Origin of the sequence: Klebsiella planticola (assembly GCF_000783935.2) — a bacterium.
Classification (GTDB): Bacteria; Pseudomonadota; Gammaproteobacteria; order Enterobacterales; family Enterobacteriaceae; genus Klebsiella; species Klebsiella planticola.
The window spans coordinates 2,182,927-2,239,911 of record NZ_CP026047.1; the positions used below are offsets into that span (position 1 = coordinate 2,182,927).

General features: G+C 56.7%; 54 protein-coding genes and 3 tRNA genes (2 of these 57 cut by a window edge). 35 read left to right on the plus strand and 22 right to left on the minus strand.

Annotated features, from left to right (window positions below; all coding sequences use genetic code 11):
* Together frdB and frdA are read right to left on the minus strand one after the other, a co-directional pair.
* Window positions 1-48, minus strand: partial view of a fumarate reductase iron-sulfur protein gene (gene frdB / locus MC50_RS10595; RefSeq protein WP_032689849.1) — the start only. The gene continues 687 nt to the left of window position 1, outside the view; 48 of the gene's 735 nt are visible here — the first part of the coding sequence; the start codon lies at window positions 46-48; the stop codon falls past the left edge of the window.
* Window positions 41-1,831, minus strand: coding sequence for a fumarate reductase (quinol) flavoprotein subunit (frdA, locus tag MC50_RS10600; protein WP_032689848.1), 1,791 nt, complete (start codon window positions 1,829-1,831; stop codon window positions 41-43). Before frdA ends, frdB begins: the two co-directional genes overlap by 8 nt.
* 276 nt (window positions 1,832-2,107) lie before the next feature.
* Here frdA and epmA point away from each other — a divergent pair, with 276 nt between their 5' ends.
* Window positions 2,108-3,085 (plus strand): elongation factor P--(R)-beta-lysine ligase, encoded by a 978-nt coding sequence (gene epmA, locus MC50_RS10605; RefSeq protein WP_032689847.1) that lies wholly within the window; start codon window positions 2,108-2,110, stop codon window positions 3,083-3,085.
* A gap of 84 nt (window positions 3,086-3,169) precedes the next feature.
* Here the strand turns inward: epmA and mscM are convergent, their stop codons facing one another.
* From mscM to rsgA, 3 genes are all read right to left on the minus strand, one after another.
* Window positions 3,170-6,496 (minus strand): miniconductance mechanosensitive channel MscM, encoded by a 3,327-nt coding sequence (mscM, locus tag MC50_RS10610; RefSeq protein WP_032689845.1) that lies wholly within the window; start codon window positions 6,494-6,496, stop codon window positions 3,170-3,172.
* 24 nt (window positions 6,497-6,520) lie between these two features.
* Window positions 6,521-7,447: an archaetidylserine decarboxylase gene (asd, locus tag MC50_RS10615; protein WP_032689844.1), complete on the minus strand. Its 927-nt coding sequence runs from the start codon at window positions 7,445-7,447 to the stop codon at window positions 6,521-6,523.
* A 94-nt stretch (window positions 7,448-7,541) separates the two neighbouring features.
* Window positions 7,542-8,603: a small ribosomal subunit biogenesis GTPase RsgA gene (gene rsgA / locus MC50_RS10620; protein WP_032697143.1), complete on the minus strand. Its 1,062-nt coding sequence runs from the start codon at window positions 8,601-8,603 to the stop codon at window positions 7,542-7,544.
* 160 nt (window positions 8,604-8,763) lie between these two features.
* Here rsgA and orn point away from each other — a divergent pair, with 160 nt between their 5' ends.
* Window positions 8,764-9,309: an oligoribonuclease gene (gene orn / locus MC50_RS10630; protein WP_004857009.1), complete on the plus strand. Its 546-nt coding sequence runs from the start codon at window positions 8,764-8,766 to the stop codon at window positions 9,307-9,309.
* A 38-nt stretch (window positions 9,310-9,347) separates the two neighbouring features.
* Here the strand turns inward: orn and MC50_RS10635 are convergent, their stop codons facing one another.
* A complete protein-coding gene (locus tag MC50_RS10635; protein WP_047663816.1) occupies window positions 9,348-10,082 on the minus strand; it encodes an arginine ABC transporter substrate-binding protein in 735 nt (244 codons plus the stop codon).
* Window positions 10,083-10,368: 286 nt separating this feature from the next.
* Here MC50_RS10635 and MC50_RS10640 point away from each other — a divergent pair.
* From MC50_RS10640 to MC50_RS10650, 3 genes are all read left to right on the plus strand, one after another.
* A tRNA-Gly gene (locus MC50_RS10640) sits at window positions 10,369-10,444 on the plus strand.
* A 23-nt stretch (window positions 10,445-10,467) separates the two neighbouring features.
* Window positions 10,468-10,543, plus strand: a tRNA-Gly gene (locus MC50_RS10645).
* Between the two features lie 24 nt (window positions 10,544-10,567).
* Window positions 10,568-10,643, plus strand: a tRNA-Gly gene (locus MC50_RS10650).
* A gap of 271 nt (window positions 10,644-10,914) precedes the next feature.
* Here the strand turns inward: MC50_RS10650 and queG are convergent.
* The gene (gene queG, locus MC50_RS10655) at window positions 10,915-12,054 is read right to left on the minus strand and encodes a tRNA epoxyqueuosine(34) reductase QueG (protein ID WP_032697146.1); all 1,140 of its coding nucleotides are present in this window, start codon (window positions 12,052-12,054) and stop codon (window positions 10,915-10,917) included.
* 13 nt (window positions 12,055-12,067) lie between these two features.
* On the opposite strand from queG, the gene nnr reads away from it, so the two are divergent.
* From nnr to rlmB, 19 genes are all read left to right on the plus strand, one after another.
* Window positions 12,068-13,603, plus strand: a complete 1,536-nt coding sequence (nnr, locus tag MC50_RS10660; RefSeq protein WP_162180054.1) for a bifunctional ADP-dependent NAD(P)H-hydrate dehydratase/NAD(P)H-hydrate epimerase — start codon at window positions 12,068-12,070, stop codon at window positions 13,601-13,603.
* The gene (gene tsaE, locus MC50_RS10665; RefSeq protein WP_032689837.1) at window positions 13,572-14,030 is read left to right on the plus strand and encodes a tRNA (adenosine(37)-N6)-threonylcarbamoyltransferase complex ATPase subunit type 1 TsaE; all 459 of its coding nucleotides are present in this window, start codon (window positions 13,572-13,574) and stop codon (window positions 14,028-14,030) included. The genes nnr and tsaE overlap by 32 nt, the downstream gene beginning before the upstream one ends.
* Before the next feature lie 11 nt (window positions 14,031-14,041).
* On the plus strand, window positions 14,042-15,373 hold the full coding sequence (amiB, locus tag MC50_RS10670) for an N-acetylmuramoyl-L-alanine amidase AmiB (RefSeq protein ID WP_032697148.1): 1,332 nt from the start codon (window positions 14,042-14,044) through the stop codon (window positions 15,371-15,373).
* Window positions 15,374-15,383: 10 nt separating this feature from the next.
* Window positions 15,384-17,246, plus strand: a complete 1,863-nt coding sequence (mutL, locus tag MC50_RS10675; protein WP_032689835.1) for a DNA mismatch repair endonuclease MutL — start codon at window positions 15,384-15,386, stop codon at window positions 17,244-17,246.
* Window positions 17,239-18,189, plus strand: coding sequence for a tRNA (adenosine(37)-N6)-dimethylallyltransferase MiaA (miaA, locus tag MC50_RS10680; RefSeq protein ID WP_032689833.1), 951 nt, complete (start codon window positions 17,239-17,241; stop codon window positions 18,187-18,189). Before mutL ends, miaA begins: the two co-directional genes overlap by 8 nt.
* Before the next feature lie 92 nt (window positions 18,190-18,281).
* Complete coding sequence (hfq, locus tag MC50_RS10685) at window positions 18,282-18,590, plus strand: RNA chaperone Hfq (RefSeq protein WP_004857035.1); 309 nt, start codon at window positions 18,282-18,284, stop codon at window positions 18,588-18,590.
* 254 nt (window positions 18,591-18,844) lie between these two features.
* Window positions 18,845-20,125: a ribosome rescue GTPase HflX gene (gene hflX / locus MC50_RS10690; RefSeq protein WP_004857038.1), complete on the plus strand. Its 1,281-nt coding sequence runs from the start codon at window positions 18,845-18,847 to the stop codon at window positions 20,123-20,125.
* Between the two features lie 65 nt (window positions 20,126-20,190).
* The gene (hflK, locus tag MC50_RS10695; RefSeq protein WP_004857040.1) at window positions 20,191-21,447 is read left to right on the plus strand and encodes an FtsH protease activity modulator HflK; all 1,257 of its coding nucleotides are present in this window, start codon (window positions 20,191-20,193) and stop codon (window positions 21,445-21,447) included.
* Window positions 21,448-21,449: 2 nt separating this feature from the next.
* The gene (gene hflC / locus MC50_RS10700; protein ID WP_032689832.1) at window positions 21,450-22,454 is read left to right on the plus strand and encodes a protease modulator HflC; all 1,005 of its coding nucleotides are present in this window, start codon (window positions 21,450-21,452) and stop codon (window positions 22,452-22,454) included.
* Window positions 22,455-22,674: 220 nt separating this feature from the next.
* Window positions 22,675-22,872 carry a DUF2065 domain-containing protein gene (locus tag MC50_RS10705; protein ID WP_032689831.1) on the plus strand — a complete coding sequence of 66 codons (198 nt, stop codon included), beginning with the start codon at window positions 22,675-22,677 and terminating at the stop codon, window positions 22,870-22,872.
* 102 nt (window positions 22,873-22,974) lie between these two features.
* Window positions 22,975-24,273 (plus strand): adenylosuccinate synthase, encoded by a 1,299-nt coding sequence (locus MC50_RS10710; RefSeq protein WP_004857049.1) that lies wholly within the window; start codon window positions 22,975-22,977, stop codon window positions 24,271-24,273.
* 227 nt (window positions 24,274-24,500) lie between these two features.
* Window positions 24,501-24,926, plus strand: a complete 426-nt coding sequence (gene nsrR / locus MC50_RS10715) for a nitric oxide-sensing transcriptional repressor NsrR (RefSeq protein WP_032689830.1) — start codon at window positions 24,501-24,503, stop codon at window positions 24,924-24,926.
* 38 nt (window positions 24,927-24,964) lie between these two features.
* Complete coding sequence (gene rnr / locus MC50_RS10720) at window positions 24,965-27,421, plus strand: ribonuclease R (RefSeq protein WP_047663818.1); 2,457 nt, start codon at window positions 24,965-24,967, stop codon at window positions 27,419-27,421.
* Between the two features lie 284 nt (window positions 27,422-27,705).
* On the plus strand, window positions 27,706-28,722 hold the full coding sequence (cuyA, locus tag MC50_RS10725; protein WP_032698333.1) for a D-cysteate sulfo-lyase: 1,017 nt from the start codon (window positions 27,706-27,708) through the stop codon (window positions 28,720-28,722).
* Window positions 28,715-29,422 carry a cysteate racemase gene (gene cuyB / locus MC50_RS10730; RefSeq protein ID WP_047663820.1) on the plus strand — a complete coding sequence of 236 codons (708 nt, stop codon included), beginning with the start codon at window positions 28,715-28,717 and terminating at the stop codon, window positions 29,420-29,422. Before cuyA ends, cuyB begins: the two co-directional genes overlap by 8 nt.
* 74 nt (window positions 29,423-29,496) lie before the next feature.
* Window positions 29,497-30,504 carry a taurine ABC transporter substrate-binding protein gene (locus MC50_RS10735; protein WP_032689826.1) on the plus strand — a complete coding sequence of 336 codons (1,008 nt, stop codon included), beginning with the start codon at window positions 29,497-29,499 and terminating at the stop codon, window positions 30,502-30,504.
* Window positions 30,501-31,271 (plus strand): ABC transporter permease, encoded by a 771-nt coding sequence (locus MC50_RS10740; RefSeq protein ID WP_032689824.1) that lies wholly within the window; start codon window positions 30,501-30,503, stop codon window positions 31,269-31,271. The genes MC50_RS10735 and MC50_RS10740 overlap by 4 nt, the downstream gene beginning before the upstream one ends.
* Window positions 31,271-32,047 (plus strand): ABC transporter ATP-binding protein, encoded by a 777-nt coding sequence (locus MC50_RS10745; protein WP_032697153.1) that lies wholly within the window; start codon window positions 31,271-31,273, stop codon window positions 32,045-32,047. The genes MC50_RS10740 and MC50_RS10745 overlap by 1 nt, the downstream gene beginning before the upstream one ends.
* A gap of 133 nt (window positions 32,048-32,180) precedes the next feature.
* Window positions 32,181-32,912, plus strand: a complete 732-nt coding sequence (gene rlmB / locus MC50_RS10750; RefSeq protein WP_004857074.1) for a 23S rRNA (guanosine(2251)-2'-O)-methyltransferase RlmB — start codon at window positions 32,181-32,183, stop codon at window positions 32,910-32,912.
* Window positions 32,913-33,353: 441 nt separating this feature from the next.
* Here the strand turns inward: rlmB and MC50_RS10755 are convergent, their stop codons facing one another.
* Window positions 33,354-34,646, minus strand: coding sequence for an MFS transporter (locus tag MC50_RS10755; protein WP_032689822.1), 1,293 nt, complete (start codon window positions 34,644-34,646; stop codon window positions 33,354-33,356).
* Between the two features lie 196 nt (window positions 34,647-34,842).
* On the opposite strand from MC50_RS10755, the gene MC50_RS10760 reads away from it, so the two are divergent.
* A complete protein-coding gene (locus MC50_RS10760; RefSeq protein ID WP_032689821.1) occupies window positions 34,843-36,480 on the plus strand; it encodes an isovaleryl-CoA dehydrogenase in 1,638 nt (545 codons plus the stop codon).
* Here the strand turns inward: MC50_RS10760 and yjfN are convergent.
* Window positions 36,471-36,746 (minus strand): DUF1471 family protease activator YjfN, encoded by a 276-nt coding sequence (yjfN, locus tag MC50_RS10765; RefSeq protein WP_047663823.1) that lies wholly within the window; start codon window positions 36,744-36,746, stop codon window positions 36,471-36,473. The two genes, MC50_RS10760 and yjfN, sit on opposite strands and share 10 nt — an antisense overlap.
* Window positions 36,747-36,884: 138 nt before the next feature.
* The gene (gene bsmA / locus MC50_RS10770; RefSeq protein ID WP_032689819.1) at window positions 36,885-37,193 is read right to left on the minus strand and encodes a biofilm peroxide resistance protein BsmA; all 309 of its coding nucleotides are present in this window, start codon (window positions 37,191-37,193) and stop codon (window positions 36,885-36,887) included.
* A 209-nt stretch (window positions 37,194-37,402) separates the two neighbouring features.
* Between bsmA and yjfP the strand changes: the two genes are divergently transcribed.
* Window positions 37,403-38,119 carry an esterase gene (gene yjfP, locus MC50_RS10775; RefSeq protein WP_047663826.1) on the plus strand — a complete coding sequence of 239 codons (717 nt, stop codon included), beginning with the start codon at window positions 37,403-37,405 and terminating at the stop codon, window positions 38,117-38,119.
* A 69-nt stretch (window positions 38,120-38,188) separates the two neighbouring features.
* Here the strand turns inward: yjfP and MC50_RS10780 are convergent, their stop codons facing one another.
* Window positions 38,189-38,464, minus strand: coding sequence for a YdgH/BhsA/McbA family protein (locus MC50_RS10780; RefSeq protein WP_004857116.1), 276 nt, complete (start codon window positions 38,462-38,464; stop codon window positions 38,189-38,191).
* A gap of 348 nt (window positions 38,465-38,812) precedes the next feature.
* Between MC50_RS10780 and rpsF the strand changes: the two genes are divergently transcribed.
* From rpsF to rplI, 4 genes are read left to right on the plus strand one after another with little or no spacing between them, the layout of a single operon-like run.
* The gene (gene rpsF, locus MC50_RS10785; RefSeq protein WP_004098001.1) at window positions 38,813-39,208 is read left to right on the plus strand and encodes a 30S ribosomal protein S6; all 396 of its coding nucleotides are present in this window, start codon (window positions 38,813-38,815) and stop codon (window positions 39,206-39,208) included.
* A 5-nt stretch (window positions 39,209-39,213) separates the two neighbouring features.
* Window positions 39,214-39,528, plus strand: a complete 315-nt coding sequence (priB, locus tag MC50_RS10790) for a primosomal replication protein N (protein WP_004857121.1) — start codon at window positions 39,214-39,216, stop codon at window positions 39,526-39,528.
* Between the two features lie 4 nt (window positions 39,529-39,532).
* Entirely contained in the window at window positions 39,533-39,760 is a 228-nt protein-coding gene (gene rpsR, locus MC50_RS10795) for a 30S ribosomal protein S18 (protein WP_000135199.1), read from the plus strand.
* Between the two features lie 41 nt (window positions 39,761-39,801).
* The gene (rplI, locus tag MC50_RS10800) at window positions 39,802-40,251 is read left to right on the plus strand and encodes a 50S ribosomal protein L9 (protein WP_004857125.1); all 450 of its coding nucleotides are present in this window, start codon (window positions 39,802-39,804) and stop codon (window positions 40,249-40,251) included.
* A 254-nt stretch (window positions 40,252-40,505) separates the two neighbouring features.
* On the opposite strand, the gene MC50_RS10805 is transcribed toward rplI, so the two are convergent.
* Window positions 40,506-41,168 carry a LysM-like peptidoglycan-binding domain-containing protein gene (locus tag MC50_RS10805; protein ID WP_004857130.1) on the minus strand — a complete coding sequence of 221 codons (663 nt, stop codon included), beginning with the start codon at window positions 41,166-41,168 and terminating at the stop codon, window positions 40,506-40,508.
* Between the two features lie 356 nt (window positions 41,169-41,524).
* Here MC50_RS10805 and fklB point away from each other — a divergent pair, with 356 nt between their 5' ends.
* Both fklB and cycA read left to right on the plus strand, forming a co-directional pair.
* Window positions 41,525-42,145, plus strand: a complete 621-nt coding sequence (gene fklB / locus MC50_RS10815; protein WP_015585317.1) for an FKBP-type peptidyl-prolyl cis-trans isomerase — start codon at window positions 41,525-41,527, stop codon at window positions 42,143-42,145.
* A gap of 306 nt (window positions 42,146-42,451) precedes the next feature.
* Window positions 42,452-43,855 (plus strand): D-serine/D-alanine/glycine transporter, encoded by a 1,404-nt coding sequence (cycA, locus tag MC50_RS10820; protein ID WP_004857136.1) that lies wholly within the window; start codon window positions 42,452-42,454, stop codon window positions 43,853-43,855.
* Window positions 43,856-43,990: 135 nt separating this feature from the next.
* Here the strand turns inward: cycA and ytfE are convergent, their stop codons facing one another.
* The 4 genes from ytfE to MC50_RS10840 all read right to left on the minus strand — a co-directional run bounded on the left by ytfE (window position 43,991) and on the right by MC50_RS10840 (window position 47,539).
* On the minus strand, window positions 43,991-44,653 hold the full coding sequence (ytfE, locus tag MC50_RS10825; RefSeq protein ID WP_032689816.1) for an iron-sulfur cluster repair protein YtfE: 663 nt from the start codon (window positions 44,651-44,653) through the stop codon (window positions 43,991-43,993).
* A gap of 82 nt (window positions 44,654-44,735) precedes the next feature.
* Window positions 44,736-45,710, minus strand: coding sequence for a DMT family transporter (locus tag MC50_RS10830; protein ID WP_032689815.1), 975 nt, complete (start codon window positions 45,708-45,710; stop codon window positions 44,736-44,738).
* 75 nt (window positions 45,711-45,785) lie between these two features.
* Window positions 45,786-46,610 carry an AraC family transcriptional regulator gene (locus MC50_RS10835; protein ID WP_047663827.1) on the minus strand — a complete coding sequence of 275 codons (825 nt, stop codon included), beginning with the start codon at window positions 46,608-46,610 and terminating at the stop codon, window positions 45,786-45,788.
* An 80-nt stretch (window positions 46,611-46,690) separates the two neighbouring features.
* Window positions 46,691-47,539, minus strand: coding sequence for an SDR family oxidoreductase (locus MC50_RS10840; protein WP_032698318.1), 849 nt, complete (start codon window positions 47,537-47,539; stop codon window positions 46,691-46,693).
* An 84-nt stretch (window positions 47,540-47,623) separates the two neighbouring features.
* On the opposite strand from MC50_RS10840, the gene MC50_RS10845 reads away from it, so the two are divergent.
* Window positions 47,624-48,010 carry a winged helix-turn-helix transcriptional regulator gene (locus MC50_RS10845; protein ID WP_032697165.1) on the plus strand — a complete coding sequence of 129 codons (387 nt, stop codon included), beginning with the start codon at window positions 47,624-47,626 and terminating at the stop codon, window positions 48,008-48,010.
* A gap of 109 nt (window positions 48,011-48,119) precedes the next feature.
* Here MC50_RS10845 and MC50_RS10850 read toward each other — a convergent pair whose 3' ends face one another.
* The gene (locus MC50_RS10850) at window positions 48,120-50,063 is read right to left on the minus strand and encodes a bifunctional 2',3'-cyclic-nucleotide 2'-phosphodiesterase/3'-nucleotidase (RefSeq protein ID WP_047663829.1); all 1,944 of its coding nucleotides are present in this window, start codon (window positions 50,061-50,063) and stop codon (window positions 48,120-48,122) included.
* A gap of 189 nt (window positions 50,064-50,252) precedes the next feature.
* Between MC50_RS10850 and cysQ the strand changes: the two genes are divergently transcribed.
* Window positions 50,253-50,996 (plus strand): 3'(2'),5'-bisphosphate nucleotidase CysQ, encoded by a 744-nt coding sequence (gene cysQ, locus MC50_RS10855; protein ID WP_032689810.1) that lies wholly within the window; start codon window positions 50,253-50,255, stop codon window positions 50,994-50,996.
* Here cysQ and MC50_RS10860 read toward each other — a convergent pair.
* A complete protein-coding gene (locus MC50_RS10860; protein ID WP_032689809.1) occupies window positions 50,986-51,543 on the minus strand; it encodes a YtfJ family protein in 558 nt (185 codons plus the stop codon). The two genes, cysQ and MC50_RS10860, sit on opposite strands and share 11 nt — an antisense overlap.
* Window positions 51,544-51,862: 319 nt before the next feature.
* Between MC50_RS10860 and MC50_RS10865 the strand changes: the two genes are divergently transcribed.
* A complete protein-coding gene (locus tag MC50_RS10865; RefSeq protein WP_004857160.1) occupies window positions 51,863-52,069 on the plus strand; it encodes a DUF1107 domain-containing protein in 207 nt (68 codons plus the stop codon).
* A 65-nt stretch (window positions 52,070-52,134) separates the two neighbouring features.
* Here the strand turns inward: MC50_RS10865 and araC are convergent, their stop codons facing one another.
* The 4 genes from araC to MC50_RS10885 all read right to left on the minus strand — a co-directional run.
* A complete protein-coding gene (gene araC, locus MC50_RS10870) occupies window positions 52,135-53,007 on the minus strand; it encodes an arabinose operon transcriptional regulator AraC (RefSeq protein WP_032689808.1) in 873 nt (290 codons plus the stop codon).
* Window positions 53,008-53,037: 30 nt separating this feature from the next.
* Complete coding sequence (locus MC50_RS10875; protein WP_047663830.1) at window positions 53,038-55,047, minus strand: beta-galactosidase; 2,010 nt, start codon at window positions 55,045-55,047, stop codon at window positions 53,038-53,040.
* A gap of 18 nt (window positions 55,048-55,065) precedes the next feature.
* A complete protein-coding gene (locus MC50_RS10880) occupies window positions 55,066-56,298 on the minus strand; it encodes an oligosaccharide MFS transporter (RefSeq protein WP_047663832.1) in 1,233 nt (410 codons plus the stop codon).
* Between the two features lie 198 nt (window positions 56,299-56,496).
* Window positions 56,497-56,985 carry the end of a hemolysin family protein gene (locus MC50_RS10885; protein ID WP_032689805.1) on the minus strand. Its footprint extends 855 nt past the window's final position, so only the last 489 of its 1,344 coding nucleotides appear in the window; its start codon lies beyond the right edge, outside the window; the stop codon is at window positions 56,497-56,499.

Here is a 56,985-nt window from a genome sequence, read left to right on the forward strand (position 1 = left end):
CGGGTTGTAGCGCACCACTTCAATTTTGAGGTTTTTCATCTCAGCCATTTGCCGTCTCCTTCTTCTCGGCTGCTTCCGCTTCTGCGCCATATACGCGTTTCGCCGGCGGCAGAGAGGTGATTTTCACCTCGCCGTACTCCAGGCGCGTGGTGCCATCCGCATCGCGGAAAGCCAGCGTATGTTTGAGGAAATTGACATCATCTCGTTCGGTGCAGCCTTCATCCAGACGCTGGTGCGCGCCGCGTGACTCTTTACGTGCAATAGCGGAGTGCGCCATACATTCGGCAACGTTCAGGCCATGGCCCAGTTCGATGGTGTAGAGCAGGTCGGTGTTGAAGACGCTGGAGTTGTCGGTAATGCGCACGCGCTTAAAGCGCTCCTGCAGCTCCGCCAGCTTATCGATGGTTTTCTGCATCAGCTCCGGCGTGCGATAGATACCGCAGCCTTCTTCCATCGACAGCCCCATTTCATCGCGAATTTTCGCCCAGTTCTCGTTACCTTCCTGATTGACGAGATCTTTCAGACGTTTTTCTACATCGGCAGCCTGCGCGTCCAGCGCCGCAACGTTCATTTCACCGGCTTGTGCAGCGCGCGTCATCGCCTGTTCACCGGCGAGGCGGCCAAATACCACCAGTTCTGCCAGCGAGTTGGAGCCGAGGCGGTTGGCGCCATGCAGACCGACGGAAGAACATTCGCCAACCGCGAACAGGCCTTTAATCCGCGTTTCACACTGCTGGTCGGTTTCAATGCCGCCCATGGTGTAGTGTGCGGTCGGACGGACCGGAATCGGCTCTTTCACCGGGTCAACGCCGACATAGGCTTTGGCCAGCTCGCAGATAAACGGCAGGCGTTCGAGCAGCTTTTTCTCACCGAGATGACGCAGGTCGAGATAGACCACGTCGCCACGCGGCGTCGGGATGGTGTTGCCTTTACGCCATTCGTGCCAGAAGGCCTGGGAGACTTTGTCGCGCGGACCGAGCTCCATATATTTGTTTTTAGGCTCACCCAGCGGGGTTTCCGGACCCATGCCGTAATCCTGCAGGTAGCGGTAGCCATTTTTGTTGACCAGAATACCGCCTTCGCCGCGACAGCCTTCGGTCATCAGAATGCCGGAACCGGGCAGGCCGGTTGGGTGATACTGGACAAACTCCATATCGCGCAGCGGTACGCCATGGCTCAGCGCCATGCCCATACCGTCACCGGTGACGATGCCGCCGTTGGTGTTATAGCGATAGACACGTCCCGCGCCGCCGGTCGCCATAACCACCGCATTTGCGCGGATTTGCACCAGCGAACCTTCCATCATATTCATCGCCACCAGGCCACGGGCCTGACCATCGTCGACCAGAATGTCGAGGACGAAATGTTCATCGAAGCGTTGGATTTGGGGGAACTGGAGGGAGGTCTGGAACAGGGTATGCAACATATGGAAGCCGGTCTTATCGGCGGCAAACCACGTGCGTTCGATTTTCATCCCCCCGAAGCGGCGCACGTTGACGCTACCGTCCGGACGGCGGCTCCACGGACATCCCCACTGCTCAAGCTGGGTCATCTCCTCCGGGCAATGGTGGACAAAGTAATCGACGACATCCTGTTCACAGAGCCAGTCGCCACCGGCGACAGTGTCGTGAAAATGGTACTCAAAGCTGTCATGATCCTGTGCAACGGCAGCAGAACCTCCCTCGGCCGCAACGGTATGGCTGCGCATGGGATAGACTTTTGAAATCAGTGCGATTTTGGCATGTGGATTTGCCTGCGCCGCGGCAATAGCGGCGCGAAGACCAGCTCCGCCAGCGCCAATAACAGCAAGATCGGCTTGAAAAGTTTGCACGACATTCCTCCAGTTTTTGTGTATTTCGCCGCCGGACTGGCGAAAAAGTATCACTGCTCCTTTATAGGTAAAGGAGTATAGCCGTAGGGTTGATGGGGAAAATTGATGTGTTCGATTTTTTTGTCAATATGTGCGCCGGTTTATCAGCTCTGGTGATGAATTCTCTTCGGCAGTACCTTTTCCGTAGGTCACCGGAGGGCCGGTTCGCACAAAATTTGTTTCACCCGACGGTTACGAGTAGACTTCGTGCCCTTGTATGAAATCGGAGAAAGTAACATGAGCGAGACGGCAACCTGGCAGCCGAGCGCGTCCATTCCAAACCTGTTGAAACGCGCGGCGATAATGGCGGAAATTCGCCGTTTCTTTAGCGATCGCGGCGTGCTGGAGGTGGAGACGCCTTGCATGAGTCAGGCAACGGTGACGGATATTCACATGTTTCCGTTCCAGACCCGTTTCGTCGGCCCTGGCTATTCGCAGGGGATGGATCTCTATCTTATGACCAGCCCGGAATACCATATGAAGCGCCTGCTGGCCGCGGGCTGTGGCCCGGTGTTCCAGCTGTGTCGTAGCTTCCGCAATGAAGAGATGGGGCGTCACCACAATCCGGAATTCACCATGCTGGAGTGGTATCGTCCGTGCTATGACATGTATCGGCTGATTAACGAAGTCGATGACTTGCTTCAGCAGGTGCTGGAGTGCCAGCCGGCGGAAAGCCTCTCTTATCAGCAGGCGTTCCTGCGTCATCTTGAGCTTGATCCGCTGTCGGCCGATAAGACGCAGCTGCGTGAAGCGGCGGCGAAGCTCGATCTGAGCAATATTGCCGATACGGAAGAAGACCGGGATACCTTGCTGCAGCTGCTGTTTACCATGGGCGTCGAGCCGCATATTGGTAAAGATCGCCCGACCTTTGTCTATCACTTCCCGGCCAGTCAGGCGTCTCTGGCGCAAATCAGCACCGAAGATCACCGCGTGGCGGAGCGCTTTGAGGTCTATTACAAAGGCATTGAGCTGGCGAATGGTTTCCACGAACTGACCGACGCGCGTGAACAGCAGCAGCGTTTCGAGCAGGATAACCGCAAACGTGCGGCCCGCGGTCTGCCGCAGCAGCCTATCGATCGGAATCTGCTTGATGCGCTGGCCGCCGGACTGCCGGACTGTTCCGGCGTGGCGCTGGGAGTCGATCGCGTGGTGATGCTGGCGCTGGGCGCCGAAAGCATCAGCGAAGTGATTGCCTTTACCGTCGATCGCGCCTGATGCCCAGCCGCTTCCCTTACCGAACGGGCTAAGGGAAGCGCGGGACAGGCTAACGGATATCGCGCCGTCTAGGCGCGATGGGTGTTACAGGCTCCCCGCCGTGCGGCTGGATTTCCCGGCTGATGTCAGCGCCCGGCTGCTTTTTCTGCCATCAATACTTTCCAGACGCATCTGGAACGGCGGGAACGGCATATCGATACCGTGTTCACGATAGCCGGCCAGAATCAGCTGGTGGAGCTCGTGACGCAGCGGCATACGATGCCCCATCTCGGCGGCGTAGATACGCAGCTCGAAAATCTGAATCCCCTGCTGCAGGTCGACGAGGAACGCTTCCGGCGCCGGCGTATCGATCACCAGCGAACAGCGGTGGGCGGCGGCGATCAGGATCTGCGTGACCTCTTCGGTGTTGGCATCCGCTGGCGCCGGGATGGTTAACACCACGCGGGTGACCGAGTCAGAGAGCGACCAGTTGATAAACTGCTCGGTGATGAAGGCCTTGTTAGGCACGATAATCTCTTTACGGTCCCAGTCGCTGATGGTGGTGGCGCGGGTATTGATGCGGGTGACGCTGCCGGTCAGATCGCGGATCGTGACCGTATCGCCAATACGTATCGGTTTTTCAAACAGGATGATCAGGCCGGAGATAAAGTTGGCGAAGATCTCCTGGAGACCAAAGCCCAGCCCTACGCCGAGGGCGGCGACCAGCCACTGCAGCTTGGCCCATTCAATCCCAATCATCGAGAAGCCCATCAGGCCGCCAATCAGCATCAGCAGATATTTGGTGATGGTGGTGATGGCATACCCGGTCCCCGGGGTGAGATCGAGGTGTTGCAGAATCGCCAGCTCCAGCAGCGCCGGTAAGTTTCGCACCAGCTGGGTGGTGATAATCAGCACCAGAATGGCAATCAGCACGGCGCCGAGGGTAATCGGCTCCAGACTTTCAACGCCCTGCACCGTCGAGGTGACATCCCACAACGAGATATTTTCGAGGAAGCCGAAGGCGGAGTGAATTTCTGACCACAGAACGATCACCGAGACCAGCGCGATCAACATCAGCAGCGAACGGACCAGACGCAGGGACTGCGTACTGATCGCATCGAGATCGATTTCACTCACTTCGTTCTCCGCGGAACCCTCAGGGCTGCTGGAATGGGCGACGTCATCTTCCCCGCGAGCACGCTGAGCGAGAATTTCCGCCCGTCGATGTTTCGCGCGATCGAAGGCCAGCCGGCGGCGCTGAATCAGCATCCAGCGGCGAATGATGTGGTAGACCACCAGAAGCAGGAACCAGATAGCAACGGAGGTTTCCAGCCTTGCCAGCAGCGCCTGGGCGGTGGCCAGATAACCGATCGCCGCCGCCAGCATGGCGATTAACGGCGCGCCGAGCAGCAGGTTCCACAGCATGCGGTTAACCATGTTATCGCCGTTCCCGGCTTTATCGAGATAAAGCGGGATCCCGGCATGCTTCAGACTCAGGGTGACCAGCGCCAGCGCCCCGCAAATCAGCAGGAAGCAGAGGCGGCCGAGCGAAGCGGAAAACTCCCGGTCGTTAAGATTATCAAACATGATCAGCGCGATAATCAGCGGCACGATCAGGCCGATGCTCATCAGGTAGTAGCGCATGGCTTTGCTGACGCGACTGCGCGGCCAGCCGAAGTGCGCGATAAACAGGCCGTTCGGACGCGCAAAGGTGGCGCAAATCATCACCACCCACAGCAGCGGCACCGTGGCGGTGACGCTTTCGCCGATCGCCACCGCCAGCGGATAGGGCCATGCCGATTGCAGGCCGTAGCCCAGCGTCATCCACAGCACGGGGAGGGGAGAGGCCACCAGAATCGACCAGAACACCGTACGCAGCGTGAGCCAGAAATGATCCTGCGTGACTTTGCCGACGCGGGCGCTGGAGCGTTCGAGGAAGCGGGTAAAGTGGCGGCGCGAACTGATGCTGAAGCCGACCAGGATCAGCGCGCCAAACAGCGGCAGCAGCGTCTCCTTGCTGGTTAACATCATGGCGCTGGCTTTGCCAAGCTGGCTGACGGTATCGAGAGAGACCAGGCGGCGCAGGTCGTGGACGATTTCCAGCGGCCACGAAAAACCGATTGGGCTGACGTCCGACGTCCAGAACAGATAGCGGTGCGTTGCTTCGTTGATCTCTTTCAGCGCATCTTCCAGCTGACCGTTGGAGACCTTCAGCTTGGTCAGCTCCAGTATCAGCGTATCGCCGCCCTGGAGCAGCGAATTGAGCAACTCGGTTTGCGTGCGCAGCTGTGCTTCCAGAATGCGGCTTTGTTCACTGGTGAGCGGCTCGCCGTCCGCCTGGCGAATCAGACGCAGCTGCGGCTGGCTGCCGAGCAGATCCTCATAATGCAGACGCTGCACCCGGAGCTGCGCCATCTCGGTATCCAGCTGCTGCGGCTTCGGCGTTTCCGGCAGACGAGCTACCTGGGCGCGCAGGGCTTCGCCCAGCAGGTTGGAGGAGCCCAGCCACTGCGACTGTTCGCGCAGGGTATTCAGCGCCTGGCGCACCTGCAGCGTCTGGTTGGCCGCCTGACGCTGCTGCGAGGCCACCAGATCCATACGCTGGGCCTGCTGGTTCAGCGCCTGTGACAGCTCACGGTTGACTTTAAACTGGGCCACGAGCTCCGGCGGCAGGTTTTCACTGTTCTCTGCCAGCAGCTCGGTGCTTTCCAGCGCTTTTTCCGCTTCACGTTGACGCTGGCTATTGAGCTGATTGCGCAGCGCCTGCAGATAGCCGTCGAGCAGCTTGCCCTGCTTCTGCGCCAGATCGCCGCGCATCCGCGACAGCTCCTGACGATTGTTCGCCGAGAGCTGTGCCAGATCCAGTTCGTTCACCAGCGCTTTCAGGCGCGCAGATTCCGCCTGCAGACCAAGATTCTGCGCCTGTGCCAGCGGCGTATTGCTGGTTTGCGTGCCGACGCGGCGCTCAACTTCATTGAGCTGGCGACGCGCGTCGCTCTGCTGCTGCGGAAGCTGGTTAAGCGAATCGGCGATATCGCGGGCGCGTTCCTGCTCCTGCTGGGCCTGGCGGCTGGCTTCGAGCAGCTGACTGCTGACCTGCAGGATTTCCTGGTTCAGCGCATCCGTGGAGAGGTTGGTTGAGACCTGGCGCGGCTCATCGGGCAGATTGCCGATCTGCGAACGCAGCGTCTGGAAAAGTTTGGGGAAATTATCGATTACCTGCTGGTACTGGCGCGCGCGCTCAAGGGAGGCGCTGCGTTCCTCGAGCGCGTTCAGTGCAGATTGTAAGGCTTCAACGGTACCAGGCTGAGCGGGTTTTGCCGCCTTCGCCTGTTCCAGTTCCTGAGCGATCTGTTTCGCATCGGGGGCTGTCGCTGCGTACGCCCCCAGACTGAGGCTCCAGGCCAGCAGGAAAATATATATCAGGCGCACGGCATAACCCTTTTTTGTCAGGAATTAACCTTCGTCTTGCGTCGCGTCGCTCAGTGGGCTGACGCCATCTGCGGTCGCGGACATGGTCTCTACGGCAGTTGCCAGCGGCTGGCCGAGTTGGGTGGCGGAGAGGCTTTTCAGCTGTTCAACCAGCTTCACTTTGCCCGGGGCAAACAGGTTGATTACCGTCGAACCGAGCTTAAAGCGGCCCATCTCCTGGCCTTTCAGCAGCGCGACGGAACCTTCGCTGTCGCCCGCCGGCCAGGTCCAGCGTTTGATAACGCCTTCACGCGGCGGGGTCACGGTACCGGACCACACGGTTTCAATGCTGCCAACAATCGTCGCCCCCACCAGAATTTGCGCCATCGGGCCAAATTCAGTATCAAACAGGCAGATAACGCGCTCGTTACGGGCAAACAGATTCGGAACGTTCTGTGCGGTCAGGTGGTTAACGGAGAACAGATCCCCCGGGACGTAGATCATTTCACGCAGGATACCGTTGCACGGCATGTGGACGCGGTGATAGTCACGCGGCGACAGGTAGGTGGTGGCGAAGGTGCCGTTGCGGAACAGATCGGCCATCTGGTAGTTCCCTGCCAGCAGCGCTTCCAGGGTGTAGTTGTGGCCTTTGGCCTGCAAAATTTTGTCATCTTCGATGGCGCCCAGCTGGCTGATGACGCCATCGGCAGGCATGACCAGCACGTTAGGATCGGTGTTCAGCGGACGGGCGTCTTCGCGCAGCGGGCGCACGAAGAAATCGTTAAAGGTGCGGTAGCTGGCGGTATCAGGCTTTTGCGCCTCTTTCATATCGACCTTGTAGCATTTCACGAACAGATCGATGACCAGCTTTGTCAGCCAACCCGCTCGTTTGCTCGCACCCCAGCCTGCGAGGCGGGTGAGCCACAGTTTAGGCAGAATGTATTGCAGTGAAAGTTTAAGATCGTTTAACAAGGTAGCCTCCAGGCCATGATTTGTCGTTCCTGACCCCGTCAACGTGCGGGGTCCTGAAAAAAGGGGACGATTCTAACGATGCTCAGCTTAAATGTCAGTCATCGGATGATGAAAAGCTTTTACGCGTTTTTACCTGTACCTGAGTCATGCTTTCCAGAATGCGGTGATAGTTTTCAAAACGGCTCCCGGCGATGTGGCCATTTTCTACCGCTTCACGAATGGCGCAGCCCGGATCGGTATCGTGCTTGCAGTCGCGATATTTACAACGGCCTAAATAATCATGGAATTCGACAAAGCCGTGGGTAATTTGTTCCGCCTCCAGGTGCCACAGGCCGAATTCGCGAACGCCGGGGGAGTCAATGACATCGCCGCCGTGCGGGAAGTGATAGAGGCGCGCGGCGGTGGTGGTGTGCTGGCCAAGTCCTGAGTTGTCAGAGACGTCATTGGTCAGGATCTGATCTTCATGCAGACCCAGCAGCGCATTCAGCAGGCTGGATTTGCCTACCCCGGACTGCCCGGCAAAGATACTGATGCGGTCTGTGAGCGCTTCCTCAAGCGGCTTGAGGCCATCCTGAGTACGACTGGAAACCATCAGCACGCGATAGCCGATGCCGCGGTAGATATCCATCTGCTCGTTAACGAAGGCCATGCCGTCGGCATCCAGCAGATCGGTCTTATTGAGCACAATCAGCGGTTCAACGTCCAGCGTCTCGCAGGCGACCAGATAGCGGTCGATAATGTTCAGGGACAGCTCGGGCAGGATCGCGGAAACAATGACGATTTGATCGATATTGGCGGCGATGGGTTTGACGCCATCGTAAAAGTCCGGACGGGTCAGGACGGAGGTTCGGTCGTGTACCGCCTCTACAATCCCCTTCACATTGACGCCGTCGGCGGCATCTTTACCTGGTCTCCAGACGACGCGATCGCCGGTCACCAGCGAACGGATTGTGCGGCGAATATTGCAACGGTGAACGCTACCGTCGGCGGATTCGACATCGGCATGCATGCCAAAGCGGCTGATGACGATCCCTTCGGAGGTTTCACCAAACAGGTTGTCATCGTAATCGGCCTTCTCCGAAGTCGTTTTCAGGCGGCGCTGGTGGTTGGCCTTCACGCGGCGCTGTTGGCCTTTGGAGAGTTTATTTTTACTCAATCGGACTGGCTCCTGGTCGCCCTAAGTGGGCAAAACCTCTATGATACACGCTATCTAAGATGAATATCGACCCGTCATCTTGCAAGATGCTGGTACGTTGCTTTGCCTGCATCCTGAAGTTTTACGGGCCAGAATTGTAAAATTATGGGTGGAAAATAGCATGAGTGCAGATGAAAACAACCTGATTTGGATCGATCTCGAAATGACCGGGCTGGATCCTGAGCGCGATCGCATTATTGAAATCGCCACTCTGGTGACCGATGCGCACCTGAATATTCTGGCGGAAGGGCCGACGATTGCGGTTCACCAGTCCGACGCGCAGCTGGCGCTGATGGATGAGTGGAACGTGCGCACGCATACCGGGAGCGGGCTGGTCGAACGCGTTAAGGCCAGCACCCTGGGCGATCGCGAAGCGGAACTGGCGACCCTCGAATTTCTTAAACAGTGGGTGCCGGCGGGCAAATCGCCTATCTGCGGCAACAGCATTGGTCAGGATCGCCGCTTCCTGTTCAAATATATGCCTGAGCTGGAAGCTTATTTCCACTACCGCTACCTCGACGTCAGCACGCTGAAAGAGCTGGCGCGCCGCTGGAAGCCGGAAATCCTTGATGGTTTTAAAAAGCAGGGCACCCATCAGGCGATGGATGATATCCGCGAGTCGGTAGCGGAACTGGCTTACTATCGCGAGAACTTTATCAAGCTGTAATACCAGCGCCGGGGTCAGATGGCCCCGGCGTTGCTCTCTTATTTAAACCACTTCTGTTCCATCGCCTGGAAGTCAGGCGACGCCTTAACCACCTCCAGCGCAGCATTCATGGCATTGAGCAGCTCCGGATCGTCTTTACGTAGCGCAATGGCATATTGCTTGCCGTAATATTTCGGGTCGGTCGCTCGTTCATCCATCATGGCGTAGTCAGGATTCTCCTGCAGCCACGGGTCGAGGGTGGTCTGGTCACCCATTACCGCATTCACGCTCCCCTCTTTCAGCGCGGCCAGTGCACTGGCCTCATTGTCATACTCGATGACGTCGACCCCTTTTTGTTTATCGTGCAGATAGTGCTGATGGACGGTGCCTTTAACGACGCCGAGCTTCTTGCCCTTCAGATCGGCGAAGCGGTGGGCGGCCCCTTTTTCCGTCACGACCACGCCGGAGAGCGTCTGACGATAGGGCTGGGTAAAGGCGACCTGCTTTTCGCGCATGGGGATGACTTCAATGCCGGCAATGATGGCATCGAATTTTTTAAAGCGCAGCGCGGGAATCAGCGTATTGAAGTCCTGCGGGGTAAATTTGCATTCGGCCTGCATCTGTTTACACAGCGCTTTGGCCAGATCGATATCAAACCCTGAGGGCTGGTTTTTCGCATTCACGGTTTCAAAGGGCGGATTGGCCGTCGTGGTGCCGAAATGCAGCGTCGTCGCAGATGCTGTCCCTGCAGCAAGCAGCGTGGTCAGCAGCAGGACGGAAAGCGCTCTTGTCATCTGAATTTCCCTGTTTGTCATGGTTGTTGACCGTTAGCGGGTATCGCGACCCGGAAATCTGAGCGATTTTGCGCCTTTAGCACGGCTGGAAAAAGTTATTTTGCCTTGTCCGATGCTTATTTGTACAATTTGGCGGCATGTCTGGCGATAAAATGTCCATTCAGACAAAAAACGCAAAAAAGTGTTCGCAGGGGGGTTGCAGGTAAATCGAATTCTCGTATAATGCGCCTCCCGTGACGAAGCAGAAATGCACATCACGGCGCCGTAGAAATATGGCAAGAAGTATGCGGGAATAGCTCAGTTGGTAGAGCACGACCTTGCCAAGGTCGGGGTCGCGAGTTCGAGTCTCGTTTCCCGCTCCAAAATTTGAAAGCACCATACCCAAGCGGGAATAGCTCAGTTGGTAGAGCACGACCTTGCCAAGGTCGGGGTCGCGAGTTCGAGTCTCGTTTCCCGCTCCAAAATTTGAAAGTCACCATACCCAAGCGGGAATAGCTCAGTTGGTAGAGCACGACCTTGCCAAGGTCGGGGTCGCGAGTTCGAGTCTCGTTTCCCGCTCCAAAATTTCTTCTCATCTCCAGTTTATCCACAGTGCAAAATCGCACCAGGGATGCTTTCCGCTGTCGTAAGAAAAATACTGTAAACAGAGTTATCCACAGGTTAAACTCTTTCCGCCTGACGTTGAAAAACTTCACTTGTTGAATGATATCAATCTATCTATTTGATATTTAACAAATAAATTTCATTTCAAAGTGTTAATTCGATCACTTGACGAACGTCTGCGTGTTGAAACGCAATGTATTTTTGTTTTTATTCACAGCCTGTGAATGAATCAGGCATCCCTCGGCAACCCTTTCTCAATCACCCGGACCAGACGCTGTTTCTTCGGCAACTGCACTTCAACCACGTTGGCATTGCGCTTGTCGATTTGCTGCGCCACCGCCCACTCAATGTGTTCATCGAGTAGTGGGTGCTCACCTCGGCGACTTTCCAGCGCCGTCAGATGCGCTTCATCCCAGGGCGCATTGCCCAATGCAACGGCAATATTCCGTAGCCAGCGCAGATGACCGATGCGGCGAATGGCAGAACCCTCCGTCACCTTGAGAAAATGGGCTTCGCTCCACGCAAACAGCTCTACCAGCGGCGGCGCATGCAGCGCTTTACGCGGGCTGAAATCCGCTTCGTCCGTTAACTGCGAGAAGCGGTTCCACGGGCAAATCAACTGGCAGTCATCGCAGCCGTAAATGCGGTTGCCGATCAGCGGGCGAAACTCCTCGGGAATGGCGCCTTCCAGCTCAATGGTCAGATAGGAGATACAGCGGCGGGCATCCACGGTATAAGGTTCGACAATTGCGCCGGTGGGGCAGATAGTCATGCAGGCCACGCAACGGCCGCACTCCTCCGTCACCGGACTGTCGATGGGGAGCGGAATATCAACGAGCAGTTCGCCGAGGAAAAAGAACGATCCGGCATCGCGGTTGAGAATCAGCGAGTGCTTGCCGGTCCAGCCAAGTCCGGCTTTTTCCGCCAAAGGGCGCTCCAGAATGGGCGCAGAATCGACAAACGGTCTAAAATTGAGCGAAGCACACTGTTCCTGAATCATCTCTCCGAGTTTTTTCAGGCGGTTACGCAACAGTTTATGATAATCACGCCCAAGGGCATAACGGCTGACGTAACCCAGCGTGGGATCTTTCAGGGTGCGGGCAAAAGCGGCGTTGGCGGGAAGATAGTTCATCCGCACGCTGATCACGCGTAACGTACCGGGCTGAAGCTCATGGGGACGGGCGCGCATCATTCCGTGACGCGCCATCCATTCCATCTCGCCGTGGTATTGTTTATCCAGCCATGCCTGCAGTTTAGGTTCGCTGGCGCTGAGATCGGTATCGGTAATCCCGACCTGCTGGAACCCCAGTTCAGTGCCCCATTGCTTGATTTGCTGCGCTAACTTATTGAGATCGAGGGGCTGAGACATGATGGACCATACGATGACGAAAAACCCTGTGAGTATACCACACTTCATCTGGCCTGCAGATGCGCTGCGGCGCGCGGAAAAAGCGGCGGCGGACAGTCTGGGCCTGACGCTGTTTGAGCTGATGATACGGGCCGGGGAAGCGGCTTTTCAGCGGGCGCGAGCCGACTACCCTGCCAGCAAGCACTGGCTGATCCTCTGCGGTCATGGCAATAACGGTGGTGATGGCTACGTGGTGGCGCGCCTGGCGCAGGCCGACGGCATCGCCGTCACGCTGCTGGCACTCGAGAGCGAGAAAGCGCTGCCGGAAGAAGCCAGCGCCGCGCGTGATGCGTGGTTGAACGCCGGTGGAACCATTCACGCCGCAGATATCCCCTGGCCACAGGATATTTCTCTCATTATCGACGGGCTTCTTGGCACCGGGCTGCATAGCGCTCCGCGGGAGAACATCGCGACCTTAATCCAGCGTGCGAATGCGCATCCTGCGCCGGTTGTGGCGCTGGATATTCCCTCGGGACTCAATGCGCAAACCGGGAGCACCCCTGGGGCGGTGATAGATGCGGCCTGCACGATCACGTTTATTGGCCTCAAGCCCGGGCTGCTGACGGGCAAAGCCCGGGATGTGGTTGGCCGCCTGTACTACCACGCGCTGGGACTCGAAAGTTGGTTGGCTGCGCAGACGGTGCCGCTGCGGCGTTTCGATGCGTCACAGCTGGCCGACTGGCTCCCTCCAAGACGTCCGACATCGCATAAAGGCGATCACGGTAAGCTGGTGATTATCGGTGGCGATCGCGGTACCGCTGGCGCTATCCGCATGGCCGGTGAAGCGGCGTTACGGGCGGGGGCGGGTTTGGTGCGAGTGCTCACTCACAAAGAAAACATTGCCCCTATCGTCGCCGCCAGGCCTGAATTAATGGTCCACGAGCTGACGACGCAGAGTGTTGATGACAGCCTGCAGTGGGCCGATGTGGTGGCGATTGGCCCCGGCCTTGGACAAAACGAATGGGGAGCCCAGGCGCTGCGTCAGGTGTGGGATTGCCGCAAGCCGATGGTATGGGATGCGGATGCGTTGAACCTGCTGGCAATCAATCCCGATAAACGTCACAATCGTGTGCTGACGCCGCACCCCGGTGAAGCCGCCCGTCTGCTGAACTGTAACGTGGCAGAAATTGAAAGCGATCGCTTACTTTCTGCGCAACGTCTGGTAAAACGTTACGGAGGCGTGGTCGTGCTGAAAGGCGCGGGCACGGTGGTGGCCAGCGAAGCAGGCGAGATGGGCATTATCGATGCCGGCAATGCCGGGATGGCCAGCGGCGGAATGGGCGATGTGCTGACCGGTATTATCGCCGCACTGTCAGGACAACGGCTGACGCCGTATGATGCCGCCTGCGCCGGCTGCGTGGCGCATGGCGAAGCCGCTGACCGACTGGCTGCCCGCTATGGCAGCCGCGGGATGCTGGCGACCGATCTCTTTTCCACGCTCAGGCGTGTTGTTAACCCGGATGTGATTGACCTGAACCATGATGAACCGAGTGATTCCTTTAGCCGATGAGCAGGCAACTTTAGACCTTGGTGACCGTATTGCGCAGGCCTGTACTGGCGCGACGGTCATCTATCTGTATGGCGATTTAGGGGCGGGGAAAACGACCTTCAGCCGCGGCTTTTTACACGCGCTCGGCCATCGCGGGAATGTCAAAAGCCCGACCTATACGCTGGTGGAGCCCTATACGCTCGATCATCTGATGGTGTACCACTTTGACCTGTATCGTCTGGCGGACCCTGAAGAGCTCGAGTTTATGGGGATCCGTGATTATTTTGCTAATGATGCCATCTGCCTGGTGGAGTGGCCTCAACAAGGTGCGGGTGTATTGCCTGAGCCGGATGTCGAAATCCATCTTGCATATCAGGCACAAGGGCGTGAGGCGCGCGTTACGGCGGTCTCTGCATTGGGTGAGTCTATATTGACGCGTTTAGCCTGAAGGATAACGGGATGATCTATCGCATAACCAGTTGGCTGGCCGCGACGCTGATGCTGTTTAGCATTCAGGCCACTGCGGCAAGTTTATCCGATATCCAGGTTGCAAATGGAGATCAGCAGGCCCGTATTACGATTAGCTTTATCGGCGATCCCGAATATTCGTTCACTCCACAGGGCAAGCGTACCGTGGCGCTGGATATTAAGCAGAGCGGCGCGCTTCAGGGGCTACCGCTGCTGTTCAGCGGCAACAATCTGGTGAAAAGCATTCGGGCGGGAACGCCGCAGGATACCCAGACTCTGCGACTGCTGGTGGATCTGACGGAAGATGGTAAAACGCGCGCGGTGAAGCAGCAAAATGGCTCAAACTACACCGTGGTTTTCACCATTAACGCCGATGCTCCGCCTCCACCGCCGCCGCCGGTGGTAGCCAAACGGGTAGAAGCCCCTGTCGTGCAGCCTGTACGCCCGGCTGAGCCCGCACGGAATCCGTTCAAATCGTCCGGTAGCGAACGACAAACGGCGATGACCAGCAGCCAGAGCGTGACGCGCCCGGTAAGCCGTGCGGTGGCGTCGGATGATAAGGTGATTATCGCCATTGATGCCGGTCACGGTGGACAGGATCCTGGCGCGATTGGACCGAACGGCACCAAAGAGAAGAATGTCACGATTGCCATCGCTCGCAAACTGCGCGCGCTGTTAAATGCCGATCCGCTATTCAAGCCAGTGTTGACCCGCGATGGGGATTACTTTATTTCGGTGATGGGGCGTTCTGACGTGGCGCGTAAGCAGAATGCTAACTTCCTGGTGTCCATTCACGCCGATGCGGCACCGAATCGCGATGCCACCGGCGCGTCGGTATGGGTGCTGTCCAACCGTCGTGCGAACAGCGAGATGGCGGGCTGGCTCGAGCAGCATGAGAAGCAGTCTGAACTGCTGGGCGGCGCGGGCGATGTGCTGGCGAACAGCCAGTCGGACCCTTACCTGAGCCAGGCGGTGCTGGATTTACAGTTCGGTCATTCACAGCGCGTTGGCTATGATGTGGCGACAAACGTATTGAGCCAGCTGCAGCGGGTGGGCGATCTGCACAAACGCCGCCCTGAGCATGCCAGCCTTGGCGTATTGCGCTCGCCGGATATTCCGTCGATCCTGGTGGAAACCGGCTTTATCAGCAACACCGGAGAAGAGCGCCTGTTAGGCAGCGACAATTATCAGCAGCAGATTGCCGAAGCCATTTATAACGGCCTGCGTAACTACTTTATGCAACATCCGCTTCAGTCGGCACCGCGCGGAGAGACCGCCCAAACCGCCAGCGCCACTTCGCCTGGCAGGACGTTGATCAATTAAGGAGTCAGTCATGCCGATTCAGGTTCTACCGCCGCAGCTCGCCAACCAGATTGCCGCAGGTGAGGTGGTGGAACGTCCGGCGTCGGTGGTGAAGGAGCTGGTAGAAAACAGTCTCGACGCTGGCGCGACGCGAATTGATATTGATATCGAGCGCGGCGGCGCAAAGCTTATCCGCATTCGCGATAACGGCTGCGGGATCAAAAAGGACGAGCTGGCGCTGGCGCTGGCCCGTCATGCCACCAGTAAAATTGCCACGCTCGACGACCTGGAAGCGATTATCAGCCTCGGTTTTCGCGGCGAGGCGCTGGCCAGTATCAGCTCGGTTGCCCGACTGACGCTGACTTCCCGCACTGCGGAACAGCAGGAGGCCTGGCAGGCCTACGCCGAAGGGCGCGATCAGGAGGTGACCGTCAAACCGGCGGCGCATCCGGTTGGGACCACGCTGGAAGTGCTGGATCTGTTTTACAACACCCCGGCGCGGCGCAAGTTTATGCGTACCGAAAAGACCGAGTTTGGCCACATCGATGAAATCGTCAGACGTATTGCGCTGGCGCGTTTTGACGTCACCATTAACCTCAGCCATAACGGCAAAGCGGTGCGCCAGTATCGTGCGGTGCCTGAGGGCGGTCAGCGCGAACGGCGGCTGGGCGCGATCTGCGGCATGCCGTTTCTCGAACATGCCCTGGCGATCGAGTGGCAGCATGGCGATCTGACCCTGCGCGGCTGGGTGGCCGACCCTTTACATACCAACCCGACGCTGGCGGAAATTCAGTATTGCTACGTCAATGGTCGCATGATGCGCGATCGTTTAATTAATCATGCGATTCGTCAGGCCTGCGAAGATAAGCTGGGGGCCGACCAGCAGCCGGCATTTGTGCTTTATCTGGAGATCGATCCGCACCAGGTGGATGTCAACGTCCACCCGGCGAAGCATGAAGTCCGTTTCCACCAGTCGCGTCTGGTGCATGACTTTATCTATCAGGGCGTATTGAGCGTGCTCCAGCAGCAGCTTAACGCCCCGCTGGCAGAAGAACACGAAGCGGAGCCGCTGCGCCCGACGGTTCCGGAAAACCGGGTGGCGGCGGGCGGCAACCACTTTGCCCAGCCGGCGGCGGTTCGTGAGCCCGCGGCACCGCGCTATAGTAGCGAGGCGCCGCGCCCGTCTCCGGGAGCTGCTGCGGGCGCGGCCAGCTGGCCGCATGCGCAGCCCGGCTATCAGAAACAGCAGGGGGCGCTCTATCGCCAGCTGCTGGAAACACCGGCGGTGGAACGCAAAAGCAGCGCACCGGCACCTGCAGCGGAGGGGCTATCCGGGCACAGCCAAAGCTTTGGCCGCGTACTGACTATCGTTGCTGGTGATTGCGCGCTGCTGGAACGAGACGGCAAGCTGGCGCTGCTGTCGTTGCCGGTTGCCGAACGCTGGCTGCGGCAGGCGCAGCTGACGCCGGAGGTAGAGCCGGTGTGCGCTCAGCCGCTGCTGATCCCGCTGCGGCTGAAAGCGTCCGCTGCGGAGAAAGCGGCGCTGGATAAAGCGCAGTCGGCGCTGGCGTTACTGGGTATCGATCTGCAGTCTGACGCGCAACATTTAACGGTTCGCGCCGTGCCTTTACCCTTAAGACAACAAAATTTACAAATCTTGATTCCTGAACTGATAGGCTACCTGGCGCAGCAAAAGGCATTCGACGTCGGCAACATCGCGCAGTGGATCGCGCGTAATCTGGCGAGCGAACATGCGCAGTGGAATATGGCGCAGGCGATTACCGTGCTGGCCGACGTTGAACGTTTGTGCCCGCAGCTGGTAAAAGCGCCGCCGGGTGGTCTGTTACAACCTGTTGATTTACATTCGGCGATGACTGCCCTGAAAGATGAGTGATACCACCACGGCGAGCCTGCCTAAGGCAATATTTTTAATGGGCCCGACGGCCTCCGGTAAAACCGCCCTGGCGATTGCTTTGCGTAAAATTTTACCGGTAGAGTTGATTAGTGTTGATTCCGCCCTTATCTATCGAGGAATGGATATTGGCACTGCCAAGCCAGATGCCGCGGAGCTGAGCGCTGCGCCGCATCGGCTGCTGGACATTCGCGATCCGGCAGAGGCTTATTCCGCGGCGGATTTTCGCCGCGATGCGCTGGCTGAAATGGCGGAGATCGTCGCAGCCGGGCGTATTCCGCTACTGGTTGGCGGAACGATGTTGTATTTCAAAGCGTTGCTGGAAGGATTGTCGCCGTTACCGTCGGCGGATCCACAGGTCAGGGCTAAAATTGAGCAGCAGGCAGCAGAGCAGGGGTGGCACGCATTGCACCGGCAGCTACAGGAGATCGATCCCGTTGCCGCCGCGCGTATTCATCCAAATGATCCGCAAAGACTTTCCCGGGCACTGGAAGTTTTTTTCATTTCGGGTAAAACTTTAACGGAACTGACGCAAACGTCAGGAGACGCTCTGCCGTACCAGGTGCATCAGTTCGCCATCGCCCCGGCGAGCCGTGAACTGCTCCATCAACGCATAGAGCAGCGTTTTCATCAGATGTTGGCTTCGGGTTTTGAAGCAGAAGTACGGGCGCTTTTTGCCCGCGGAGATTTGCATACGGATATGCCTTCCATTCGTTGTGTCGGATACCGCCAGATGTGGTCATATCTTGATGGCGAGATCCCGTATGATGAAATGGTTTATCGAGGTGTTTGCGCCACGAGACAGTTAGCGAAACGTCAGATTACCTGGTTACGCGGCTGGGAAGATATTCACTGGTTAGATAGTGAACATCCTGAACAGGCGCTCAACAAAGTATTACAGGTAGTTGGTGCGAGCCAGGACTGAACGTGTACAATTAAACGGTATCGTGCGTAATTTTTTTTAAGAATCGTAAGGTTCTGAGTACAAAACAAGCATACATATAAGGAAAAGAGAGAATGGCTAAGGGGCAATCTTTACAAGATCCGTTCCTGAACGCTTTGCGTCGGGAACGCGTTCCGGTTTCTATTTATTTGGTGAATGGTATTAAGCTGCAAGGGCAAATTGAGTCTTTCGATCAGTTCGTGATCCTGTTGAAAAACACGGTCAGCCAGATGGTCTACAAGCACGCAATTTCTACTGTTGTCCCGTCTCGCCCGGTGTCTCACCACAGCAATAATGCTGGCGGCGGTACAAGCAACTATCACCACGGTGGTAGCGCGCAGGGTTCATCTGCGCCGCAGCAAGACAGCGAAGACACCGAATAAGGTTGATGCTGTTTTTCCATGCCGGGGAGCCAGGTTTATTCGATGCGTTTCAGGTTGCAGAAAGGCGGCGCGTAGTGACTCCCCAGCCATTTGCGTAAGTAAATGACTGGGGTGAATAACAAATTTGCCAGGGGCAGATTTGAACGACGCGTGTGGCGGCCCGGCCAGAGTCGGGCAAGAAAGCCAACGTCCATGCGACCTGAAAGACAACGGGTAACTGTGTTCCCCGCTGGTATTTTATAAGGGGTTTACGCTTGTTTGACCGTTATGATGCCGGTGAGCAGGCGGTGCTGGTACACATCTATTTTTCGCAAGACAAAGATATGGAAGACCTTCAGGAGTTTGAATCCCTGGTCTCCTCTGCCGGTGTCGAAGCAATGCAGGTGATTACCGGTAGCCGTAAAGCACCGCACCCAAAATATTTTGTTGGTGAAGGTAAGGCTGTCGAAATTGCGGAAGCCGTAAAAGCGACCGGCGCGTCAGTCGTGCTGTTCGATCATGCCCTGAGCCCGGCTCAGGAACGAAATCTGGAGCGCTTATGCGAATGCCGGGTTATCGATCGCACAGGTCTTATCTTAGATATTTTTGCCCAGCGCGCGCGTACCCATGAAGGGAAACTGCAGGTTGAGCTGGCACAGCTGCGCCATATGGCCACGCGCCTGGTTCGCGGCTGGACCCACCTTGAAAGACAGAAAGGCGGGATTGGTTTGCGCGGCCCGGGTGAAACCCAGCTCGAAACTGACCGTCGACTCCTGCGCAATCGGATCATGCAGATCCTGTCGCGGCTGGAGAAAGTGTCAAAACAGCGTGAGCAAGGACGGCGGTCACGAGCCAAAGCCGATATTCCAACCGTCTCGCTGGTGGGATACACCAACGCCGGAAAATCAACGCTGTTCAACCAGATAACGGAAGCCGAGGTCTACGCTGCGAACCAGCTGTTCGCGACGCTGGATCCGACGCTGCGCCGCATTGATGTTACCGATGTGGGCGAGACCGTGCTGGCGGATACCGTTGGCTTTATTCGCCATCTGCCGCACGATCTGGTCGCGGCGTTTAAAGCCACTTTGCAGGAGACGCGTCAGGCGACGCTGCTGCTGCACGTGATTGATGCAGCCGATGTTCGGGTGCAGGAAAACATTGATGCAGTAAATACGGTCCTGGCGGAAATTGAGGCCGATGAGATCCCGATGCTGCTGGTGATGAACAAAATCGACATGCTGGATGATTTTGAACCGCGTATCGATAGAGATGAAGAGAATAAACCGATTCGGGTCTGGCTCTCCGCCCAGACCGGGGTTGGCGTACCACTGCTTTTTCAGGCTTTGACGGAACGGCTTTCCGGTGAAGTAGCGCAGCACACGTTGCGTCTACCGCCACAGGAAGGGCGACTGAGAAGTCGGTTCTATCAGCTTCAGGCGATAGAAAAAGAGTGGCTGGAGGATGACGGCAGCGTGGGTCTGCAGGTGCGCATGCCGATCGTTGACTGGCGTCGCCTCTGTAAACAAGAGCCAGCGCTGGTTGATTACGTGATTTGACCTTGCAGCTTGCCTGAAGATATTAACCCCTGTGGGGATATCAAAAACAAATATGGAGCATATACATGGCGTGGAATCAGCCCGGTAATAACGGACAGGACCGCGACCCGTGGGGGAGCAGCAATAACCAAGGCGGCAACTCCGGGGGAAATGGCAATAAAGGTGGTCGCGAGCAGGGGCCGCCCGATCTGGATGATATCTTCCGCAAGTTAAGTAAAAAACTTGGCGGTCTCGGTGGCGGTAAAGGGGGCCAGGGGAGCGGTAGCAGCTCTCAGGGACCACGCGGCCCGATGGGCGGACGCATTGTCGGCATCGTGGCGGCGGCTGCGGTTATTATCTGGGCTGCCAGCGGTTTCTATACCATCAAGGAAGCTGAACGTGGTGTGGTCACTCGCTTTGGTAAATTCAGCCATCTGGTTGAGCCAGGTCTTAACTGGAAGCCAACCTTTATCGATAACGTTCAGGCCGTTAACGTTGAGTCGGTACGTGAACTGGCGGCTTCTGGCGTCATGCTGACGTCCGATGAAAACGTCGTGCGCGTTGAGATGAACGTCCAGTATCGTGTGACCGATCCTGAGCGCTACCTGTTTAGCGTAGCCAGCGCGGACGATAGCCTGCGTCAGGCAACCGACAGCGCCCTGCGCGGCGTAATCGGCAAGTACACCATGGACCGCATTTTGACCGAAGGTCGTACCGTTATTCGTAGCGATACCCAGCGTGAGCTGGAAGAGACGATTCGTCCGTACAACATGGGGATCACCCTGCTGGACGTCAACTTCCAGACGGCACGTCCGCCGGAAGAAGTGAAGGCGGCATTTGATGATGCGATTGCGGCGCGTGAGAACGAGCAGCAATACATCCGTGAAGCCGAAGCTTATACCAACGAAGTTCAGCCGCGAGCCAATGGTCAGGCGCAGCGTATCCTTGAAGAGGCGCGTGCGTACAAAACTCAGACCGTTCTCGAAGCACAGGGTGAAGTTGCGCGCTTTGCGAAGATCCTGCCTGAGTATAAAGCTGCGCCGGAAATCACCCGTGAACGTCTGTATATCGAAAGCATGGAAAAAGTGCTTAGCCATACCCGTAAAGTGCTGGTGAACGATAAGGGCGGCAACCTGATGGTTCTGCCTCTGGACCAGATGCTGAAAGGCGCCGGTGCTCCGGCGGCAAAGAGCGGTAGCAGTGGCGCGAGCGATCTGCTGCGTCTGCCGCCTGCATCCAGCTCAAGCAGTGCCAGCACCACGCCGACCACCACGGACGGCAACATTATGGACCAACGCCGCGCTAACGCGCAGCGTAACGACTACCAGCGTCAGGGGGAATAACGATGCGTAAATCTGTTATTGCGATAATTGTCATCGTGCTGGTAGTGCTTTACATGTCGATCTTTGTCGTCAAAGAAGGCGAGCGTGGGATTACGCTGCGCTTTGGTAAAGTTCTCCGCGATAGTGAAAACAAACCGCTGGTCTATTCTCCGGGTCTGCACTTCAAGCTCCCGTTTATTGAATCAGTGAAAATGCTGGATGCGCGCATCCAGACCATGGACAACCAGGCCGATCGCTTTGTTACCAAAGAGAAGAAAGACCTGATCGTTGACTCCTACATCAAATGGCGTATCAGCGACTTCAGCCGCTACTACCTGGCAACCGGCGGCGGCGACGTCTCCCAGGCCGAAGTGCTGCTGAAGCGTAAGTTCTCTGACCGTCTGCGTTCCGAAATTGGTCGCCTGGACGTGAAGGATATCGTCACCGATTCCCGCGGTCGTCTGACGCTGGAAGTGCGTGATGCGTTGAACTCCGGTTCAGCGGGGACAGAAGATGAAGTCAGTACGCCGGCGGCCGACGATGCTATCGCTAAAGCGGCAGAGCGCGTATCGGCAGAAACCAACGGTAAGGTGCCGGTTATTAACCCGAACAGTATGGCGGCGCTGGGTATTGAAGTTGTCGACGTACGTATCAAGCAGATCAACCTGCCGGCTGAAGTGTCCGAAGCGATTTACAACCGTATGCGCGCCGAGCGTGAAGCGGTTGCGCGTCGTCATCGTTCACAGGGCCAGGAAGAGGCTGAGAAGCTGCGCGCAACGGCGGACTATGAAGTCACCAAGACGCTGGCTGAAGCGGAACGTCAGGGCCGTATCATGCGTGGTGAAGGTGATGCGGATGCCGCGAAGCTGTTTGCCGATGCATTTAGCCAGGATCCGGGCTTCTATGCCTTTATCCGTAGCCTGCGCGCCTATGAGAATAGCTTCCAGAGCAATCAGGACGTGATGGTTCTCAGCCCGGACAGCGATTTCTTCCGCTATATGAAATCGCCGGACTCAGTTCGCAAGTAAGTGATATTGTGAGTAAAAAGGCGCCTTGAGAAAGGCGCCTTTTTTATAGGTGCAGTTTTATAAATAACTTTTAACACAATAAGTTATGGGCATTTTTGTGCGATACCAGTTCATAATGAACGTGAAATACCGGACAATGCCGCAAAAGGTCTGTTTCCGCATTGCTCTCCCGTCAATGCCTCTTGTGGGCGGGGACGAGCTTTCTTTCTAAGGGTCAATAATGAACGCAACAATCTGGCTGGCACTGGCGCTGGTTTTAGTACTCGAAGGGCTCGGGCCACTGCTTTATCCGCGCGCCTGGCGTCGGATGGTCGCGACAATGAGCCAGCTGCCGGATAATTTATTACGCCGTTTTGGCGGTGGTCTTGTGGTTGCCGGGTTTGTCATCTACTACATGTTGACGAAATCGCTGGCTTGATCAAAAAGTGGTCAGACTTGCCTGGAATTGCCTGCAAAAAGTGCTGTAACTCTGAAAAAGCGATGGTAGAATCCATTTTTAAGCAAACGGTGATTTTGAAAAATGGGTAACAACGTCGTCGTACTGGGCACCCAATGGGGTGACGAAGGTAAAGGGAAGATCGTCGATCTCCTGACTGAACGGGCTAAATATGTTGTGCGCTACCAGGGTGGCCACAACGCAGGCCATACTCTCGTAATCAACGGTGAAAAAACCGTCCTCCATCTTATTCCATCAGGTATTCTTCGCGAGAATGTCACCAGCATCATCGGTAACGGTGTCGTGCTGTCTCCGGCTGCGCTGATGAAAGAGATGAAAGGTCTGGAAGACCGTGGTATCCCTGTTCGTGAGCGTCTGCTGCTGTCCGAAGCCTGTCCGCTTATCCTCGATTATCATGTCGCGCTGGACGTTGCGCGTGAGAAAGCACGTGGTGCGAAAGCTATCGGTACCACCGGTCGCGGCATCGGCCCGGCTTACGAAGATAAAGTCGCACGCCGCGGTCTGCGCGTTGGTGACCTGTTTGATAAAGCAACCTTCGCTGTCAAACTGAAAGAAGTGATGGAATATCACAACTTCCAGCTGGTGAACTTCTACAAAGCAGAAGCGGTTGACTATCAGAAAGTGCTGGATGATGTCATGGCGATTGCCGACATTCTGACGGCGATGGTTGTCGATGTTTCCGATCTGCTGGACCAGGCGCGTAAGCGCGGCGACTTCGTGATGTTCGAAGGCGCGCAGGGGACTCTGCTGGATATCGACCACGGTACCTATCCGTACGTGACTTCGTCTAACACCACCGCAGGTGGCGTGGCGACCGGTTCCGGCCTGGGTCCGCGTTACGTGGATTACGTTCTGGGAATCATCAAAGCCTACTCGACTCGCGTCGGCGCAGGTCCGTTCCCGACTGAGCTGTTTGATGATATCGGCGAGTTCCTGTGCAAGCAGGGTAACGAGTTCGGCGCCACTACCGGCCGTCGTCGTCGTACCGGCTGGCTGGATATCGTTGCGATCCGTCGCGCGGTGCAGATCAACTCCCTGTCTGGCTTCTGCCTGACCAAGCTGGACGTTCTGGACGGCCTGAAAGAAGTGAAGCTCTGCGTTGCCTATCGTCTGCCGGACGGCCGCGAAGTGACGACCACTCCGCTGGCTGCTGACAACTGGGAAGGCATTGAGCCGATTTATGAAACCATGCCAGGCTGGTCTGAAACCACCTTCGGTGTGAAAACGCGCAGCGGTCTGCCGCAGGCAGCGCTGAACTATATCGCGCGCATTGAAGAGCTGACCGGCGTGCCGGTTGATATCATCTCTACCGGTCCCGACCGTTCTGAGACGATGATTCTGCGCGATCCGTTTGACGCATAATCATCTCCTGGGGCGCCGCTAAGGCGCCCCTTGTTTTTGCTGTTCACCCGCCCCATTTCAAATAAATTAGCGGCCTGAGCGCTGGCTGGTTTATCATCAATACAGTATCAATACGGTCTTACCCGAGGATTAATACACACCAGCTTTCAGGATGCGGCCGATCGCACAACGCAGCAGTGACCTGAATGATGAGTGTATGCCGCTTTCCCCCTTACCCTGAGGTTGATGTGCAGTTAACGAGTTTCACGGATTACGGATTACGGGCGCTGATTTATATGGCCTCGTTGCCGGAAGGAAGAATGACGAGTATCTCCGAAGTGACGGAGGTTTACGGCGTTTCCCGTAATCATATGGTAAAAATAATCAATCAGTTAAGTCGTGCTGGCTATGTAATGGCCGTGCGGGGTAAGAACGGGGGGATTCGCCTGGGTAAGCCGGCGAAAACCATTCGGGTTGGCGATGTCGTCCGCGATCTGGAACCGCTGTCGCTGGTCAACTGCAGCAGCGAATTTTGCCATATTACCCCCGCCTGTCGCCTGAAAAAGGCGCTGGCTGAAGCTGCGCAAAGTTTTCTCAAGGAACTAGATAACTACACGCTGGCTGATTTGGTTGAAGAAAATCAACCGCTTTATAAATTATTACTGGTGGAGTGACATAAACTCTCATCAGAGATGACAACGGAGGAACCGACATGTCACAAGATCCTTTCCAGGAACGCGAAGCTGAAAAGTATGCGAATCCAATCCCAAGCCGGGAATTTATCCTCGATCATTTAGCAAAACGTGAAAAACCGGCCAGTCGCGACGAGCTGGCGACAGAACTGAATATCGAAGGAGAAGAACAACTCGAGGGGCTGCGACGCCGCCTGCGCGCCATGGAGCGTGACGGGCAGCTGGTCTTTACCCGCCGCCAGTGCTACGCATTGCCCGAGCGTCTCGACCTGCTCAAAGGCACCGTTATCGGCCACCGCGACGGCTATGGCTTCCTGCGCGTCGAAGGGCGTAAAGATGACCTTTATCTCTCTTCTGAGCAGATGAAAATGTGCATCCATGGCGATCAGATCCTTGCGCAGCCGCTGGGCGCGGACCGTAAAGGCCGCCGCGAAGCGCGCGTAGTGCGCATTCTGGTGCCAAAAACCAGCCAGATTGTCGGCCGCTATTTCACCGACGCCGGCGTGGGCTTTGTCGTACCGGATGACAGCCGTCTGAGCTTTGACATCCTGATCCCGCCGGAAGAGGTAATGGGCGCGCGCATGGGCTTCGTGGTGGTCGTGGAGCTGACCCAGCGTCCGACCCGACGTACTAAAGCGATCGGTAAAATCGTCGAAGTGCTGGGTGATAATATGGGCACCGGCATGGCGGTTGACATGGCGCTGCGTACCCATGAAATCCCTTACACCTGGCCGCCGGCGGTAGAGAAACAGGTTTCGGTGCTGAAAGAGCAGGTGCCGGAAGAGGCGAAAGCGGGCCGCGTGGATTTACGCGACCTGCCGCTGGTGACTATCGATGGCGAAGATGCCCGCGACTTTGATGACGCCGTTTACTGCGAGAAAAAACGCGGCGGCGGCTGGCGCCTGTGGGTGGCGATTGCCGACGTCAGCTACTATGTGCGTCCCGGGACACCGCTGGACGCTGAAGCACGCAGCCGCGGTACTTCGGTCTACTTCCCGTCCCAGGTCGTACCGATGCTGCCGGAAGTGCTCTCCAACGGCTTATGTTCCCTGAACCCGCAGGTCGATTGCCTGTGCATGGTTTGCGAGATGACCATTTCGTCCAAGGGACGCCTGACCGGCTACAAGTTCTATGAAGCGGTGATGAGCTCACACGCGCGGCTGACCTACACCAAGGTGTGGCATATGCTGCAGGGTGACCAGGAGCTGCGTGAGCACTATGCGCCGCTGGTGAAACATATCGAAGAGCTGCATGCGCTTTATAAAGTGCTGGATAGCGCCCGTGAAGAACGCGGCGGGATCTCCTTCGAGAGCGAAGAAGCGAAGTTTATCTTTAACGCTGAACGCCGCATTGAGCGCATTGAGCAGACGCAGCGTAACGATGCGCACAAACTGATCGAAGAGTGCATGATTCTGGCGAACATCTCCGCCGCACGCTTTGTTGAGAAGGCGCTGGAGCCGGCGCTGTTCCGTATCCACGATAAGCCGAGCACTGAAGCGATTACCGCATTCCGTTCCGTACTGGCGGAGCTGGGGCTGGAGCTGCCTGGCGGCAATAAACCAGAGCCGCGTGATTACGCTGAGCTGCTGACCTCAATTGCCGATCGTCCGGATCATGAAATGCTGCAAACCATGCTGCTGCGTTCGATGAAGCAGGCGATATACGACCCGGAGAACCGCGGCCACTTTGGCCTGGCGCTGCAGTCCTACGCGCACTTCACTTCACCGATTCGTCGTTACCCGGACCTGTCGTTGCACCGTGCTATTAAGTATCTGCTGGCGAAAGAGCAGGGCCATAAAGGCAACAGCACCGAAACCGGCGGCTGGCACTACAGCATGGATGAGATGCTGCAGCTGGGCGCGCACTGTTCGATGACCGAACGGCGTGCCGATGAAGCCACCCGCGAAGTTTCTGACTGGCTGAAGTGTGACTTTATGCTCGATCAGGTGGGTAACGTCTTTAAAGGGGTGATTGCCAGCGTTACCGGTTTTGGTTTCTTCGTGCGTCTGGATGAGCTGTTTATCGATGGTCTGGTGCACGTCTCCTCGCTGGATAACGACTACTATCGTTTCGATCAGGTCGGGCAGCGTCTGATCGGTGAATCCGGCGGCCAGACGTATCGTCTGGGCGATCGCGTGGAAGTCCGCGTCGAAGCGGTCAACATGGACGAACGTAAAATCGACTTCTCGCTGATCTCCAGCGAGCGTGGACCGCGCAACGTCGGCAAGACCGCCCGGGAGAAGACGAAGAAGGCCAATGGTGCCAGCAATAATGCAGGCAAACCGTCCGGCCGTCGCCGTCAGGCGGGCAAGCAGGTGAACTTCGAGCCAGACAGCGCTTTCCGTGGTGATAAGGGCAAACCGAAACCGGCGAAAGCGAAGAAAGAGAAGGGCGCGAAAAAGCCGTCGGCCAAGACGCAAAAAATAGCGGCGGCGACGAAGGCGAAGCGCGCGGCGAAGAAAAAAGTCGCGGAGTAAGCGCCTCCGGCCCCTCAATCATTTGGGTAGCAGGGGAAACGCGCATCGTAGTGTACCGGTAACCCGAAGTATGACGGATAAATAACCCCTTCCAGCCGGAGGGGGTTATTCTTTTTTGCCTTAAGTCATTCCACAACAGAATAGATATTGCTCCCTTCCCCGCGTATTTCCTGCTTAGTCTGTTTTCAGCAATCGTTATTTATTCTTTTTGATTAGCCATATTTTTCCCCTGTGTATAGTGGATTTTACTTTTGATCCCCCCCTTTTATGTGCAAGGAGCATATATGCATCTGGCCCGTTTTCCCCGTGTGTCACTTGGTCATTTTCCGACCCCGCTTGAGCCGCTGGATAATTTGTCGAAATTATTAGGCGGGCCAAAAATATGGATAAAACGCGATGATGCGACCGGCCTGGCGAGCGGGGGGAATAAAACCCGCAAGCTGGAGTTTTTACTGGCGGATGCGCTGGCGAAAAACGCGGACGTGGTGATTACCCAGGGGGCCACGCAGTCTAACCATGTTCGTCAGACCATTGCCGGCGCCGCGCGTCTTGGCCTGCAGGCCAAAGCGCTGCTGGAGCAGCGGGTGACGGATTTTGGCGAGGATTATCAACGCTCCGGCAATGTGCTGCTGGATGAACTGCTGGGCGGGGAGATCGTGGCCCATCTGCCGGGGGGCACTGATATGCAGCAGGCGATGGAGGAGTATGCCGCCACGCTGCGTGAACAAGGACACAATCCGTACATCATTCCCGGCGGCGGCTCTAACCCCATCGGCGCGCTGGGCTACGTCGCCTGCGCCGAAGAGCTGTTGTATCAGTCATCTCAGCTACGTCTGCGCATCGACCATGTGGTTCACGCCACGGGCAGCACCGGTACTCAGGCGGGGCTGGTGGCGGGCTTTACGGCGACCAACAGCCACGTTCCGGTGCTGGGCATCAGCGTGCGTGCGCCGAAGGCGAAGCAGGAAGAGAACGTCTGGAACCTGGCGTCGAGAACCCTCAATCTGCTGGGCGTGGCGGGCGAGTTGCCGCGCAGCGCCGTGGTGGCCAATAGCGATTACGTCGGCGAGGGCTACGGTCTGCCCACCGCGGGAACGCTGGAAGCGCTGACGCTGCTGGCGCGCCACGAGGGTATTCTGCTGGATCCGGTCTACTCCGCGAAAGGAATGGCCGGGCTTATCGATCTGATTCGTCAGGGCCACTTCCGTCAGGATGAGAACGTGGTCTTTATCCATACCGGCGGCTCTGCCGGACTGTTCGGCTACCGCCAGCTGCTGGAGGCGCAGACCCGCCATGACTAAGCCGTTTCTGCTCGGCGTGCTGGGAGGGATGGGGCCACTCGCCACGCTGGATTTTCAGCGGCGCCTGCTTGATGCCACGCCGGCGCAGAACGATCAGCAGCAGATCCCTTCGGTGGTGTGGAACGTCCCGCAGATCGCGGACCGACAAAAGGCGCTGGCGGGAAGCGGGCCGTCGCCGCTGCCGCAGCTTATCCACGGTATTGAGCAGCTCAATCAGGCGGGGGCCAGCCATATCGCCATCCCCTGTAATACGGCGCATCACTGGTATGACGCCCTCAGTCAGGTGAGCGAAGCCCCGATTCTGCACATCGTTGACGCGACGCTGGCCGCGCTGGCGCAGCAGGCGGAACAACCTCAGCGGGTAGGGATTATCGCCACACAAGGCACGCTGGAGGCGGGCTGGTATCAGCACAAGCTGGCGGCGCAGGGGATGGCGGTTATTGAGCCGACGGCGGAGGAGCTGGCCAGGTGGTTTGTCCCCGGCTGTTACGCAGTCAAACGCGGCGCGCTGGAAGAAGGGGGCGAGCTGCTGGTGCGCCAGGCCAACGCGCTGTTTGCACGCGGCGCGCAAAAGCTGATTCTGGCCTGCACCGAGGTTCCCGTGGCGCTGGCGGCGGTGAAGGCGCCGTTTGCTGATCTGACGTTCGACCCGGCCCAGGCGCTGGCCGAGCGATGTTCGCAATTATGGCAGGCCCGTTAAGAGATCACTGAATACGATTGCGTCCGGTTATTGATCCGGCCGTGAAATGTCCGAATTTTCGAAGGGTAAATATAATGAAAAAGATTCTCTGCTTATTCCTTGCAGCGGGTAGTTTATGGGCCAACGCCAGCTTTGCGGAGACGCCGGCCGAAGTCCGGGTGGCTTATAGCGGCGGCTCCCAGGTATTAATGCTGGCGAAGGCCGATGGCTCTCTGGATAAAGCGTTAAACAGTAAAGTGAAGTGGGTGCAGTTTGCCTCCGGCGCCGATGCGTTAAATTATTTCGCCAGCAATGCGATTGATATTGCTAACTTCGGCTCCAGCCCGGCGGCGGCAGGGATCGTCAGAAAACTGCCGGTAGAGATTATTGGCGTCTCCGGCGTTATTGCCAGCTATGAACGACTGATTGGCAAAGAGGGCATCAGCAGCATTAAAGATATCGAAGGCAAGCGCGTGGCCTATCCGCCCAATTCGACGGCGCAATACGCCCTTGAAGCCGCCATCGACGTCAACAAACTGGACCGCAGCAAGATCACCCTCCTGCCGCTGCGCCCGGCAGATATGGTCGCCGCCTGGAAGCGCGGTGATATCGATGCCGGCTACGTCTGGGCGCCGTTTGCCCAGGAGCTGGAGTCCTCCGGCGGACATCAGGTCTTCGCCACCAAAGATCTGCAAAAAGATGGCTACCTGATTTACAACAACTACGTGGTGCGTAAAGCCTTTGCCGAGCAATATCCGCAGGTGGTGACCGCTTTCCTGCGCGTTCACCAGCAAAAGGTTGACGAATTTAAGCAAGACCCGGAGCGCGCGGCGGCTATCGTGGCGAAAGAAGTCGGCGCCCCGGTGACCACCGCGGCGAATACGCTTGGCGGCCTGGAATACCCCACGCTGAGCCAGCAGGGGACGGCGGCATGGCTGGGTAACGGGACGCAAACCTCCGACAGCGGTATCGGCAAAGCGCTGAGCAAAACCTCCGGCTTCCTCGCGGGGATTGGCGAAATCCGCAAACGCGACATTCCGGCTAACTGGGATGCGGCGATTGATTCACGCTATATCCGCGATGCGGCGGTAGCCGCGCAATGAGATTGAGCCAGCATATTGCCATCAGCATCGTCTCGGTGGCGGTTTTCTTTATCGTCTGGCAGGTCGCGGCGACGCGGCAGTGGGTCGACCCGCTGCTGCTGCCTTCGCTAACGGATATCGGCCTCACCACCGAAGAGCTGCTGGCGGATGGCTATCGCCAGGTGCCGCTGTGGGAACATATCGCGGTGAGCCTCGCGCGCGCCCTCAGCGCCTTTGCGGTCGCGATTATCATCGGCATTCCGCTGGGGCTGCTGATGGGGCTGTCGGATGGCCTCGCCGCCGTGTTAAACCCGTTCGTGCAGTTCCTGCGCCCACTGCCCAAAATCGCCCTGATCCCGCTGGCCGTGGTCTGGCTGGGGATCGGCGAAGCGTCCAAATTCTTCCTGATCTTTATCGCCACCTTTTTAAGCGTGGTGGTCGGGGCTTCTGCCGCCGTCGAGCGGATTGGCCGATCGCGCATTCGCGTAGCGCAAACCCTCGGCGCCTCGCGTCAGCAGATCTTCCTGCGGGTGGTGTTGCCGGATGCGCTACCCGATCTCTTCACCACCGTCAGGCTGTCGATCGGTATCGGCTGGACTTCGCTGATTGCGGCGGAGATGGTGGCGGCCAGTTCGGGTCTGGGCTGGATGGTGATTAACGCCAGCTCCTATCTGCGTACTGATATCGTCATGCTCGGCATTCTGCTGCTGGGCGGGATTGGCTATCTGCTGGATTTATTGCTGCTGGGGCTGCAACGGCTGTTTGTGCCCTGGGCGGGGAAAGAATAATGAGTGCCATCACGCTGGAAAACGTCTCGCTATCCTTTGCGGCTAAGCCGCAGCCGTTCACAGTGCTCGAGGATATCAGCCTGTCGCTGAATAAAGGGGAATTTGTCGTCCTGTTAGGCCCTTCGGGCTGCGGGAAATCCACCATTCTCAACCTGGTGGCCGGGTTTACCCAACCGGACCGGGGACGCGTGGCGGCGGGCGGTAAACCGGTACGCGCGCCGGGGCCGGATCGCGGCATGATTTTCCAGCAGCCGAATCTGTTCCCGTGGCTGTCGGTGCTGGAGAACGTCACCTTTGGCCCGCGGCTGGGCAAATACCGCAAACAAGAGACCAACGCGCGGGCGCTGGACTGGCTGGGGCGCGTGGGCCTGAAAGGGTTTGAGCATCACGCTCCCTGGCAGCTCTCCGGCGGCATGAAACAGCGGGTGGCGCTGGCGCGCGCCTGGCTGCCCGGCCCGGAGGTGCTGCTGCTGGATGAGCCGTTCGGCGCGCTGGATGCGCAAACCCGGCTGATGATGCAGGAGCTGCTGCGCGAGGCCTGGCTTTCGACCGGTACCACGCTGCTGTTCGTGACGCACGATGTCGAAGAAGCGCTGTTCCTCGCTGACCGTATTCTGATTATGTCAGCGAAGCCGGGGAAGATCGTCGAAGAGATTGTCCTGCCCTTCGGCCGTGAACGGGATATCGAAACCCTGGCGGAACACCCGCGCTACAGCGAGATTAAGCATCACGTTTTGCACCGCGTGCGCCAGGAGGCAAAACGGCATTTAGGTTAAACGCGATTCCCGGCGGCGGTCAGTTTAATCGGACAAGAGTCGATTTGAACGCTATGTCGGTTATAATAGGCGCAAGTGAAGTGGTTCACGGCCCAATTAACCCGGCGCATACCGCCCCAGATGAGTACCTTTAATGAGTGAAATGATTTACGGCATCCACGCGGTGCAGGCCCTGCTCGAGCGCGCTCCAGAGCGTTTTCAGGAAGTTTATATTCTGAAAGGCCGCGAGGATAAACGCCTGCTGCCGCTGATCCATGCGCTGGAAGCGCAGGGCGTGGTGATTCAGGTGGCTAACCGTCAGTTTCTTGACGAGAAAAGCGAAGGTGCCGTGCATCAGGGGATTATTGCCCGGGTGAAGCCGGGACGTCAGTATCAGGAGAACGATCTCCCGGACCTGCTGGCCTCGCTTGAGCAGCCGTTTCTGCTGATCCTCGATGGCGTCACCGATCCGCACAACCTTGGCGCCTGCCTGCGTAGCGCCGACGCGGCCGGAGTACACGCGGTGATTGTACCGCGCGACCGTTCCGCTCAGCTTAACGCGACGGCGAAAAAAGTGGCCTGCGGCGCGGCGGAAAATGTTCCGCTGATCCGCGTCACCAACCTCGCGCGCACCATGCGCCTGCTGCAGGAAGAGAATGTCTGGATCGTCGGTACCGCGGGTGAAGCGGACCACACCCTGTTCCAGAGCAAAATGACCGGCCCGATGGCGCTGGTCATGGGGGCGGAAGGTGAAGGAATGCGTCGTCTGACCCGTGAACACTGCGATGAGTTAATCAGTATCCCGATGGCTGGCAGCGTCTCTTCATTGAACGTCTCTGTCGCTACCGGGATTTGCCTGTTTGAAGCGGTGCGCCAGCGTAGCTGATATGTTTGCCGGGTGGCGGCTGCGCCTTACCCGGCCTACCGAACCGTAGGCCCGGCTGTGCCTTGCCCGTTCTACCGAACCGTAGGCCCGGCTGCGCCTTACCCGTTCTACCGAAGCGTAGGCCCGGCTGCGCCTTGCCCGTTCTACCGAAGCGTAGGCCCGGCTGCGCCTTGCCCGTTCTACCGAACCGTAGGCCCGGCTGCGCCTTACCCGGCCTACCGAACCGTAGGCCCGGCTGCGCCTTACCCGGCCTACCGAAGCGTAGGCCCGGCTGCGCCTTACCCGTTCTACCGAACCGTAGGCCCGGCTGTGCTTTTCCCGGTCTACCGAACCGTAGGCCCGGCTGTGCCTTACCCATTCTACCGAAGCGTAGGCCCGGCTGTGCCTTGCCCGTTCTACCGAACCGTAGGCCCGGCAAGCTTGCGCCGCCGGGCAATTTTGTCACTCATCCAGCGACCGCAGATGGTCGTTTTTCTTCAGCGTCATCAGCGCGAAAATACTCACCACCGCCGTTGCCATCACGTAATAAGCCGGAATATCGAGGTTCCCCGTCTGCTTAATCAGACCGGTGATGATCAGCCCTGCACATCCCGAGAAAATCGCGTTCGACAGTGAATACGCCAGCCCAAGCCCGGTGTAACGTACTTTGGTCGGGAACATCTCTGACAGCATCGCGGGTCCTGGGCCCGCCAGCATGCCGACTAATCCCCCGGCTACCAACACGACCAGTGCTTTTACCAGCAGCGTGCTGGATTCCGCCTGCAGAATTTTCAGCAGCGGGAGCGCCAGAATGAGCAGCAGCACGGCGGCAATCACCATCACGTTGCGGCGTCCCCATTTATCGCTGAGTATCCCGGCGGGCAGAATGGTGATGGCGAAGCCGATATTGGAGATTACCGCAATCAACAGCGCCTGATTAAACCCGGTATGCAGCGAGGATTGCAGATAGGCGGGCATGATAACCAGGTAGGTATACCCGGCGGCGGACCAGACCATCAGGCGGCCAATGCCGGTCATAATGGCTTTTAGCGTATGGCTGAGGTTTGCGCTGGCCTGCGGTTGTTGCTGCTTCTGCTGGCGCAGGAACCCCGGCGTCTCTTCCATCTTCACCCGTAGCCAGAGCGCCACGCCCCCCATCGGTATGGCGAGGAAGAAGGGGAGGCGCCAGCCCCAGGCGTACAGCTCCTCCGGGCTCAGAACGGCTGAAATCAGAGCCACAATGCCCGCTCCTGCCAGCAGCCCTAATGCCACGGTAAAGGATTGCCAGGCGCCATACAGCCCGCGTTTTCCGCGTGGGGCGAACTCGGTCATCAGCGATACCGCGCCGCCATATTCACCGCCGGCAAACAGGCCCTGAAGAATGCGCAGTCCCGTCAGAATCAGCGGCGCGGCAATGCCGATACTGGCATAAACCGGCACCAGACCAATGGCCGTCGTCGCCAGAGTCATCATCACCAGCACGATAATCAGCGTGGGTTTACGGCCAATACGATCGCCGATCCGACCAAAAATAATGGCGCCTAACGGGCGGAAGAAGAAAGCGATAGCGAACGAAGCGTAGGTCAGGATCAGGCCGGTCAGCGGCGCTTCCCCTGCAAGCTGAAAGAAGTTGCGGGCGATAACCGTCGCCAGAAAGCCATATACCGCGAATTCGTACCATTCAATAAAGTTGCCGATAGAGCCGGCGATCAGCGCGCGCTTATGCGCACCCATTGTCGTTGTTACGGTCTGCATAAATCATCCTGACATGAGCAAAAAAGTCACAATTGAATAAACTATTCCATACATTTTCTATTATGAAATTTAAAATTCCTGTGGCTGTGATGGGGTTCACGAAGGGGCAGATGGTTTATTTGTGACCGGACTCGCGGGCGATGTCCGGCGAGGGTAGCCATACTGAATAATCATGCCAATGACGCAAGGAGACAGTATGGCCTGGCAAACGCATACCGTGTTCAATCAGCCTGCGCCGCTGATGAACAGCAATTTATTTCTGTCGGATAGTGCGCTACGTGAAGCCGTAACGCGCGAAGGGGCTGGATGGGACAGTGATTTACTGGCCAGTATCGGCCAGCAGCTGGGGGCGGCGGAGTCGCTGGAGCTCGGGAGACTGGCGAACAGTAATCCGCCGGAGCTGCTGCGCTACGATGCGACCGGTACCCGGCTTGATGATGTCCGGTTTCACCCTGCCTGGCACTTGTTGATGCAGGGGCTGTGTGCAAACCGGGTGCATAACCTTGCCTGGCAGGAGGATGCCCGCGCAGGCGCCTTTGTCGCGCGCGCCGCCCGCTTTATGCTGCATGCGCAGGTGGAAGCGGGGACGCTGTGTCCGATAACCATGACTTTTGCGGCTACGCCACTGTTACAGCAGGCGCTACCCAAACCTTTTAGCGACTGGCTGTCCCCTTTACTGAGCGACCGCTACGATCCGCATCTGGCGCCGGGCGCTCAGAAACGTGGTGTCTTAATTGGTATGGGGATGACGGAAAAGCAGGGGGGATCTGATGTACTGATCAATACCACCCGGGCGGAAAAAACCGCCGAAGGCTTTTATCATCTGGTCGGTCATAAATGGTTTTTCTCGGTTCCGCAAAGCGATGCGCATCTGGTTCTCGCTCAGGCGCCGGAGGGGCTCTCCTGCTTTTTCGTACCCCGTTTGCTTCCCGACGGTCAGCGCAATGCGCTGCATCTGGAGCGGCTGAAAGATAAGCTCGGCAACCGCTCGAATGCCAGCAGCGAAGTCGAGTTCTTTGAAGCCTGCGGCTGGCTGGTGGGCGAAGAGGGCGATGGCGTTCGGCAAATCCTCAAAATGGGCGGGCTCACCCGTTTCGACTGTGCGCTCGGCAGCCACGCATTAATGCGTCGGGCCTATTCGGTGGCGCTCTATCATGCGCTGCAGCGCCAGGCATTCGGTAAGAATCTGGTTGATCAGCCGATGATGCGGCAGGTGCTGGGCCAGATGGCGCTGCGCCTTGAGGGGCAGACCGCCTTTCTATTCCGTCTGGCGCGGGCGTGGGATAGCCGTGATGACGCCAGAGAGGTACTCTGGGCCCGCTTATTTACGCCGGCGGCGAAGTTTGCGATCTGCAAATCCGGGATCCCATTTGTCGCTGAGGCGATGGAGGTGCTGGGCGGGATTGGCTACTGTGAAGAGAGCGAGTTGCCGCGCCTGTATCGTGAGATGCCGGTCAATAGCATCTGGGAAGGCTCAGGCAATATCATGTGCCTGGACGTGATGCGAGTACTGGGTAAACATCCGGCGGCGCTGGAGCTGCTGGCCGCGGAGTGCGCAGAGGTGAAAGGGCAAAACCGCCATTTCGACCGTACGTGGCGGCAGTTGCAACAGCTGCTACGGCGGCCTGCGGAAGAGCAGGGCAGAGAGATAGCCCGCCGGGTTTATATGCTCGGCGTCGGTGCGCAGATGCTACGTTACGCCTCGCCGCCGCTGGCGGAGGCCTGGTGTCGCATGATGCTCGACACGCGCGGCGGTATGCGGCTGGATGAGCCGACGCTGGAGGATTTACTGCTACGTGCGATGGGGCGTGGACGTCAGGCGCCTCAGGCGTAAAGAATGGCCTGGACTCGCCAGTTATCCGGCTGCTGATCCTCGTACATCTGGACGATGCGATACCACGATGCGCCTTGTTCATCGGCCTTTACGGCGATGGCATGCTCAACGTCCTGCTGGCTGCCGGCAATATTATTGACCGAGATCAGGCCAATTTCATTGAGGCCGGTGACGCAGTCCGCGCTGGCGAATTCCGCTGACTGTGCGGAGGTGTTTGCTGTTGCTGTGGTCAGCAGCAGCGCAGGTAGGGTAAAAGATCGTTTCATCGTCAGCTCCATTTCACGTAGTCCCGAGGGCAGTCCGTTGCTAACGTCCTGCCAGGTTGGCTGGCCGAACGTTATTATGCACAGGAGAACGTGAATGGACGCAAAGCAGTGTAAAGCTGGCTAAAAGACGGTGTACCGCTATTTACGGTACAGAATCGCTTGCGAATACCACTGGCCGGGAACCATGGTGTCATCAATCATGATGATGACGTAGTAATCCGCTTTAGCCGTTTCTGCTTTCGTTTTCAACGCCGCTTCGACATCCATCGGCGAACCGTACATCAACACGCTCACCGTCCCCATTTTCTGTAGCCCTGTCGTCTGGTTACGGTGAATCTCTTGCGGATGGTCGGTTGCGGGTGGCGGGGCTTCTGGCGTCCCCTGCAGGGCACTACAACCGCTCAGTGCGATAGCCAGAAACCACGGTGTTAACCTGCGCATAACCATATCTCGTTTCCTGATAGTCATAGTGTAGTGGTAGCCTGAATGTCATTTCCGGGGAATGTTCCCGAAGTGTTATCTCTGACGCGATTTTCGAATGAAAATATCGTGAAAGCGTAACCGAGTTCTCAACATTATGAATCATGGCGAACCTGGTTTCTTGCTGAATATATCAGCCCATGACACACCGCGACCTGAGTGAAAGGAGATGGTCAATGATTGCTCTCGAAATACGTCGTCTGGCGGGAGGCGAAGTGCTACATGCCTGCCCGCAATATGCGCTGGATAAGCCGTTGCCCTGTATCATCTTTTATCACGGTTTTACCTCGTCGAAGCTGGTGTACAGCTACTTCGCCGTGGCGCTGGCGAAAGCCGGGTTTCGGGTCATTATGCCCGATGCACCGGAACATGGTGCACGTTACGAGGGCGATGAACGCGGGCGGATGCAGCGCTTCTGGCCGATTTTACTGCAAAATTTTGCCGAATTTCCGGCCTTGCGCGAGGCGGTTATCGGGCTGGGGTGGGTTGAAGGGGAGAGGCTGGCGGTCGCCGGGGCATCGATGGGCGGCATGACGGCGTTGGGGATAATGACCCATCATCCGGATATAAAAAGCGTCGCCTGCCTGATGGGCTCCGGTTATTTTACGCAGCTGTCACAGCATCTGTTTCCTTCGCCCGCCGTCAGTGCCGAACAGCTGGCGGAATGGGACGTCTCCCGTCAGCTCGACACCCTGGCTAACCGACCGCTATTGCTCTGGCACGGTGATGAAGACGATGTGGTTCCGCCCGATGGCACGTTCCGGCTTCAGCAGGCGCTGCAGCAAAACAATCTGGACGCTCACCTGACGTGCGTCTGGCAAAAAGGGGTTCGCCACCGGATAACGCCGGAGGCGTTAGCGGCGACGGTGGCGTTCTTCCAGCAGAATCTTTAAGCGCGAGGTTGACGCCGGCCCTAAGGCAGGGGGAGCGCCTCCGCTCGGGAGGCGCAGGGAAACCTGGGATTAGCGATAAATGGCTGCGCTGGCATGAATCACGCCGTTGCTTTCCGGTTCGTGAATCAGGATCGGCTGAAAATATTTTGCGCCTTGCGCATCGCTCAGCTGATTAAGTGCCCGATCGGCCTCTTGCTCAGTCGCCATATTATGGTTGATATAGATAACGCCCAGGCTCTGCACATCGTCCATGTTGCGTGCCTGGCGCCCATCGATCTTGATGGCTGCGAGCGCGTTGGCGCTCAGTAAAAGCGCAGCCATAGCGGCAATGATGATGTATTTCATACTCTACGCTCCTGACGTTCTGTCGACCATGCTGGCGTTAAATCCGGGATCCTCCTGGGTTAGCGATAGCTCTGATATAAGTGTAATCTCTGGCTACCGCGGGTATCGCGACCATTTCTGATGTAGTTGTTCAAAAAAGTGTCGCTGGTGCCGTTGATTAATTTTAAATCACTGACTTAGCGCGGCTTAGCGGTTAGTGCGAATTATTTGCGCAATTCGCTTGTCTTCCCAGGGCTGCGAAAGTAGAATGACGCGTCAATTTTTCGGCCGCCCTTTAACACGTTCCTTGCCTCCATGGGCCGCGGCTGACCCAGACAGGAGGCTGAATAATCCGTAAGGAGCAATTCGATGCGTCATTACGAAATCGTTTTTATGGTCCATCCTGACCAGAGCGAACAGGTTCCGGGTATGATCGAACGTTACACTGGTGCAATCACTGCAGCAGAAGGTACGATCCACCGTCTGGAAGACTGGGGCCGCCGTCAGCTGGCTTACCCGATCAACAAACTGCACAAAGCTCACTACGTTCTGCTGAACGTTGAAGCTCCGCAGGAAGCGATCGATGAGCTGGAAACTAACTTCCGCTTCAACGACGCCGTTATCCGCAGCATGGTAATGCGTACTAAGCACGCTGTTACCGAAGCATCTCCGATGGTTAAAGCGAAAGACGAGCGCCGTGAGCGTCGCGAAGATTTCGCAAACGAAACCGCAGATGATTCTGAAGCTGGGGATTCTGAAGAGTAATCCTGATGACCAATCGTCTGGAGTTGTCCGGCATTGTTTGCAGGACGCCACTTCGTAAGGTCAGCCCGTCAGGAATTCCACACTGCCAGTTCGTGCTTGAGCATCGTTCAGTGCAGGAGGAAGCCGGTTTTCACCGGCAGGCATGGTGTCAAATGCCCGTGATTATTAGCGGACACGAGAACCAGGCCATTACTCACAGTATAACGGTCGGTAGCGCAGTGACCGTTCAGGGGTTCATCTCTTGCCACAAGGCAAAGAACGGCCTGAGCAAAATGGTTCTGCATGCCGAGCAGATTGAATTGATAGATTCTGGAGACTAGCCAAATGGCACGTTATTTCCGTCGTCGCAAGTTCTGCCGTTTCACCGCGGAAGGCGTTCAAGAGATCGACTATAAAGATATCGCAACGCTGAAAAACTACATCACCGAAAGCGGTAAGATTGTCCCAAGCCGTATCACCGGTACCCGTGCAAAATATCAGCGTCAGCTGGCTCGCGCTATCAAACGCGCACGCTACCTGTCCCTGCTGCCGTACACTGATCGTCATCAGTAATCGGTCACGGTCCATTAATACGACTTTGAGAGGATAAGGTAATGCAAGTTATTCTGCTTGATAAAGTAGCAAACCTCGGTAGCCTGGGTGATCAGGTTAACGTTAAAGCGGGCTATGCTCGTAACTTCCTGGTACCACAGGGCAAAGCTGTTCCTGCTACCAAGAAAAACGTTGAATTCTTCGAAGCGCGCCGCGCTGAACTGGAAGCCAAACTGGCTGACGTTCTGGCCGCTGCTAACGCACGTGCTGAAGCAATCAACGCACTGGGCACCGTTACCATCGCGTCTAAATCTGGCGACGAAGGTAAACTGTTCGGTTCCATCGGTACCCGCGACATCGCTGACGCTGTAACTGCAGCTGGCGTTGCCGTTGCTAAGAGCGAAGTTCGTCTGCCGAACGGCGTTCTGCGCACCACCGGTGAGCACGAAGTGGACTTCCAGGTTCACAGCGAAGTCTTCGCGAAACTGGTTGTTAACGTTGTAGCTGAGTAATTTTTTACTCAGTTCGCGTCGAGACGCCGGCCTTGTGCCGGCGTTTTGCTTTTCTGCATTCCCCTTCTGTTGTTCTCTTCTGACACAATTGCAATATCAGGCCGTCAATGACCCATCCTTTGATCGGGAGGCGTTGATATGAGCGGACGCGACGCGGTACCAAATGAAGCGGGAAGAAGGAGACGGGAGTGAGAGGGCGCTTTTGCGCAGGCCGGGCATGATACCCGGCATGACCAGTGGATTCCTGGCGGCGATTAGCGCGCGCGAATAAAACTGCCGTTCGCCTGACGGGTGAACAGCACCTGCTGTCCGCCGCCGGTATCAATTGTCAGGCCGGTCACGACGCCATTCGCATTCTGACGAATTTGCACCGTCTGCCCGGTTTGCAGCGAACTGAGCGGTTTGCCCGGACCTTCTACCTGCGCCATCGCATAGACGTCGGTTGGCGGCAGATTATGATCGCGGAACAGCTGGGCCAGGGTTTTACCCGCTTCTATGCGGTAGGTACGCCACTGCTGCTCAATCCCCGGGGCCGACTGCTGCTGTTGCTGCTGCGGCTGAGAGTAGGCCTGGCTCTGTCCCTGATCCACCGGTTCGTCCTGAACCGGCTCCGGCGCCACCGGCGCCATCTGATCGGCGTCATTCACCGTCGGCGTAGTGGTAATCGGCGGCAGCGGCATGGCCTGTTGGGAAGATTGTGGCTGGGACTGCGATTGCAGGTCGATATTGGCTTCGCGGCCACTTTGTACCGGGCTGCTGCTCTCCTCTGACGGGAGCAGTATGCCGATAATCACCAGCAATGCGCCGGCAATGATGCCTCGGCGGTGCATGGGCGGCAGCGGATCCATAATGCGAATATGATCCGGGGCGTGCCAGATCTTCGCCAGGGTAGGTGTGATGTCAAAGCGCCCGGGCATGGCTTTCCTCCTGCTCCGCATATTTTTATCCTGCTCTCCGTAGAGTATAGATGGCTAACTTCCTGATGGCCGAGACAAAGATATGTTTCGTGAGGTTAACCTGATATCTCCTATTGTTTCTGTTTCCCTCAGATTTGTCATCATCTCCGCGACAAAGTTTTACCCATCGGACGATGGCTGATATGCTGCCCACCACTTTACGCTCGTCGTCTTTCGAGTTGCTGATGCGCTGGCTGCGCCTGCCTGCACTGGCCACACTGTGGCCTGTCCTGCCGGTGAATCATCTGCATGCCGCCTTTTTGCTATCTGGAATCCGTCGAGTATGAAATTTTCCCCCCGAAAAATAAGGAAAGAAGATGGCAACCCCGACTTTTGACACTATTGAAGCGCAGGCAAGTTACGGTATCGGCTTGCAGGTTGGACAACAGCTGAGCGAATCCGGCCTGCAGGGGCTGCTGCCTGAAGCACTGGTTGCCGGCATTGCCGATGCGCTGGAAGGCAATCAGCCGCAGGTGCCGGTGGAAGCCGTTCACCGCGCGCTGCGTGAAATCCACGAACGTGCTGACGCGGTACGTCGCGAACGTTTCCAGGAGATGGCGGCCGATGGCCAGAAATACCTGGATGAAAACCGCGAGCGTGAAGGCGTGAACAGCACCGAATCCGGTCTGCAGTTCCGCGTTCTGACCCAGGGTGAAGGCGCGATCCCGGCGCGTACCGACCGCGTCCGCGTGCATTACACCGGTAAACTGATCGACGGTACCGTATTTGACAGCTCCGTGGCTCGCGGTGAACCGGCTGAGTTCCCGGTGACCGGCGTGATCGGCGGCTGGATTGAAGCGCTGACCCTGATGCCGGTGGGTTCCAAATGGGAACTGACTATTCCGCACAACCTGGCCTATGGTGAGCGCGGCGCAGGTGCTTCTATTCCTCCGTTCAGCACCCTGATCTTTGAAGTTGAACTGCTGGATATTATCTAATCAGCAGGTGCTTCCTCTCCCTTCAGGGGGAGGGAGCGACTAAAAATAGCGCAAAATACTTAAGTTAGGAGTTTGCTGGAATTTTATGTTGCGCTCAGCCTTTTTAGGTGTATTTTTGTGAGCTGTTTCGCGCTGCAGGAGTGATATAACACTCACTTTAAACATAAAATTAACATTATATCTAAATCATAGTATTCATCCCTCCGATTCTTACCTAATATCGATAAACCCTTTTTCAGGGTAATGACAAATGACGGGCCATCAGAGCCTGAACAACACAGACAGGTACAACAGGAAGAAAATCACATGGTAGATCAGGTTAAAGTCGCTGCCGAAGAGCAGGCTCCGACTGAACAATCGCTACGGCGAAATCTCACGAATCGACATATTCAGCTTATTGCTATTGGTGGCGCCATCGGGACGGGGCTGTTTATGGGGTCCGGCAAAACCATCAGCCTCGCCGGGCCATCCATTATTTTTGTTTATATGATCATCGGCTTTATGCTGTTTTTCGTGATGCGCGCGATGGGCGAATTACTGCTGTCGAATCTGGAATATAAATCGTTCAGTGATTTTGCCGCCGACCTTCTGGGGCCGTGGGCAGGCTATTTTACCGGCTGGACCTACTGGTTCTGCTGGGTGGTGACCGGGATGGCCGACGTGGTGGCGATTACCGCCTACGCCCAGTTCTGGTTCCCTGGACTTTCCGACTGGGTCGCTTCGCTGGCGGTTATCCTGCTGCTGCTGAGCCTGAACCTTGCCACCGTGAAAATGTTCGGTGAGATGGAGTTCTGGTTCGCGATGATCAAAATCGTCGCCATTGTGGCGCTGATTGTTGTCGGCCTGGTGATGGTGATGATGCATTTCAAATCGCCGACCGGCGTGGAGGCTTCTTTTGCCCATCTGTGGAATGACGGCGGCTGGTTCCCGAAAGGGATCAGCGGATTCTTTGCCGGCTTCCAGATCGCGGTCTTCGCATTCGTCGGTATTGAGCTGGTAGGGACCACTGCGGCAGAAACCAAAGATCCGGAAAAATCCCTGCCGCGCGCGATTAACTCCATCCCGCTGCGTATTATTATGTTCTACGTCTTCGCACTGATCGTGATTATGTCGGTGACGCCGTGGAGCTCCGTGGTGCCGACCAAGAGCCCGTTCGTCGAACTGTTTGTCCTGGTGGGCCTGCCGGCGGCGGCCAGCCTGATTAACTTTGTGGTGCTGACTTCGGCCGCCTCTTCGGCTAACAGCGGTGTGTTCTCAACCAGCCGTATGCTGTTCGGTCTGGCGCAGGATGGTCAGGCGCCGTCGATGTTCGCCAAGCTGTCGAAACGTGCGGTACCGGCGAAAGGGCTGACCTTCTCCTGCATGTGCCTGCTGGGCGGCGTGGTGATGCTGATGGTGAACCCGAGCGTGATTGCCGCCTTCACCATGATTACCACGGTATCTGCGATCCTGTTTATGTTCGTCTGGACCATTATTCTGTGCTCATACCTGGTCTACCGCAAAAAGCGTCCGCATCTGCATGAGCAGTCCAAATATAAGATGCCGCTGGGTAAACTGATGTGCTGGGTCTGTATGGCGTTCTTCGTCTTCGTGCTGGTGCTGTTGACGCTGGAAGCCGACACGCGTGAAGCGCTGATCGTCACCCCGCTGTGGTTCGTTCTGCTGGCGGCGGGTTGGTTCTTCGCCGGTAAGAAACGTCTGGCGAAATAAAAAAATCTTCGGGAGAGATTTTTAACGTTGCTTGCAACGGCCCGAAGGGGGACGGACAGGACGTCCGTCATAAAAAAAGGCCACCGGGGTGGCCAATAAGACTGACAATGTCGAGGGCGCCTGCGGGCGCCTTTTTTATTTTCCGGCGAGGGCACGCGGAAACAGAACGTTGTTCTCCAGGCTGATATGTTCCATCAGATCGTCGATCAGTTGGTTAATGCCGTTGTACATCGCTTTCCACGTGGTGCAGGCTTCCGGCGGCGGGGTGACATTGTTGGTGACGTGCTTAATCACTTCCAGCAGCTCGCCCGCTTCGTCGTGTTCGCTTTCCATGACGCTGATGGGACCCGCGGCCTGAGTCCCCATGCCCTGTTTGATCATCGGGAACAGGATCTGCTCCTCTTTCATCATGTGGCTGGAGAGCTCCTGGTGCAGCATGGTCAGGTATTTGGCTAAGCCGTTCGGCACGTTGGGCTTATCGGCATGCACCCGTTCAACTTTGCTGGCCTGCAGGATAAGCTCCGGCAGCTGTTCGCGATGGCGATCGTGGTAGCGAGCGATGATATGGTCGATGATTTCGGCATAGGGTGCGGTACGCCAGTCTTTCTCTACCGGCTCTTCCGCCAGTCTGGCCAGCTCGGCTTCGATCGCCGCGACGTCCAGCTCCTTACGCGCTGCGGCGCGTTCCAGCGTCTGTTTGCCGCCGCAGCAGTAGTCCATATCGTATTTACGGAACAGCGCGGAGGCGCGCGGAATCGTCAGCGCCAGCTCGCCTAAAGGTTGGTCACGAAAAGCCATAGCGAATACCTCGTCTTTAAAAATATAAGATGCATATTAAATGCATCTTATTGGCAAGGAAATACCCCTTTCGGATACCAGGCTATTTTTTATTCTCGCAGACCCGCGCCACAACCACCGGTTTTTGTGGTCGCGAACAGACCGCGTAGACCACGCCAACAACCAGTAGCAGGATGCCGCTGAGCGTCAGCAGCGGCGGCATGCTTTGTCGTAACAGGAAGGTATACAGCAGGCCCGCCAGCGTTTCGAAGACGATGAGCGGCCCGAGAATGACCGTTGGCAGCTTCTGGCTGGCGATATTCCAGCACAATGCGCCGACCCAGGAGCAGAGGACCGCGATGGCCAGCATCAGCGTCACGAAGATAAGGGGACGTGGGCCAAAGGGCAGCGGGAAGTCGACCTGCTGGGCATGCAGCCATCCGCAGGCAATCAGATAACCGGCCAGCGAGACCGGTAGCGTCACCAGCGCCTGCGCCGTCGCCCACATCATCGGATGCTTATCCGGGTTTTCCCGCAGCCAGCGTGCATTGCGCAACGCGTACCAGGCCCAGCAGGCCACCGATATCAGCGCCAGACCAATACCGGAACCGTAGCGCCAGATACTGAAATTGGGCAGTCCCTGGCGCAGTTCGGCAATATTGACGCACACCAGGCCGACAGCGATACAGGAGAGCGCCGGAAAGAGACGTCGCCACGGTAGCTTACCGTCGCGCTGGCTGTAGAGCAGGTTAGCCATCACCGGCAGCACCACCGGCAGGGTGCCGATAATCATCGTCGATACCGGCGCACCGGTGCGCTGAATGGCGCTGGCGAGACAAACGTAATAGATCAGATTGCCCATCATGGTCAGCCCCAGCGCCGTCCACCAGTCTCGTCCGGAAAGCTGTCGCAGTCGCGCGCGACCGAGCCATGCCAGCGGCAGGGCAATCAGCCCCAGCGCCAGATAGCGTCCCATGGATTGCAGCACCGCCGGGTATTCCGGTACCAGCACCGGGCCGACGAATATTAACCCCCACATCATCCCCGCCAGCAGGGCATACAACACACCACTAATCATCACGCCATCCGTACCGATTTCAGTTGGCTAAAGTGTAGAAGAGGCCGCGTCGGGAATATTGTATGAGATTGCGCATTAGCGCCGGGCGACCTGCTTTTGATAGCGCACCGGGGTGATGCCGTAGCGGCGGGTAAAGGCGCGGGTCAGGTGTGACTGATCGGTCAGACCGGTGGCGGCGGCCACTTCGGCAGCGGGCATGCCGTGGGTGAGGAAGGCTTTGGCGCGCCACAGGCGAATGGCCATCAGCATCTGATGGGGCGTGACGTGGAAATGCGCCTTAAACTGGCGCTGAAAGTGGTACGGGCTCAGGGCGGCAACCTGCGCCAGCTCATCAAGGGAAACGGCGTGCATATAGTTGTCATGCAGATAATCGCGTACGCGCTCGAAACGGTGGGCGGCTTCCGCGATAACCGGGGCGTGATGGGCCAGCGGGCGGAAGGTATCGATCACGTCGAGCAACAGACCCTGCTGAGCCAGCGGATCGTCGGTATGCCATAAGCCATAAATAAGCTGACAGAGCCGCTGCGAGCGCTGCGGATCCTGACGAACCACCTCACTGAACCACCAGTGGCGCACGCCGGTGACCTCTTCCAGCATCTGCGGCTCCAGATAGACCATACGGTAGCGCCAGCCGTCGGTGGTGGCCGCTTCTCCGGTGTGCAGTTCGTCAGGGTTCATGGTAATGATGGAGTTAACCGGCGCGACATGCTGGCTGCCGCGATAGCGAAAACGCTCGGCGCCGAGCTCTATCGCACCGATGCCGAAGGCTTCATGGGTATGGGGTTCGAAAGCGTAGCGGGAGATATGGGCATGGTACAGCTCAACGCCGGGCAGCTGCGCCGGATGGCGAAAGCGCGCGCTGTCTCTCTCATCGTTGAACTGTTCCGGTACGCCCTGCATTGCGTTTCTCCCGACGGATATCCTTTTATTATTGGGGATGACCCGCCGGGAAGCTACAAAAATTAACCTTTTTGTAACCGTTACAGAATGCCTTTGATGCTCTCAGCCAGCGGCGTCGTCGGGCGACCAATCAACGCGCTCAGGGTACGGCTGTCGTCAAACAGACCGCCTTTAGACGCGCCGATATCGGAGTCGGCGAGCATATCCGCCAGCCCTGCCGGCAGGCCGACGCTCTTCAGCGCAGCGGCGAAATCGGCTTCGCTCAGGTTCTGATACACCACGTTTTTACCGCTCTGCTTGCTCAGTGCGGCAGCCAGTTCGCTCAGGGTCCAGGCTTCATCGCCGGCCAGCTCGTACACTTTCCCGGCATGTCCCTCTTGCGCGATAACGCGTGCGGCGGCTTCGGCATAATCGGCGCGGGTCGCCGAGGCGATTTTGCCGTCACCGGCAGCACCGATAAACACGCCATGCTCAAGAGCCGGCGGCGCGCTGGCGAGATAGTTCTCGGTGTACCAGCCGTTGCGCAGCAGAGCATAAGGGATACCGGATTCGGCGAGCATTTTCTCGGTTTCAACATGCTCAACGTGCAGGCCAAGCGGGGATTTATCGGCATGCAGCAGGCTGGTGTAAGCGATAAATTTTACCCCGGCGGCTTTGGCGGCATGAATGACGTTACGGTGCTGCGGGGTACGCTGACCGACTTCGCTGGAGGAGATCAGCAGCAGTTTATCCACGCCCTGCAGCGCGGCGGTCAATGCCGCTTCGTCGGTATAATCGGCCTGGCGAACCACAATACCCTGCTGGCTCAGCGCTTCGGCTTTTGCCGGGTTACGCACAATGGCCACAATCTGGCTGGCGGCCGTGGTTTTTAACAGATTTTGTAGGACGAGGTGGCCAAGCTGGCCGGTGGCGCCGGTAATCGCGATCATCAGTATTCTCCTTCGTGTTGCGTGACAGTTGTGATAAGCTAACACCTTAACTAACTTTTAGTAAGTACATACAAAAATGTAAGTATGAAAATGGCGAATCCGACGCTAAGCGAACAGATGCGCGACGGTAATCTGTTTGTGGAAGAGTGCCCGTCACGTGACGTGCTGAAACATGTGACCAGCCGCTGGGGAGTGTTAATCCTGATCGCGCTGCGTACGGGAACCCATCGCTTCAGCGATTTACGCCGCAAGATGGGCGGCGTCAGTGAAAAGATGCTGGCACAGTCGCTGCAGGCGCTGGAGCAGGATGGCTTTATCAACCGGGTTTCGTATCCGGTGGTACCGCCGCACGTAGAGTATAGTCTGACCCCGCTCGGTGAGCAGGTCAGTGAGAAAGTGGCGGCGCTGGCCGACTGGATTGAGCTGAATCTGCCCGTGATTCTGGCAAACCACGAGCAGGACGTTGCCTGACCGGAGAAGCCCGGATCGCGGCGGCAGTCGCTGATCCGGCCTGTCGCCGCGCGTTGTATTCCTGCTTTGTCGCCCCGCTAAGCGCAGCGCGAGCGGGAAGTGCAATTCGTTATTGACTCAAATCCAGCTGGTAAATCGCAAAACCGATATCGTCGGTAGCGACCTGATGCATCGGGTACTGCGCTTTCTCTTTAATAAATGCCGCGGCTTTTGCACCCGGAGAGGTTTCAAAGCGGATATCCAGCGGCGCTGGGCTATGAATCGGGGCCAGCCGCCAGTTGTTGTCGGCGGCCGGGTGGATAGCGCCCGCTTTTTTCGACTCTGCGCCGATCCATGCCGCCAGTACCGAACGGTTCTCGTCCGGGGAGGCAAAAGCAATGTGGCTATCGCCGGTTCCGGCAAATTTACCGCCGTAGGCGCGGTAGTTATTGGTGGCGACGAGGAAGGTGGCTTTGGGGTCAACAGGTTTACCGTTAAAGGTCAGATCCTTAATTCGTTCTGCCTGCGGGTGAATCATCTGACACTCGCCGTCGTAGCGCGCCGGCTGGGTGATGTCAATCTGGTAGTTTACGCCGTCAATCACATCAAAGTTGTAGGTACGGAAACCGTCCCAGTTGATTAACGACTGCGGTTTGCTGCTGCTGGGGTCAATCTGATTAAACTGCCCGGCGGAGCACTCCAGCCACTCTTTCACCTCTTTACCGCTCACCTTCATCACCACCAGGGTATTGGGATAGAGATACAGGTCGGCGGCATTGCGGAAGGTGAGCTGGCCTTTTTCCACCTCAACGAAGCTGGCAGGGTCGTTTTTACAGCCGCCGACTTTAAACGGCGCGGCGGCGGAAAGCACCGGCAGCTTCGCCAGATCCGGGTCGCCCTGGATAAAGTGTTCAACATAGGCCTTCTGCGCCATGTTCACGACCTGCACGGTGGGGTCGTCCTGGACCAGCGCCAGGTAGCTGTACATGTTGTCTGAAGACTGGCCGATGGGCTGGCTGACGAACTCGCGGGTGGCGTCATGATCGGCTTTCAGTACCTGCACCAGCCGCGTATCTTCCGCCGCCAGGGATTTTTTCGCCACGGCGTCATAGACAGGGCGCGCCTCGGCTTTGGCCTGAGCGACCCGCCATTGACCGGCATCGTTATTCAGCACCAGATCGACAACGCCAAGGTGGTCACCCCACATACCGGGCATCACGGCCGGGATGCCGTTCAGGGTGCCTTTGTCGATATCCGCACCCTGAATGCCGGCAAAATCTTTCCCCGGGAACACCGCATGGGCGTGGCCGAACATAATGGCATCCACGCCGGGCACCTGGCTGAGGTAGTACACCGAATTTTCCGCCATCGCGTGGTAAGGATCGGCAGATAGTCCCGAATGTGCGACCACCACCACCACATCTGCGCCTTTTTCACGCATTTCCGGCACATACTGACGCGCGGTTTCAGTGATATCGTTGACGGTCACTTTGCCGCTGAGATTGGCTTTATCCCAGGTCATGATTTGCGGCGGCACAAAACCGATATAGCCGATACGCAGCGTCTGCGTTTTGCCGTCGCGATCCTGCACCGTCGTCTCTTTAATCAGATACGGCGTAAACATCGGTTTACCGGTTTTGGTATCGATAATATTGGCGTTTACGTAGGGAAATTTCGCCCCGGCGAGCGCCTTGTGCAGGAACTCAAGGCCGTAGTTGAACTCGTGATTGCCGAGGTTACCTACCGCGTAATCCAGCGTATTCATCGCCTTATACACCGGGTGGACATCACCGCTGTTGAGCCCTTTGGCAGCCATATAGTCACCCAGCGGACTTCCCTGAATGACATCGCCGTTATCGACCAGCACGCTGTTTTTGACTTCCTGGCGAGCTTTTTCAATCAGCGTAGCGGTGCGCACGAGGCCAAATTTTTCCGTTGCGGCGTCTTTGTAGTAGTCGAAATCCATCATATTGCTGTGCAAATCGGTGGTTTCCATAATTCGCAAATCGACCGTCGCGGCGTTCACGCTGGCGGCAATCAGCGTGGCCAGTAACGTTGCGCTAAACTTAATCATCAGAGGCGTCCTTTTTATGAGCAATGACACAGAAGAAAATGTATGTACATCCTGTTGCTTACAGAAATGTGAATCATGCCGAAAACTGGCTCATGAAACCGCCATCGTTATCACAGATAGCGGAACTCGCAGCGATGCGATATAACTAAAACAACGAGTTAACGCCACTGTAACCAGATGAGGTGGAGAATGTTAGAACAAGTATGTCAACTTGCACGGATTGCAGGTGATGCCATCATGGAAGTCTATGATGGAAAGCAGCCGATGGACGTTGCCAGCAAGAAGGATGATTCTCCGGTCACCGCGGCAGACCTCGCCGCGCACAAGGTGATTATGCACGGCCTGCTGGCGCTGACGCCCGATATCCCGGTGCTCTCTGAAGAAGATCCCCCCGGATGGGAGGTGCGGCAGCACTGGCAACGCTACTGGCTGGTGGATCCGCTGGACGGCACCAAAGAATTTATTAAACGTAACGGTGAATTTACCGTCAATATTGCCTTGATTGAAAAAGGAAAACCGGTCCTTGGCGTGGTTTACGCGCCGGTCTTAAAGGTGCTGTATAGCGCAGAAGGCGGAAAGGCGTGGAAAGAGGAATGCGGCATGCGCAAGCAGATTCAGGTGCGGGATGCCCGACCGCCGCTGGTGGTTATCAGTCGCTCCCACGGCAACGATCCGGAACTGCAGGAGTACCTGGAACATATTGGCGAGCATCAGACCACCTCGATCGGTTCGTCGCTGAAATTCTGCCTGGTGGCGGAAGGTCAGGCCCAGCTTTATCCGCGCTTTGGGCCGACCAGCACCTGGGATACCGCCGCTGGCCATGCCGTTGCGGTAGCTGCCGGGGCGCACGTTCACGACTGGCAGGGGCGTACTCTGGACTATACCCCGCGTGAATCTTTCCTGAACCCCGGCTTCCGGGTCTCTATTTACTAAGCAGTTTGTGCAGCAGGGCGACCACCTGCTGCACTTCATCCTGCGTGAGCGCGCCATCTTTGGCCCACTGAACGCGACCGTCTTTATCCAGCACCACAATCGCTGAACTCTCCTCCTGCAGCTGCCAGGCTTTACGGGCCAGGCCGTTGCTGTCGACAATAAACTGCGACCAGGGGTAGAGCTGTTTGTTGCTCTCAATGCTGCTACGTACGAACATGCCGGAACCCGGAATGGCGTCATCGGTATTCACGATGGTGGTGGTCTGGTAACGGTCGTGCGGGAATTTAGCGGCCTTAATTGCCTCTATCAGAGTGGCATTTTTCTCTTTTGCCGACGTGCGTCCGGCGATGTGCTGCACCACGCGAACTTTTCCTGCCAGCTGCGAGCTATTCCAGTTTTTATAGCTAAACTTATCATTATCCAGAATTAATTCTCCCCGGTCGGCAATGCCAACCGGCGCGACGCGCTGGCCATCGACAAAATTATGCGCTGAGGCCATCAGCGGGAACAGGAGGCAGGAAACCGCCAGTAGCTTACGTAGGGTCATGATGAGTCCTTATTTTTATGCAGGTGATCCGACCACTTGGTCTCGTTTAAGCATAAGTGCGATTCCCCGGCATTACACGCAATCAGGGTGCCAGTTTGCGTGTTAACGCACATATTCGAAGGAAATCGGCGACTTATACTAACTTCTACGTATGTTTGAAAAGAAAGTTCTTAATTATTGTCATCAAAAGGTAAATAAACTTATGCATGCTGGGTATTACAGAAGTTCTGGACTATAGTTTCAGGGCATTAAAATTTGCGCTCCCGAATCGTGGGCCAAGTGTGGCACCACAAGAGCGTAACCCTGGCAGGAGACAACAATGAAAATTTTCCAACGCTACAATCCGCTACAAGTGGCGAAGTACGTGAAGATCCTGTTCCGTGGACGGTTATACATCAAGGATGTTGGCGCTTTTGAGTTTGATAAGGGCAAAATCCTTATCCCGAAGGTTAAAGACAAGCAGCATTTGTCTGTGATGTCTGAAGTCAATCGTCAGGTTCTGCGTCTGCAAACAGAGATGGCTTAACCTGAATAACGATATAGCTATGCGGTAAAAAAACGGCTCCTGATGGAGCCGTTGATGTTTCTGGCCTATCCCTTCATTTCCGCATAGCGTTTACGGTACTCGCCCGGCGGAATGCCGTTGTGTTTGCGGAAAATACGCGTGAAGTAGACCGGGTCTGCGTAACCGACCGACAGGGCGATTTTGTTAAGCGGCAGGGAAGTACTCTGGATCAGCCATCGCGCGCGGTTAATGCGTTGCGCCTCGCGCCAGGCGTATACCGTTTGCCCCAGCTCATTTTTGAACAGATGCGCCAGCCGTGAAGGCGAGATAAAAACCATCGCTGCCAGGTTTTCAATTTTAATCTCCTGAGCAATATGCTCGTTAAGATAGTCACATATGGCGTTAATCCGCGGATCGTGAGCGTGGCGATTGCTGATCGGCTGTCGCTGAAAGCAGCTCAGGATCAGGCGCTCCAGCGCATTCATCGCCAGCGCTTCAGAAAGCGGGGCGGAAGCGGAATGATGGCGGATGACTTCATAGAAAAGATCGCGCAGATTTTGCAACTGTTCAGGATCGTTGACCGTTGTTTTGCCAATGCCGTGGCTCGTTTGATCCCATTTCAGCCAGTCTATCCAGTAGGGCCGGGGGATAAAGTAGATCCATAAATGATCCCAGTGCTCGCTGTGTTCATCCCGCCCGTAATGGTGGGGAACGCCGGGCGGGAAGAGCAGCAGATCGTTTGCACGAAACAGAAGGGAGCCATCGCCCGCTTTCGCGCGCGCCTGGCCGCGCAGAGTCAGATTGATGATGTAACCTTTCATCCCCTGCGGGCGGTTAATGTAGTAGTCCAGCTTTGACCCGCGGGTGATGGGGGTAAAGCCGGCGACGACCCAGGCGTTGAAGGTAAAGGTCTTCATCAATGGCGAGAAGTTCAGTAGCTCATTGATATCCAGTTCCATCGTTTCTCCCGCCTGAACGCCGCTGTCCGGTTAACTTTCGATGATACTAAATTCCCATGCCTTGAGACGCAACGGCTGGCCGCAGCTTACCTTATCCCCGCTCAACAGCGCGTTGCCTGATGTCTCGCTGATGAACTCCAGCGGCTCGCCGGAGTAGTTGAACAGGAAGTGGATGCGGTTGCCGTCACGGTTGCGCATCTGTTTAACCACCAGCGGATAGCGGTACGCCGACGTGCGCGAGCGCAGATCCAGGCCAGAGGTGAGGACGTCAAATAGCTGACTAACCAGCGTTTTCTGCGGCAGGAAGCCTACGTAAATCGCCCGCCCCTGGCCGTAATCTGCATCGGTGGCGGCGGCATATTCGCTCCATGCCGGATGCTGATAGCGCAGTAGCGTGCGGGTAGTGGAGTCCGGCGTCAGCAGCTCCATCCACAGTTCGGCCTGATTGTCTTTACTGCAATCTATGTCTGCGCGGCATGAACTTACCGTGGTCTCCTCCGGCAGGGTGAACTGGCTGTAGCTCACGCCGCAGCTCTCGCGCAAAATCCCCGGCTGGGCGCCGGTTCGCACCTTGACGTTTTCATCGCTAAAGCCCGATTTAAAGCCGATCAGCGCTCTGCCGCCTTGTTCAATATAGCGATTGATGCGCGTAAGCAGGCCATCATCAGCGGCGTAAAGTCCGGGCACGATCAGCGCGCGGTAGCGCGAGGTTTCCTCATTAACATCATGGATAATATCGACACTGATATTGTGGTCGTACAGCGCATCGTGGAAGCGGCGAAAAATATCGTTATAAATATTGCCCTGCGTATCGCCGGGGCGGAACTGATTGAGGGCGTCCATTGCTTCATTGCTCACCAGCAGCGCGACGTCGTTTTCTGCTTTCAGCTCCGCCAGCTGCGGCGACAGGCGGGCGAAGTCAGCCCCGATAGTGGTCGCCTCCTGCCAGGTCGCATTGCGCGAGAAGTCGTGGCTTAACAGCCCCTTCCAGTAGGTCTCGAACGAGTTATGAATCGAATGCCAGTGCCAGTAGGAGACCATCGCCGCACCTGAGGCCACGTGGCTAAAGGCCTGCAGACGCAGCTGTCCCGGGAAAGGCGTCCACTGGGCGAAGCCCTGCGCCTGGGTTTCCAGTACGAAGTAGTTCTTACCCTGCCTGAGCGAACGGGTAATGGCGCCGCCAAAGGCGATTTCCCGCCCGGTCAGGTGCTTCTGACTCGGGTGATAGATATCGACACCGGCAATATCCAGCGCCTGCGCCGCCGCAAAATGGTCGACTCGCGGCTGCACGCCATAGGAGTAGCCGCGCCATTCAAAATCGAAGTTGTGGGTGACGAACTGATGCGGCTGGGCATATTCACGCACGATGTCCGCCTGCCAGGCGAGGTACTCGGTCACCTGCTGGCGCTGGTAGCGGGAGAACGCGCAGGCGAGGCTGGCGTTAATGGTATTTTCGACCGGCGGAAAATCCTGCCAGCTATCGATGCGGTTGCTCCAGTAGTCCAGACCAAAATCTTTATTCAACCGGGCGAGATCGGGATATTGTTCCCGCAGGCTGCGCACAAAACCTTCCTGCATATAGCGGCCGATATTATCGTAATGCTTGGTTTCGTTATCCAGCTGCCAGCCAATAATCGCCGGATGGTGCTGCACGTGCGCCATCAGAGTGCGGATAATCTTTTCGGCGTAGCGGCGAAAGGTCGGGTTGACGATATCCATGATTTGCCGCGGACCATATTTTTGCTGTCCGTCGACGGTGGTGACCAGAATGTCCGGATGTTTAGCCGCCAGCCAGGCCGGGACGGCGTAAGTCGGCGTGCCGATAATCACCGCGATCCCCGCTTCATGCATAGCGTCCAGCACCCGGTCGATATGGTAGAAGTTATACTCGCCTTCCTGAGGCTCCAGCGTACTCCAGGTCGATTCGGCAATCCGCACCACGTTAATGCCCGTTTCGCGCATTAAGGCGATATCTTTCGCTAACCGGTCTTCCGGCATATATTCATCGTAATACGCCACGCCATAAAATAAATCAGACATACAGGTTACCTCCTTGAATTAATGCACGGGTGCCGGCTGCGGGGAAAAAGTGCGCGCTTTGTCCAGCGTAATAAATGAAATCAGCGTAAAGCACAGGGCGATACTGCCGAGAACGATATAGCTGCTGGTAAAGCCCATGCTCTGGTACATATGGCCGATGCCGGTAGAAAGAAAAATAGAGCTAAAGCTTTTAGAGAACTGGAAGCCAATTAAGTAAACGGTGGCGGAAAGCATCGGGTTGAAATTGGCGAAGATATATTTTAATGCAGCAACCAGCAGCACCGAGCTTTCAAAACCGTGCAGTAGTTTAATCAGGCTAATGGATACCGGCCCCACTGCCCAGGCTGAACCGATAATGCGCAGGCTCATAATCATCCCGCAGTACAGCAGAGCATTTTTCGGGCCGATTTTATTCACGAACCATGGGGCAAAAAACATCACGACCGCATCAAGGAAAATCTGACCGGTGGTTAAATAGCCGAAGACCTCCGCGCCGCGCGCTTTGCTCTCAAAGAAGTGGCTGTAATAGATAGCGAACTGCTGGTCGTAGGTTTCATATACCGCGCCGACGCCAATCATATAGATGGCGAAGAACCAGAATTTCTTCATTTTCAGCAGCGATGTGGCGTCGCTTAAGGTGACCGGCGAAGCTTTCCCGCCCGGCATCGCGCCCTGTTTATCCGCGCTAATCTGCATTTTCCAGACAATCACCAGCAGGCAAACTCCCGCGCAGCTGGCCAACCAGAAAATCATATTCTGATCGATCCCGTAGAGCTTACCTGCCGCAAAGGTACCGATAGCCGCGCCAATACCGCCAAACATTCTGGCGCGACCAAACTCAAACCCGGAAGCGCGGCTGACTTTATCAATATAGGCTTCGCAAATACCGCAACCAGCGCCATAGGCCATACCAATATAGATGCCGCCGGCCAGCGCCCCGAGAAAAACGTTAATTTTTAATAATGGCGCAAAGACGTAAATCCAGTAGGGGGCAAATAAAGTGATAATAATTGCCAGCAGCCACATGAGGTTTTTACGATAGACCAGTTTGTCGGAGATGAAACCGAATAATGGCTGAACGCAAACGGCAATAATCGCAGTAAAGGAATAAACCAGGCCGACATCAGTGTAATTAATGCCGATGGTTTCCGTTAACCACAGTGATAAATAAGGATAGCAGCATCCCCAGCCAATAAAGAAGAACAGGAAGAACAGACAGCTTATATAGTAATTCTTATTTGATTCAATCATGGTAATCCTCGCTCCCGTTGAACAGGAATATGATCGTGTAGACGCGAGCAAAGTTACCTTTTTGCGCGGAGGGGAGTCATGAAAGTTTCGCTATGGAACAGTAAAAATCTGCTATCGCCTGAGGGGCGTGAGCCGCCTCACATTCGGACAATAAAAAAGGCGGAGTTTTCATCCGCCTTTTATGTTCGACCCAATACTTTACGCCGGCTCTTTATCGCTATTCACGGCGTCCGGCTGTTTCGGTACCAGCACGGTCGGTTTGTTGTCGATGCGGGTTACCAGCAGCTGGTCAATCCGGTAGTTGTCGATATCCACCACCTCGAATTTATAGCCGGAGAATTTCACCGCATCGGTGCGTTTCGGGATCTTACGCAGCATAAACATCATAAAGCCGCCGATGGTCTCGTAGTTGCCGGACTGCGGGAATTCGTCGATATCCAGCACGCGCATGACGTCGTCAATCGGCGTACCGCCATCAATCAGCCATGAGTTCTCATCGCGAGCGACAATTTGCTCCTCCAGTCCCTGGCCGACCAGATCGCCCATCAGAGTAGTCATGACGTCGTTGAGGGTGATAATCCCCACCACCAGCGCATATTCGTTCATGATTACCGCGAAGTCTTCCCCGGCGGTTTTAAAGCTTTCCAGCGCTTCAGAGAGCGTCAGCGTATCCGGAACAATCAACGT

Coding starts and splice junctions, on each gene's coding strand:
- mutL (WP_032689835.1), top strand. CDS start 15,384: ATGCCGATTCAGGTTCTACCGCCGCAGCTCGCCAACCAGATTGCCGCA.
- MC50_RS10745 (WP_032697153.1), top strand. CDS start 31,271: ATGAGTGCCATCACGCTGGAAAACGTCTCGCTATCCTTTGCGGCTAAG.
- rplI (WP_004857125.1), top strand. CDS start 39,802: ATGCAAGTTATTCTGCTTGATAAAGTAGCAAACCTCGGTAGCCTGGGT.
- MC50_RS10755 (WP_032689822.1), bottom strand. CDS start 34,646: ATGCAGACCGTAACAACGACAATGGGTGCGCATAAGCGCGCGCTGATC.
- MC50_RS10875 (WP_047663830.1), bottom strand. CDS start 55,047: ATGTCTGATTTATTTTATGGCGTGGCGTATTACGATGAATATATGCCG.
- yjfP (WP_047663826.1), top strand. CDS start 37,403: ATGATTGCTCTCGAAATACGTCGTCTGGCGGGAGGCGAAGTGCTACAT.
- hfq (WP_004857035.1), top strand. CDS start 18,282: ATGGCTAAGGGGCAATCTTTACAAGATCCGTTCCTGAACGCTTTGCGT.
- MC50_RS10830 (WP_032689815.1), bottom strand. CDS start 45,710: ATGATTAGTGGTGTGTTGTATGCCCTGCTGGCGGGGATGATGTGGGGG.
- fklB (WP_015585317.1), top strand. CDS start 41,525: ATGGCAACCCCGACTTTTGACACTATTGAAGCGCAGGCAAGTTACGGT.
- MC50_RS10780 (WP_004857116.1), bottom strand. CDS start 38,464: ATGAAATACATCATCATTGCCGCTATGGCTGCGCTTTTACTGAGCGCC.
- MC50_RS10710 (WP_004857049.1), top strand. CDS start 22,975: ATGGGTAACAACGTCGTCGTACTGGGCACCCAATGGGGTGACGAAGGT.
- tsaE (WP_032689837.1), top strand. CDS start 13,572: ATGATGAACCGAGTGATTCCTTTAGCCGATGAGCAGGCAACTTTAGAC.
- epmA (WP_032689847.1), top strand. CDS start 2,108: ATGAGCGAGACGGCAACCTGGCAGCCGAGCGCGTCCATTCCAAACCTG.
- MC50_RS10735 (WP_032689826.1), top strand. CDS start 29,497: ATGAAAAAGATTCTCTGCTTATTCCTTGCAGCGGGTAGTTTATGGGCC.
- amiB (WP_032697148.1), top strand. CDS start 14,042: ATGATCTATCGCATAACCAGTTGGCTGGCCGCGACGCTGATGCTGTTT.
- MC50_RS10835 (WP_047663827.1), bottom strand. CDS start 46,610: ATGCAGGGCGTACCGGAACAGTTCAACGATGAGAGAGACAGCGCGCGC.
- yjfN (WP_047663823.1), bottom strand. CDS start 36,746: ATGAAACGATCTTTTACCCTACCTGCGCTGCTGCTGACCACAGCAACA.
- MC50_RS10850 (WP_047663829.1), bottom strand. CDS start 50,063: ATGATTAAGTTTAGCGCAACGTTACTGGCCACGCTGATTGCCGCCAGC.
- MC50_RS10635 (WP_047663816.1), bottom strand. CDS start 10,082: ATGACAAGAGCGCTTTCCGTCCTGCTGCTGACCACGCTGCTTGCTGCA.
- nnr (WP_162180054.1), top strand. CDS start 12,068: ATGACGAAAAACCCTGTGAGTATACCACACTTCATCTGGCCTGCAGAT.
- cysQ (WP_032689810.1), top strand. CDS start 50,253: ATGTTAGAACAAGTATGTCAACTTGCACGGATTGCAGGTGATGCCATC.
- MC50_RS10740 (WP_032689824.1), top strand. CDS start 30,501: ATGAGATTGAGCCAGCATATTGCCATCAGCATCGTCTCGGTGGCGGTT.
- rnr (WP_047663818.1), top strand. CDS start 24,965: ATGTCACAAGATCCTTTCCAGGAACGCGAAGCTGAAAAGTATGCGAAT.
- orn (WP_004857009.1), top strand. CDS start 8,764: ATGAGTGCAGATGAAAACAACCTGATTTGGATCGATCTCGAAATGACC.
- cuyB (WP_047663820.1), top strand. CDS start 28,715: ATGACTAAGCCGTTTCTGCTCGGCGTGCTGGGAGGGATGGGGCCACTC.
- queG (WP_032697146.1), bottom strand. CDS start 12,054: ATGTCTCAGCCCCTCGATCTCAATAAGTTAGCGCAGCAAATCAAGCAA.
- MC50_RS10845 (WP_032697165.1), top strand. CDS start 47,624: ATGAAAATGGCGAATCCGACGCTAAGCGAACAGATGCGCGACGGTAAT.
- rlmB (WP_004857074.1), top strand. CDS start 32,181: ATGAGTGAAATGATTTACGGCATCCACGCGGTGCAGGCCCTGCTCGAG.
- cuyA (WP_032698333.1), top strand. CDS start 27,706: ATGCATCTGGCCCGTTTTCCCCGTGTGTCACTTGGTCATTTTCCGACC.
- MC50_RS10865 (WP_004857160.1), top strand. CDS start 51,863: ATGAAAATTTTCCAACGCTACAATCCGCTACAAGTGGCGAAGTACGTG.
- MC50_RS10760 (WP_032689821.1), top strand. CDS start 34,843: ATGGCCTGGCAAACGCATACCGTGTTCAATCAGCCTGCGCCGCTGATG.
- cycA (WP_004857136.1), top strand. CDS start 42,452: ATGGTAGATCAGGTTAAAGTCGCTGCCGAAGAGCAGGCTCCGACTGAA.
- priB (WP_004857121.1), top strand. CDS start 39,214: ATGACCAATCGTCTGGAGTTGTCCGGCATTGTTTGCAGGACGCCACTT.
- miaA (WP_032689833.1), top strand. CDS start 17,239: ATGAGTGATACCACCACGGCGAGCCTGCCTAAGGCAATATTTTTAATG.
- bsmA (WP_032689819.1), bottom strand. CDS start 37,193: ATGGTTATGCGCAGGTTAACACCGTGGTTTCTGGCTATCGCACTGAGC.
- MC50_RS10805 (WP_004857130.1), bottom strand. CDS start 41,168: ATGCCCGGGCGCTTTGACATCACACCTACCCTGGCGAAGATCTGGCAC.
- MC50_RS10705 (WP_032689831.1), top strand. CDS start 22,675: ATGAACGCAACAATCTGGCTGGCACTGGCGCTGGTTTTAGTACTCGAA.
- hflK (WP_004857040.1), top strand. CDS start 20,191: ATGGCGTGGAATCAGCCCGGTAATAACGGACAGGACCGCGACCCGTGG.
- rpsR (WP_000135199.1), top strand. CDS start 39,533: ATGGCACGTTATTTCCGTCGTCGCAAGTTCTGCCGTTTCACCGCGGAA.
- rpsF (WP_004098001.1), top strand. CDS start 38,813: ATGCGTCATTACGAAATCGTTTTTATGGTCCATCCTGACCAGAGCGAA.
- araC (WP_032689808.1), bottom strand. CDS start 53,007: ATGGAACTGGATATCAATGAGCTACTGAACTTCTCGCCATTGATGAAG.
- MC50_RS10880 (WP_047663832.1), bottom strand. CDS start 56,298: ATGATTGAATCAAATAAGAATTACTATATAAGCTGTCTGTTCTTCCTG.
- MC50_RS10840 (WP_032698318.1), bottom strand. CDS start 47,539: ATGATCGCGATTACCGGCGCCACCGGCCAGCTTGGCCACCTCGTCCTA.
- hflC (WP_032689832.1), top strand. CDS start 21,450: ATGCGTAAATCTGTTATTGCGATAATTGTCATCGTGCTGGTAGTGCTT.
- MC50_RS10860 (WP_032689809.1), bottom strand. CDS start 51,543: ATGACCCTACGTAAGCTACTGGCGGTTTCCTGCCTCCTGTTCCCGCTG.
- ytfE (WP_032689816.1), bottom strand. CDS start 44,653: ATGGCTTTTCGTGACCAACCTTTAGGCGAGCTGGCGCTGACGATTCCG.